Here is a 49,302-nt window from a genome sequence, read left to right on the forward strand (position 1 = left end):
CAGAAGATCATCTCGCACCTTGCTAAACGCGTTGCTCACTAATACGTCGCACGCCCATCCCACGGCAAGCAAAATGCGGCGATATCTCCGTTGGGTCAGAAGCGGCGGTCAGCCCAACGATCCAGTGGCGTCCGGTTTCCTGCAACCAGCCGACATGGCAGCGGCTGTTGCGTTGTTCAGCTCAGGGCCAGAGTCGGAAGCCTCCGACCATGCCACATACTAGTGCGCTATCCCTGAAAGCGGCCTTCACAGCGACTTCGGCCGCGGTCCGCTGGGGCGGCATCTCGACCATGCATTCGCCACGAGATAGAACCCGCCTATCGCGCGCCGCGACCGAGTTGGTCAACGACAGCGAGCCATAGCGCAATAGTCTCTGCCGACGCGTCCGTATCGACTGCTTTTGGACGCACTGCTGTATGTACCATCACCAGCTTGGTCGCCGGATCGACAAAGATCATCTGGCCGCGGATGCCAAGCAAAACGAACTGGCGTTTGGCGCCGGGCAGCAGCCAGACTTGATAGCCATAGCCGTAGTACTTTGTGGCCACACCTGGCGCGAGATAGGTGTCGGACGAACGTACCGTTGTCGCATCAATCAGCCATTGGCGAGGAATGATCTCGCGCCCGTTCCACACACCGTCATGTGCGAGCAGACGGCCAAAACGGGCGTAGTCGCGCAATACGGCATTAAAGCAGCAGAAAGTCACCTCCTGGCCGGTACCGTCGATCGCCCACGTGGCGTCGGCCTCGGTGCCGATCCGCTGCCATATCTTCTCACTGAGGTAATCGGCAACTGGCTTGCCTGTCGCAGCTCGCAGGACGAGCCCAAGGATCTCGGTCTCGGAACTGGCGTAGTGCCATCGCGTATCTGGCGGCGCGACGCGGGTGTCGAACTGCGCGACGCTGACCTCAGGGGCCTTGCCAGGCCGGCCGAACAGGTCGCGCCCGAGGCGCGCGATATCGTCCTGCCCGTCGTAGATCTCCTTGAAGTCGACGCCGGAAGACATGTGCAACAGCGCGCGGATCGGTGTCTTACCGTACTCGGTTCCTGCGAGCGCAGTGACATAGGTCGCGACGTCATCATCGATCGATTTGATACGGCCGTCGGCCGCAGCGATTCCGATCAGCATGGCGGTGATGGTCTTCGCCATCGACTGGGAGAGAAAGCGATCGCCGGCCGATCGCGCGTATTGATAGTGTTCGTATAAAATAGTGTCGTCCCTGGCGACCAGCAGTCCGGTCGTCGGCTGTCGGCTGAGATAATCCGCGATGGTCCGGCGCTCGCCGCGGAAGCTGTAGTAGATCTCGGGTTCGGCGGCACGCTGAAACGACCAGGCTGCGGCTGCGCGTCCAACGATGTGCGCGGGCGTCATTTCGTCAAAATGACTATAGGTGGCAACGAGATGCCGCATCTCCGCTCCGGCCGCCAATGTGCCAAGGGGATATCCCTCATTAGCGCCATAAGCGTTCGCATCGTAACCCGTGTTTGAGAAGACCGGTCCGGCAGCGGAAAGCCTTGCGGCTTCTTGCGCGCTCGTGATGCCAGACGCCGCGAGCATGACCATCGCAACGATCGTAACCCGCACCGCTCCCGTGTTCATCGCAGCCATCCACGGTTGGTTGAACAACCAGAGTGGATTAACGCAGCTGTTTCATCAAGGGGTACGACTGCCGAAATGAGCCATTTGCGGTCTCATGCACCGCAACAACAGAACGCTTATTCGACCGCCTCGTCGACGCGCGGTCCGCCATTCCAATTGGACATCGATCCGGGCGGTGGCAATTGTAGCCAACACCAGGGGCAGAGGTTCAGGGGGCAATGGGCTCCAATCCTCTGCTCCGAATTGCAGCGAAGGCAGTTGGCGAGCGCAGGAATGCGATCAATTGCTCGGCGGCAGCAGGCTCCCTGGCGTTGGCGCTGAGGCCTATGCTGAAGGTGGTGTAGTTCTGTAGCTCCTCGGGAAGCACCCCTGCGAGGACGACGCCCTCGACCCCAATGATGTTCGGCACAGTGATGACGGTCAGCTCCGCCTCGCCGCGTGCGACGGCCTCTACCGGACTTGCCGCGGTGGCATTTGCCGACCGGGATCTTCACGTTGAAGGGCCGAATGCTGAGCCGGGTGGCGCAGGTGTTTGCCGATTGCATTCGCGACGTTGCCAAGCCGCTTGCCCGTAGCGACGGGGCGCCATGACATGCCCCAGCGTACGGCAAGCTCTGTCGGCTAAGCGGGCCGCGGAGGCAGAGAGTTCATCGCTGCCGGTTGCGTCGCCAGCACAGCGAGCAAGCTCTTGTGCAGGCGATCTTCAGGTTCGAAATTTTGCGCGAGCCTTCGGACGGTCTCGACAAATCGAATGCGATATGCCGCTGCTCTGTCGGCGTCTCCGTACTTCGCGAAGATCTCGGCGGCGGTGCGGTACACCCGCCAGGAAGCGATCGGGAAGTCGGCATTGTCCACGATCTCCAGCGCGCGGGATAAGTGCAGCAGCGCCTCCGCTGAATCGCTCAAGCCAAGCGCGACACGCGCGAGCAGCCCGTGGGCCTGGGCCAGGTGATTGAGATCCGGCGCCGATGCCACATAGTCGTGGAGCTGGCGTGCACAGCTCTGAGCCTGCGCAAAGTCACCGATCAGCAAGCAGTATTCGCCGAGACAATGATGCACCTGTGTCGCGGCAGTAAACTCGATGTCGATGCCTTCTTCATCCCTGCGGCGCTCAATATCGTCGAATTGCCGACGGGCTCCCGACGGATCGTTCAGGCCGACATAGGCCTTCGCAAGCACGGCTCGCTTGTGGAAATACGTCGACTGATCGCCGACCAGCAGACTATCGTCGACGCTTTCGCAGAGCTCCCGGGCTCCATCGAAATCCATCGCTTCGACATGCAACCACGCAAGCGTCAGACGGCACAATGCGCTTCCGGGGCCGTTCGCATTCTTGATGGCCAGTTCGAGGCCGGCCGTGATTTCGTGCCGCAATTCGCGCCACTCGCCCAGATGAATGAGCGCGATTGATTCGAGCACGTTGAACAGGACGAAAGTGTAAACATCACCAGCCAAACGCGCCAGCCGCTTTCCTTCCGTGCCGGCGCGGCGGCATTCCTGGTAACGGGACCTCCAGCAATCAACGATACCGGATATACCGTTGCGCCTGATCAGGGTGCCATAGTTGGTGGCGCCGGCGCTCAGCTCGATCGCCTTGTCGCAGAGTGTGGCGTCCTGTTCCCGCCAGCCGTTGAGGAACAGGTTGACGCTCGCGCTGCTGCCCTGGACCAGAGCCTTGAATGTGTCGTCCGCAAGCGCCTGGCTCCGCGACAATACATCTTCGGCTGCCTCGAGGCAGGCGTGACGATCGACGCGCAAACAGAGGCTGCTCACTGCCGTGAGGCCATTGAGTTGCTGCTTGATCTCACCCGCCTGTTCGGCGCAGGTAATCATGTCTCGCAGATCACGGATGGAGCCGACGAGGTCGCCGCACGAGCGAAGAGCCCAGCTTCGCTGCCGCAGAAGAGCGATGCGGGTTGAGAACTTGTCGATAGCATTGAAGCGATTGAGTATGTCGAGCGCGCGGGTGAGATAGCTCGCGGCCTCGGCATGGCCGAGACGTTTCGTCGAGCTCTCAGCCGCTTCCCGGAGGTAGCGCAACGCGCTCGGAAAGTCGCGGCCCTGCTCAAGGTGAAGTGCGAGTGCGGGCGCTATTTCGTGGGTGCGGCCAGCATAGGCCTCCTCCAGTCTCTTGCCCAAGCGCTTGTGCGTTTGTGCGCGAAGTCCGGGCGGCAAACTCTGATAGATGACATTCTGATAGAGAATGTGCCGGAAAGCGTATGAGCCCGAATATGTTCCATCGGGCCACTCGGAAACACCCGAACGAACAAGGATATGATCCTTCCGGGTCGACGCTTCGATGTCTCTTTCAACGTCGATCGCATCATCGGACAGGCCGGCGGCAACGAGGGCCGCAGAAAACTCTTCGCCAGCAACGCTGGCGACATCGAGCAGGCGCCGTTCATTGTCGGTGAGGCGATCGAGCTCATGGCCGATCATGTTCAGGAGGCTGTCCGGAATGCGATCTTGAGTAAATGCCGCCGGTGAAGACAGACGCCATCGGCCGTCCGTTTCGACGATCGACTCCTGGTCGATAAGGTGTTTGAGCAGCGAGGCAACAAACAAAGGATGCCCCAGCGTTCGCTCGAATACGGGCTTTGACAGGCTGGAGGCGAATTCCTCGTCGTCGAAGCGCAATGCCAGGTAACGATCGACCTCCGAACGCGACAATCGATCGAGCCGCAATTCGCTGCAGCATCCATGAATCTCAAGATCCCGGTGCAGGCGACGGATGGGATGCCCGCCGACGGAACTGTCGACCGGACGATAGGAGCAGAGGACCAGCACGCGCGCCTTGCCGTTCCCGCGCGCGAAGCGGGACAGCACGTCGAGTGTCGCGAAGTCGCTCCAATGCAGATCTTCGAGAACGAGGACCCAGGGGCGGCTGGTGCTCAGCGCTTCCAGAAGATCACAAAATTCGCGCAGCATCCGTTCGCGCGTCGCGCCGAACACTTCATCCTGGAAAGCCGCGCGCTCCGATGCGTCGATGGCGCCTGGCAATTGCAGTATCCAGGTGGGTGCGTGCGCGCGAACAGCCGATATCAGTTCCGGACCGTTTGCTCGAAAACGGCTCACCAGTGCATCGATGAGTGGCAGAAAGACTTCGTCCGTTCCGAATCGTTCGGTGCAGCGCCCATAGAGCTGATCGAAGCCCAGTTCCGTCAGCTGCTCTATCGTCTTGGCGATGAAGGCCGTCTTGCCAATCCCGGCCTCTCCCGTGACAAAAGCCATCTGCCGTTTGCCGGACAAGACGTGCCGCGTCATCTGGTCGATCATCTCGAAGGATGCTGTCCGGCCGACCACCTGGGTGGAGATTTCGATCTTGGGAGGCGCGACCGCGCGATCGATCTCCCTGGCCGCTTCATGCACCGAGCCGACAAAGCGGACGCCTTTGCGCGGTAACGTCTTGATCAGCCGTTGCGCCTCGCCGGAATCGCCAATTCCCGTGCGAGCTGCGTTGATGCGGGTGGTGAGCGCCGACTCCGAGACGATGCGTCCGCCCCAGATCGCACTGATCAGATCGTCCTTGGTCACAACCCGGGCGCGGTGGCGGATCAGATATTCGAGGAGATCAAGAACCTGAGGCTGCAACGGAACAGGACGTCCGTCACGGCGCAGCTCCCGCTGGTCGGTATCGAGAACAAAATCCTCAAATAGATACAGCAAAACAATACCTTCGGAGGTGCGGCGCGGCAGATATTCAACCCGCAGGCCGGACCGAAATCAAGCACGCCGTTCAGAATGAAGGAAACGATAAGGGCAAATTAAGCTCGCGTTAAAGCGTGGCGTGGCGTCCCATTCGATACTTCCAGCCGCATTTCAGTCACTCACACAAGGTGTTCGTGTCATGCGCGTGGAAGAAAAGGCACAGCGTCTCGCTCACGTGTTCTATGGGCTGTTGCTCCGCAAGATGTTTCAGTCGATCGCGGCACCCTCCGTACCATTGTTTAACAGCAGAGCTTCATCCAGGAGCGATGCGTCATTTTCAGCGAATTCGTCTATCACCTCCAACACTTCTTCTGGAAGAGAAGGCTGGTTTGGGCGCCTCCTTCAAGCGCTCCACCATTCGCGACGGCTGCAGGCAGAGCGCATCCTTCGACAGAATCGTCACCTGACCGACAATAGCTGGCGCCAGTTTGGCTCTCGGTCAGACATTGGAGGACCTGACAATGTCGCTCAGTGAAAGGTCGTCCGAACGCCAACCCCGGATTTCGTCACCGGGCGAGACCAGGCTGCTGGCAATAATCGCCATCTGCTTTGTCATTTTCCACATCCTTGCAGCCACGATGTTGACTTCCGCCCGCCGGAGCGATGCCGGGGCAGCGCCCGAGCCGCCCTCACTGTCGTCCGGGGACTAGTCGCCAAGTCGCCATTCCAGAAGTCGCTATTCCAGGATTTTACCGACCGAGAGGGTTAGCTCATGGGCGACATTGCGTCGTTTTGCCTGCTCAGTATCGCCGTGTTTTGCGGTGCCTTCGTCTCCGGCCTTGCGGGCTTTGCCTTTTCGGCGGTGGCCGGCGCGATTCTCCTTCACGTTCTCCCGCCGCTCGAGGCGGTCCCACTGATGATGGCCTGCAGCATCACCGTGCAAGCCACGGGTCTTTGGGCGTTGAGAAAGAGCATCCGCTGGAAGCAGAGCTCGGTGCTGGTCGTCGGTGGATTGCTTGGCGTTCCGATCGCCGTGTGGTTGCTGCAAGCTGCAGATGCGCGGATCTTCAGAGAGAGCTTTGGCCTCGCCGTCGCCTGCTATGCGGTCTACACGTTATTCCGGCCGGTGCTTTCTCAGCGCCTGCAGATGAATGCGGGACGTAATGCACTAATCGGCTTCGGCGGGGGTTTTGTCGGCGGGTTGACGGCAATGCCGGGTGCAATACCGACCATATGGTGCGACATCCACGGAGTGCCAAAAACCGAGCAGCGCGGAATAGTTCAACCCTTCATCGCCGCCATGCAGATCTTCGCACTCATTCTTATGCTGATCCGAAGAGATCTGTCGACAAAGGTCCTGGTTGATTTCGCAGCCAGCATCCCGGCACTCTTCGCAGGAACGGCGCTCGGGATTTTTGTTTTTCGGTGCGTCAATGACGCGCTGTTCCGGCGAATTATTCTCGGCATCTTGCTGTTCTCGGGACTGATGCTGCTCTTGTAGTTACGCCAGTCGCGCCTCGAGTTACAATGCCAGCCATTCGAGCACATACGAGCTCGCTTTACGACCGCTTCGGGGTGAGAAGCAGATTCTGCCGCCTCATACGATCAGCTGGTTGCGCCAAGCAGCAACTGCGGAATAGTCCAGGATGCCCGAGGCGACCGGCGGCTGCATTTGGGCCATAGGTATCGGACTTTCTACCGTCCCGCTCAGTCACGACCGAAACGAGCGTCCAAGTGCCTATATGGCATCCTCCGGACAACTCGGCGCAAAACGATTCCATCGAATTGAGCTGTTCGCTCGCACGGCGGGCGCGAGGAAGAGTCTTGTCTCCAAGCTGTAATGTCCGCTTCGGGGGCCAAGCGCTCATCGACCAAAACCGGGCCACAAGTGGACGAAATGGCGCCTCAGTCGACTTTCTTCACCGGCGGCGGCGTCCAAGGCCCATCCACGGCTTCGCGTTTCGGCGAATAGAGGCGCATCGCGAGATTGAACTCGCCGGCCGGTGCCGGAAGCCAGTTGCTCTCCTTGCCCGGGCCGGGTGTCTCGTTCTGAATGTAGATGTCGAGTGATCCGTCGGCGTTGTACTTGAGCTTGTCGCGGTCGCCGAGCGCAAAGCGACTTAGCGCATTGGGTGCCTGAAACCCATCCTTGTCGTAGAGCGTGACCGACCAGAAGGCGTTTGCCGGAGGAAACTTGCCCTTATCGAAGCGCAGTACATAGCGATTGGCACCGCTGTAGGGTTTGCCCTCACCATCTACGAAGGACGCTGGATAGATAGCGTCTTCGGGCAAGTTCACGCCGAGCCCAATCAGGGTCGCCATCCCGCGAAGCTTGTAAGCAGTCCCATAGGTGCCGACCGTACTGGTTTGATAGAACCAGCCGTTGACGTGAAGGCCGATACCCGCACCGCTCTTGCCGGACTTCTCCAAATCAGCGAGCTCCCTGGCAGCAGCGTTGATCGTCTGGATGAGTGCAGGATCAAGCTTCGAGGCCTCGTAGGGCCTACCCGGTTCAAGGCCAATCTGCTCCATGCGAAACAGGATTGGATAGTCGTTTGAGTGCGGCGGATTTTTCGCGGACAACTCAGCGAACCGCCTTAGCAGCGTGACCCCATCCATCTGGTTCACTTGAACAAGCGGAGGTGTCTTATTGTCGATAGCTGGATTAGTTTGAACACTCGTTGGCGGAGCGTAGCTCTTGCCCCATTGACTGAGCGGCGTCAGCTTGTAGCCGTCCTGAACCTTATGAACATTCTCATAGTCGGCGGGCCCATTGGTTTGTGTCCGCCCGAGTATCCAGATCGTCTGCGTGGGAGCCGCGATTTTGATCATCCCGTCGGGCAGTGCCCCGCTCCAGCCCGGCCCCACAAGGACGAAATTTGCCGCCTTCGTCCGGTCGTGCGCGAGCCTACGACACTAAAAACATCAGTCCACATGTCGAGCATGGGGAGCAAGTAGTAGCGTCCCGCTGTGTCGGGAACTGATAAGACTATCGGCTCGGGTCCAAGATCAAGCCAAGCTGGTGAGTAGAGCGTGTCGAAATTGTAACGCACGACATCGCGGTCTTCGGCGCGAGGATAGTTGCGCGCATGAGCGAATTGATTGATGGGCGCGCGTAATGGGGTGGTTTTGGCGTCTGGCACGTTCGTCGACTGATGCATGGATACATCCATGGTGACGATCGGATACGCGTAGACGTATGCGTCGCGAGCGATTTCGTAGGCTTGCTCATTTGACAAGGCCTGCGCCTCCGCCGGAGGGGCGGCCATCACCCCACAGACCAGACAGACGAGAACGGCTCTCTTCATGGTTGTACTCCCGATGCCATGCTCCGACAGGGTAGTCCAGCATGCTGACAGGTCAATGCCCGTCTTGGGGCCACAAGCGGTCATCGACCAAAATCGGTTCAACATCCGGTGCTGGGGCCATGAACTGAACGTGGTAGCTGCATAGGACGGCAAACGGCGATGCGACGGAGCCAACGCCGCACCAATCTGTGCTAGGTTTCTTTCAACGCATGATTGGTTCGGTTTTGCGGAGGCGATTGTGAGGCGACGTGACTTCATCGCGCTCCTCGGCGGCGCAGCAGCAGTCCAACCACTTGCCGCGCATGCGGAGCGCCCGCAAGAGCGCATCCTCTATTTCACGTACTCGGCTGGCTTCCGGCATGATGTCATACCTCTTTCGAAGGCAATCCTGACCGGGCTTGGACGCAATTCGGGTGTTTTTGAAGTCACTGCAACGGAAGACACATCCGAATTTTCCAGCGAGAACCTCGAGCGATACGCCGCGGTGATGTTCTACACGAGCGGCGAACTTCCGATGAGCGACGCGCAAAAGACAGCTCTTCTCGACTTCGTGCGCTCCGGCCGCGGGTTCATGGGCGTTCATTCGGCGGCGGATACGTTCTACACTTGGCCGGATTATCTCGATCTGATCGGCGGCTACTTCGACGGTCATCCCTGGCACCAGGCCGTGACAATCGAGGTGCTTGATCCCAGCAATCCCCTGGTGGCTTTTCTCGGGAATTCCTTGCAAGTCGAGGACGAGATCTACCAAATCAGAGACTTCGACTATCGTGGATCACGCGTGCTGCTGCGCCTCGACCCAAGTTCGGTGGACCTTGGCAAGACCGGCGTGCATCAACGGTTCTATGGCTGGCCTCTCGCATGGACCCGATCTTACGGCAACGGACGAGTATTCTACTCGGCACTGGGCCACGAGCCGGCAGTTTGGCAAGACGCTCGCTACCAGCGAATCCTCACGAACGCTATCCTCTGGTCCATGCGAAGGTCGCCCTAGCAACTTCGCATTTGCCGGCGTTCAGGTGCTTGGCTGCCAATCAGATGCTGGAGAAATAGCGTCCCAGGGACGCAGCGAAGTCGCTGCGTCCCTGGCTGCGAACAACCTGTCGCCGGTCTTCAGCGCGATGCGGTGCTGAGGTTCTCTCCGAAGAACTTCCAGGTCTTGCCGTCGAACTTCGCGAGCTTGAACGTGTCGAACGTCGAATAGTCCGTCGGCGTCACCGACACCGTGATTCCGGGAAGGAACAGCGGCAACGATACCTTGCTCAGGTTCGTGGCCTGCTTCAGCACGTTCTCGCGCGTCAGCACGTCTCCGCAGTTCTTCAGGATGATGGCTGTGAACTGTGCAGAGGTGTAACCGATCTGGTTGCTGCCATCGATCGGATTTCCTTCGGGATACCACTGCTTCATGAACGCCAGATAGTCCTGCACGCCTTGATCGGAATCCCATGCAGGATCGCCGACGACCTTGGTCGCCAGGGCCGTGATGAGGCCGGTGGAGGCTCCCAGTCCGGCAGGCTCGAGCACGCCGCCGATCGAGCTGGAGACGGACACGATGAAATGCGTCGGCTTCCAGCCGAGATCGGTCACCTTGCGGATCGCCTGAGCCCCGAATTTCGGCGTCGTGATCGTCATCAGGACGTCGGCACCCGCTGTCTTCAGATTGACGATCTGGGAATCGATCGTGGGATCGGTCACCTCATAACTGAGCTCCTTCACGATGAGATCGGCCTTTTCGCCGAGCGCCTCCTTGAAGCCCTTCAGATAGTCCTTGCCGAAATCGTCGTTCTGATAGATCACGCCGATCTTCGCGTTGGGGAGCTCCTTGAGGATATACTTGCCGTAGATCTTGGCTTCCTGTGCATAGGGCGGATAGAAAGGCGTCGTCCAGGCGAAATTCTTGGGATCGTTCCACTTCGAGGCGCCGGTGGAGATCAGGATGTGAGGAATTTTCTTGCCGTTCAGATATTTCTGAATGGAAGAGTTCGTCGGCGTGCCCAGCGATCCGATGTTGGCAAGGATCTCGTCCTGCTCCACGAGCTTGCGCGTCTGCTCCACCGTCTTCGGCGGGCTGTAGCCGTCGTCCATGCTCAGGAGCGTAATTTTCCGGCCGTTGATTCCGCCTTGGCTATTGATCATACGCCAATAGGCCGCCTCAGTCCGCCCCTGCGTGCCGTACGCAGACGCAGGGCCGCTATAGGGCATCGTCTGCCCGATCTTGATTTCGGTATCGCTGGCGCCAAGATCGTACTTCTTGTCGGCGGCCAGAGACGCCGAAGCTGACATAATGCCGAGGGCGGCGACGACGGCCACCGCAGTGCAACAACGCATATTAGTTTCTCCCTGTAGCGTCGCTGTTTGCCGCGACGTCTGCCCGGATAATGATCGGGCCTTTTCGAGAAGTCGACCTCTAAGTCGTGACCTTTAGGTCGTGACCTGCCCGGCAGCTTTTCGTCTGGCGGCATTTTGCGCGCGATCACGGATTTCAGTCGCGGCACGGGAAAGTTGTCGGACCAGGCGCGTCTTCATGACATCGCCAAGCCGGCTTCACCCTTTGTCGGATTCCGGTGGCTCCGGATCGAGAGTAGCTTGACAAAGCCTGATCGGATGCGAGGAAGCTCGATGGGATAGCGCTGGAGAGTCGGCTCGGCAATGCCAACCGCGACCAGACGGTCCGGGTCCAGAACCGTCTGCTGGCTGGCCTTGCGCCGGCGTCCTTCGAGCGGCTTCTCCCTTTCCTGCAGCCCGTTGCGCTCAAGCGTCGGGCAATTCTTCAGGACTACCATCACCCCATAGAGCACATCTACTTCATCGAACGCGGTGTCGCATCGCTCCTGATGCGGACGCAGCACGACGGACCGGTTGAGATCGCGATGGTCGGACGGCTCGGGTTCGTTGGTGTGGCAGCGGTGCTCGGCATACAGCGTTCTCCCAATCGATGCCTCATGTTGGTCCCCGGATATGCATTGCGCATCCCGGCGTCCGACCTGCGCCGGGTCGCCCACAGATACCCGGACATCCAGCAGCAGCTGTTCAGCTATATCCACGCGCTGCTGGTCCAGAACGCCCAGACTACGCTTTGCAGCGCCCGCCACAGCCTCGAGGAAAGGCTGAGCCGATGGCTGCTGCTCGCGGCCGACCGACTGGATGATCGGATCATTCCGGTGACCCACGATATGCTCTCGGTTATCCTGGGCGTGCGACGCGCCAGCGTCACGACGGCGCTTGCGGAGCTGGAACGGACCGGCGGGCTCACCAGGCTGCGAGGCAGCATCGATCTGTGCGATCGCGCGGCGCTCGAGCGTCGAACGTGCGAATGCTATCAGATCATAGCGTCGGAGTACGGTTATCTGAACCGTAGCGGCCTGCATGAGCATCGCGTTCCTGCGGCGGCCGAGCTGGCACGCGCCTGCCTTTGCTGCGTCTGACACATCCATTCGGATGGCTGGTCTCTGTTCCGCTCTGCGACGCAGGGCACTGTCGATCTTTGTACGCCAGCGTACCGATTGACCGGCTTTAGTCGAAATGCCGACCCGCACCCCAACGCCACAGCGACGTTAAACCAGCGAGATCCAGGACCGAGCTAGACTGATCCCTCATCTGGATGAGCCTTCTCCGACTGGAGACATCCTTAGGAGGAATCGAAGATGAGCACGGGCAAATTCCCGCGTGTGACGCGACGCCGCTTTCTTGAGCAAACCGGTCTTACCCTCCTCGCCGCCGGCTCTGCGCCGGCTCTTTCCGCTCCGTTCGTCTCCCCCGCGCTCGCAGACACCAAGTCGCTGTCGATCGTGCAGTGGAGCCACTTCGTGCCGGCCTACGACAAATGGTTCGACAAGTTTGCCCTGAACTGGGGCGAGAAAAACAAGATCGCAGTCACGGTGGACCACATCCCGGTCCAGGATATTGCCGCCCGCGCCGCCGCCGAAGCTTCGGCTGGATCGGGCCATGATCTGTTCGGCTGGAACGGCGCGGGAGGTGCGCATCTCTACCGCAAATTCCTTGTCGACGTGACCAGTCTCGTCGAGGACGCCGAGAAGAAGCACGGCAAGGTCACCGTGATCGGAAAACAGATCGCCTACAATCAGGACGACCACAGCTGGTCGGCGTTTCCCGATTTCTACATCAATTTTCCCGTGATGTACCGCAAGAGCCTGTGGGCCAGCATCGGCGTGCAGCCGGACAGCTGGGACAACATCCGGATCGGCGGTGCCAAGCTGAAAGCCAAGGGTAATCCGGTCGGCATATCGCTCGGTCACAGCAACGATCCGAACACGACCTGGCGCGGCCTGCTGTGGAGCTTTGGCGGCGCAGTGCAGGACGAGACCGGCAAGCATGTCGTTCTCAACAGCAAGGAGAGCGTGGAGGCCGTCAAATACGTCGCCGCGCTCTACAAGGAGGCGATGACGCCCGACGTGCTGTCGTGGAATGACGCCTCCAACAATCAGTACATCGTTTCCGGCGTAGCCTCGCTGATCATCAATCCGATCTCGGCTTATCGCACCTGCCAGCAGGCCAACAAGAAAGTGGCGGACGACATCTTCGTGCTGAGGCCGCCGAAAGGCCCGGCGCGTCAATTCATGGGCGGCGCCGCCGAGTTCTACGGCATCTGGAAGTTCGCCAAGAACCAGGACGCGGCGAAGGACTTCCTCAGGTACTACGCCGACAATTGGATCGGGGCCTTCAAGGCGAGCGAAGGCTACAACATGCCAATCTTCTCCAGCATCGTACCCAAGCCGATGCCGCTTCTGTCCGATGACCCGACATCGAACCCGCACGACAAGCTGGCTATTCTGCAGACTTCTGATGAGTGGTCGGCAGTGCCAGGCTATCCGGGGCCGGCCTGGCCCGCCACCGACGAGGTCTACAACAACTTCATCATCTGCGACATGATGGCGAAAGCTGCCACAGGCGCAATGACTCCCGAAGAGTCGGTCAAATGGGCTTCGCAGCAATGCGAAGGCATTTTCGAGAAATGGCTGCACAAGGCGTGACGCGAGCGTGGCGATGCGGGCTGCGGCGCCGCAGCCCGCATCGCCGCTGCGAGTTGCCACTCCGTATGGGCAGGAGATCCAATGGCTGAGGTTCTGGCTAGAGACATCTTCAAGACGTTCGGTGAATTGCCCGCGGTAGACGGCATCACGCTTGCGGTCCCTGACGGCGAGTTCATGGTTCTGCTTGGTCCATCGGGTTGCGGCAAGACCACCTTTCTGCGGATCGTCTGCGGGCTCGAACGGCAAACCGCGGGCGACCTCATCATCGGCGGCAACATCGTCAACGACGTTCCTCCGCGCGCCCGTGGTGTCGCAATGATGTTTCAGAGCTACGGGCTGTGTATCCCCACTACACCGTACGCAATAACATCGCTTTTCCGCTCAGGACCCAGCGCGTCCCCAGTGCCGAGATCGACAAGAAGGTCGCATGGGCCTCGCGGCTTCTTGGTATCGACCATTTGCTCGACAGGCGGCCGCGCCAGCTCTCAGGCGGCGAACGCCAGCGCGTCGCGCTCGCGCGTGCGCTGGTACGGGAGCCAACGGCGTTGCTACTCGATGAGCCACTCTCCAATCTCGACGCCAAGCTTCGCGCTTCCGCGCGCCAGGACATCAAGAAGTTCCAGCAACGTGTCGGCGTCACCACCATCTACGTGACCCACGATCAGGTCGAGGCGATGGGTATGGGCGATCGAATTGCTGTCATCGATCACGGCCGGATCCGGCAGGTCGGCACTCCCGCCGAAATCTACGACGACCCGGCTGACCGGTTCGTCGCGACCTTTGTCGGCACGCCGCCGATGAACCTGCTGGCACGCGGTGATGGCTGTCTCGGCTTCCGCCCTGAGAATTTCTTGCCGAGAGACATGGTCAGCAACGGCAATGGCGGCGTCACCGAATTTTCATTCCGGGTCGACCGCTCGGAATATCTCGGCTCCGAACGGATCGTGTACGGGGTAATCGACGGTTTCGATACGCAGGTGATCACGGCAAAGCTGCCGCCCGCGCATGTTGCGGAAGGAAACATCCGTCCGGGCGAGTGGCATCCCTTCGCCGTGCGCAACAGCGCGCTTCGTCATTTCGGCAACGACGGCAAGCGGACCGGCCACCACTGAGACGGGATGTTTGTCGATGGCCGACCTCGTTGAACCAATCGTATCAAGACAGTCTCCCCGTTTCAGGTTCCTGCTGGAACGGCGCGAGGTGCTGGGCGCGGTGTTCGTCGCGCCCGCGATCCTCTATGTGTTTCTGCTGGTCGGCCTGCCGTTCCTGCTCGCAGTATATTACTCGGTCAGCGCCTACACGATCTACGACCCCTCATGGCGCTTTGTCGGGTTGGCCAATTTCAGGCAGATCGTTCAAAACCCGGTCTTCCTGGAGACGCTCGGAAACACCTTTCTCTTCACATTCGCGTCCCAGCTACTTGGTCTGGTTCTCGGAAAGTTCGGTGCGCTATTGCTGCTGCGGCCGTTCCCCGGCCGCAAGTTCGTGCGCGCGCTCATCATCTTGCCATGGGCAGTGCCGATCGCGCTCGCCAGCATCGCGTGGGAATGGATGTTCGATTCGCTGTACAGCGTCATCAACTGGACCCTGGTTGCGCTCGGCATCATCGATCGAGCGCAGGCGCCGAACTGGCTCGGTAATCCTCATCTCGCCATGCTGTGCGTGATCGTCGTCAATGCGTGGCGCTTCTTTCCGTTCGCCATCGTGATCTTTCTCGCTGGAATCACCGCGGTCCCGCCGGATGTCATCGACGCCGCCACCGTTGACGGCGCGGGCTTCTGGCGCCGCAACTACCAGATCATCATGCCGATGATCCTGCCGATCGTCGCCATCGGACTGATCTTCGGTGTCGTGTTCACCTTCACTGATCTTTCCGTGGTCTACCTTCTGACCAACGGCGGGCCGGTCGGCGCGACATCGGTCCTCGCCTTTCAGGGTTTCCAGGTCGGCATCGTGTCGGGCGACGTCTCGCATGGCGCCGCGATTTCGCTGTTCATGCTGCCGGTGCTGCTTGTCCTGGTGATCGGCGTGCTGCGCTTCATCCGGCGGCGGGAGATCTAGCGATGCGGCGGTTCGTCGGCGGCGTGTTGCGCGAGGTTCCGTTCTACGGAGCGGTCGCCTTTTTCGTGGTTCTGACCGCGTTTCCCTTCTACTGGATGGCCATTACGTCGTTCAAAAGCAACTCCGACCTTTACAATCTCACCAACGTTCCGTTCTGGTTCAACGAGCCGCCAACACTGGAGCACTTCCAGTACCTGTTCGAGCAGACGCTGTTCGCGCGCTGGCTACTGAATTCACTGATCATCGGCACATGCGTGGTCGTGATCACACTGCTGGCGGCTCTGCCGGCCGGCTACAGCCTGGCGCGCCTGACGGGTCGTGGCGGCGAAACGCTGGGGATCGGCATTTTCCTCACCTATCTGGTCCCGCCGACGCTACTGTTCCTGCCGCTGTCGCGGATCGTGGCCAATCTCGGCTTGCAGAATTCGATGTGGTCGCTCGTCCTGGTCTATCCGACCTTCACGATCCCATTCTGTACGTGGTTGTTGATGGGTTTCTTCAAGGCGATGCCGATCGAGATCGAGGAAGCGGCGATCGTCGACGGCTGCAGCCGCTTCGGTGCCTTCATCAAGATGGTCATCCCGCTGTCTTTGCCCGCCATCCTGACCGCCGTGATATTCACCTTTACGCTGACGTTGCAGGAGTTCGTCTATGCGCTGACATTCATATCCTCAGCTGCGCAGAAGCCCGTCACCCTCGGAGTGGCGACGGATTTGATCAGGGGTGATATCTTCTTCTGGGGTGAGATCATGGCAGGCGCATTGATCGCAAGCGTTCCGGTGGCGATTGCCTACAACTCGTTCCTTGATCGCTTCATCGAGGGAATCACCGGCGGTGCGGTCAAATAGATCCTCCGGCGGACGATCTCGCCCGGGCGATGTTGATTTAAATCAATGGTCCGCGGACGGCCCAACCGAAATCTGGCAGACGTGAAGAAGTAGCATCGTCCGCATCAAGGTCTTATGCAAGGAGAAGGCGGCATGGCTGACACCACGAAGCTTTCCGTGGAGAAGGCGCTCAACAAGCTCCGCGATGCGGATGCACCGAAATCAAAGGACGAGCGGCGCGACGCGGAAATGGAGGCGCTCAAGGAGGAGATCGCGCGCTCGAAGGCGCAAAGGCTGCGGTTGGAGCGGCGCCAGCGCAAGACCGACTGAGACGAATGGAAGCATGCAGCGGTGGCGGACCTGGCATTGCGCGGCCGCCACTCGGCAATGGGCGGATATGATATGCCTTAAGGCCGATTGAGGCACGGAGTAATGGCCTGCCGACCGTTCCACAGCCAGTCGGCGATCTCGGTGATCGCAATTCCTTCGGGCACAGGTTGCTAGTGGCCTGCGATGAAGGCAAGCACCTCCTCATCGTAGGCTTGAGGGGCTTCTCCTGGCACGGTGTGAGATGAGCCAGAGATTTCGACCCGAGTTCGCTGAGGCAGGCATCTTACCAATTCGTCTACGATGCGATGGAAGAACTGCGGACTGCGCTCACCATTCGTCACGAGCGTCGGTGCCGGAATGCGCTTTGCCATTTCGCAGGTGAACACCGGGCGCGGACGGGCCGTCATTGCATCCGCAACGGCCGACAACGCGTTATCCGACATCATCTTGCGCTCGCTCTCGGACCGCCGATCGTAGGTGCCGGGTCCGCCAATTGCCTCCGCAAAGAGCCGTAGGCCCTGCATCGATATCGTCCTTTTGAAATGCTTCCCGCGCGGGAGCAAACCTCGCGCCCCATTCCTTCAAGACATCAACCCCGCCGGGTGCTCCGGCGAGCAACGCTGCGGCAGGAGGCTCGTTGATGACGAGCGTTCGTACCATGTCCGGGTGGTTTGCGGCGAAGAACAGCGCGGCATGTGCGCCGGAGGAGTGGGCGACAATGTGCGCGCGCTTTATACCGAGGCCGTCCAGCATGGCAGCCAAGTCCTCGCCATGCGCATCCGCCGCGCCATCAGGCAGACCGTCCTTGCTCGTTGCATTCGGAAAATGGTTCTGCCGGCTATAGGCGATGACCCGGTAGCTCTTGGCGAGCGCCGGAAGATGCGAGTTCCAGAATCGATAATCCTGAAGTCCACCGTGCACCAGAACAACGGGATCACCCTGCCCGGTCTCGACATAGGCGAGTTTCGTTCCGTTGACGCGCACCTGTTTGACGTCGGCTCCGATAGCTGGTGCCAAATGCAACGGACAGAGAATGAGGCCGGCTATCAGGACTTTGATTCCTAAGTGCATGGTGCCCTCCTGGAGAATGGTTCCGCGGGGAAACAACATTGATAGGCGCCCGCACCAGCCTCCTTGTGCGTCAGGCGATTTTGCAAGACGTCTTGCGCTCTGCACTGACCTCGAGCCTCGCTCATACATGCGAGAGCGGACACGTTGCAGAGTACCGCGACAATGATCGCGCGAGCGATGGTCCACCCGTAGAGTCGCATCGGAGCACCTCTCCGATCGGGCCGCATCTCAACTTGATTGCCGGCGATCATCCGTACTTTCTCACGACATGCTGACATGGACGGCTCCTTTCGATGCCGAATGTCTGACAGTCACCGAACTGTGGATCCGACGCCTCGCGGGTCGTAAGAGCGGTTCGAGGCAACGTAGTCGACCTCGCCGCGCGTAATGCCGATGTCCTGGAGCTCCCTGTCATTCAGAGCGCACAAATCCGCGCGCAGCCTCTCGCGTTTACGCCATTCTTGAAACGCGCCACGATATCTTCCGAAGTGGCTGAAGAGATGCCACTTCGTTCTGGTCGTCCGGGAAAAGGCCGTAGTGCTGAAGGTCGTGGTCATTGCAGCGCCTCCTTGACGAAACGTTCGCTTCGCTTTTTCGGAATTGGCACGGCGCGTCCGGGCTTTGCGCGCGGACGATAGACGTTGACGAGACAATACCAGATGTGTAGTGTACTAGTCAATGCATACACTACTAGAATCACTTCGTCTCGAAAATTCGGGCGTTCCCATCTACATCCAGCTTCGGGAGCAGATTCTGCGCAACCTCGGGGCGGGCGTGCTGACGCGCGGCGACCAGATGCCAACAATGCGCGAAATGGCAGTTGCTCTGAAGATCGACCTCAATACGGTCCGGCATGCCTACGACGAGCTCGAACGAATGGGCGCCATCACCCTGGTTCGCGGCCGAGGAAGTTTTGTCGCCCGGCCGCCGCCCGCAATCAGTGTTCGCGAACAAGCGAAGCAGATTGACAGTCTGGCAAAACAGACTCTCGCTACGGCTGTCGCAGCGGGCATCGATCCCGTTGCCCTGGCCGATAGGATAAAGGCTCTCGCAAGACAGGAGGAATAGTCGCCATGTACAACTATTTCAAAGCAAACGGCGGGAGCCGGCTCTCCCTGGTACTTGCCGCGACAGTTCTCGCATTTGCGGCTCTGGTCGCCTGGCTCGCTTACGACGGAAGTTCGCGCGGCGGCTATGCAGTCGCCGGTGGCCTGGCGATCGTCGCATTCCTGATCCCGCAGGCCATCCTGGTTGCGGGGCAGTGGGAGCGTGCGGTCGTCCTTCGCTTGGGCAAGCTGTCCGCAATTCGCGGTCCCGGCTTGTTCGTGATCGTGCCGTTTATCGACGAGGTGGCCTCCTGGCTCGATCAACGCATTCAGACCACGGAAATCAATGCGGAAAAGGCGCTCAGCAAAGATACCGTGCCGGTGAATATCGACGCGATCGTATTTTGGCAGATCCATGATCCCGAGCGCGCCGCCCTCGAGATTTCAAACTACCGTCAGGCTATCACTCAGGTCGCGCAAACCTCACTTCGCGAAATGGTTGGGTCGTCACTGCTGTCGACTTTGTTGTCCGAGCGCAAGCAGGGCGATCAGCTTCTGCGCGATGAAATTGGACGCAAGACCGCAGAGTGGGGCGTGGCCGTGATCTCAGTTGAAATCAAGGACATCGGCGTGCCGCCTGGACTGCAAGACGCGATGAGCCGACAGGCGCAGGCCGAACGCGAGAGACTGGCGCGTGTGCTGCTCGGCCAGGCCGAACAGGAGATCGCACAAAAATTCGTGGAGGCGGCCGACATCTACGCTCGCAGTCCGGCTGCTCTGCAGCTGCGCGCCATGAATATCATCTATGAAACGACCAAGGAGCGTGGTGCCACAATTCTCATTCCGACAACGATGATTGATGCCATGAATCCCGGCGCGGCAATGGGCATTGTTGCCGCCACGCGCCCGTTGCCGGCTTGATCCAACAAGAAGGCAGACATCCCGGATTTATGAGTACACGCCCTACTCCGCGGTTTCCGCCTGCAGCTTGTGCAGCCGGCCGGCCACGGCCCGCACCTTCCCCGGCGCGGCCTGCCAGATCGAGAGCGCTGACAGGCCGCTCATGACGATCGCAATGCCGAAGGCGAGCGTGTAGTCGCCGGCGCGATCGTAGAGGAAGCCGGTCACCCACGGACCGGCCGCCCCGCCGGCCAATGCCGCCAGCATGATCGTGCCGAAGATGCTGCCCTGGTGCCTGCCCTGGAAAATCTCGAACACGACCGCGCCCATGATCGAGGTGAGGCCGTAGCCGAGCGCGCCCTGCGTGAACACCATCACGTAGACCAGCCACAGCGAGGGCTGAAACTTCAGCGCCATCAACGCCGCGAAACAGATCGCAAAGCCTGCGCAACTGATGGCCCAGACCCACTCCCGCCCGATCCGGTCCGAGACATGACCGAGCCATATCTGGCCGGGAATGCCGAGCAGGCTGACGATACCGAGCGCCCACACCGCAACGCTCGGGCTGAAGCCGATATCGAGCAGGAATTTCGTTTGATGCACCTGCACCGCGTACCAGATGTACAGGCCGCAGAAATAGCCGACCGCGATCCACCAGAAGCGCGCGGTCGCAATCGCCCGCCTCAGCGTCCAGTCGGTAGCAACCCAGACGGGATCGACGATGTTGGAGACAGGTTGTGCCGCACCCGCGGCCCGGGCGCCATCGCCATCCGGCTGAAGGCCGATGTCTTCGGGGCGCTTGCGCAGGAACAAGTTGATCGGCGCCAGCACGATCAGGACGAGCAGGCCCATCGCGGTGCAGGCGGTGCGCCAGCTGGTCTGCTCGATCAGGTGTTGCACCCATGGCAGCAGCGTCACCGAGCCGATGCCGACGCCGGCAAAGGCGATGCCGATGGCAAAGCCGCGCTTGCGGATGAACCAGTTCGGCAGGAACAGCGATTGGCCGGAGTAGCCGAGACACACCGAGCCGGCGCCGACCATGACGCCGATGGTCACGTAGAGATGCCAGGGTTGGCTGGTGAGCGGGGCGAGCAGCAGCCCGCCGCCCATCAGCACGACGCCGAGCTCCATCACCGCGCGCGGACCGGCGCGGTCCATCAGGCGGCCGATCAGCGGGCTGGCGAAACCCGACGCCACGAAGCCGAAGGAGAAGGCGCCCGCGGTGACGCCGCGCTCCCAGCCGAATTCGGAGATGATCGGCGGAAAGAACAGCGAGAAGGCGGTGCGCGCGTTGACGCCGATGGCCATGGTGACGAAGGTCACGGCGACCACGACCCAGCCGTAGAAGAACGGAAGCCGCATGTTGTGCTTATTTCATCCCTAGATGGTCCTACCGACCATCCGGGGATGCCCGGGTCAAGCGATTTTCATGAATGCCCGTTGAGCGGGCCCGGGCATGACGATGTGGAAGCTTCAGCGCTCCCAGCGTCAGTGTAACTTGCCATAGACCCGTCGGTTCAGGGCCGTCGTGTCCAGCGCTCGGCATTGACGGCGCCCTGGGGGACCTCGCCTTTGACGATCGCTTCCACCTGCCGCACCGTTTCCAGCGACTGATACTCGATCGCCTGCGGCGTCAGCCCGCCGACATGCGGCGTCGCCACGACGTTGGGAAGCTTCGCCAGCTCCGGCGTCGGCATCTGGTCCGGCGCACGGCCGACGTCCATCGCTGCGCCCGCAATGCGGTTCTCGAGCAGCGCGCGTGCCAACGCGGCCTCGTCGACGAGATTGCCGCGCGAGAGATTGATGAAGACAGCATGCTTCTGCATCCGCGCCAGCGCCGCCTCGCCGACCAGGTTCTCAGTCTGCTCGTTGGCGATGGCGAGGCAGACGACGTAGTCCGACGTGGACAGGAGCTCGTCGAGACTGACCTGCCTGATGCTGGCATCGCCGACGGTCGCGAAGGGATCGGAGACCAGCACCTCCATACGCAGCACCTTGGCGACCTCGGCGAGATAACGCCCGATGCTGCCATAACCGATGATGCCGATCCGGCTGCCGGCGAGCTGGCGGCCCATCCGCGCCTCGGGCTTGCGGCCGGCCTGGTAGTCCGCCGTCGTCCGCGATACGCCGCGGGAGAGATCGACCATGAAGCCGAGCGCGAGTTCGGCCACGGCCTGCACGAAACCGGGACCGGCACGGGTCACGAGCACGCCGGCGCTCGAGGCTGCATCGACATTGACGTTGCGGATGTCGACGGCGCAGCGGACGAAGGCACGCAGGTGCGGCAGTTGCGCAAAGATCTCGCCGCGTCCCTCGGTCATGCGATCGGCGACGATGATGTCCGCATCCTGCGCCGCCTGCACGAGGCTCGCCGCGTCGAGCGGCTGATTGCCCTCGTGCAGGATCACCTCAGCGGCCGCGCGCAAGCCGTTCAGGCTGCGATCGCCGTAGTAATTGCGGCGCATCTCCGGCGTGTGTGCGAGCAGGACTTTCACTCAGAACTCCTTCAATAGCCGAACGCGCGCGGCAGCGCGGTACTGAGCCACGGCACGAAGGCGATGACGAGCAGGCAGAGGAACAAGAGGCCAAGATAGCCCATGATCGGCTTCACCGTCTGCTCGATCGGCACGTTGCCGATCAGGCAGGCGCCGTAGAGTCCGAGCCCGAGCGGCGGCGCGAACAGGCCGATGCCCATCGCGATGACCAGCACCACGCCGAAATGCAGGGGATCGACACCAAGCTGCACCGCCACCGGCAAGAGCAGCGGCCCGAAGATGATCAGCGCGGCCGCGCCCTCGAGCACCGAGCCCATCACGATCAGCACGGCGATCGCGAGCAGGATGAACAGCCAGACGCCGCTGGTCTTGGACAATCCGAGCATGAAGTCGCCGACGGCATGCGGTATCTGCTGCAAGGTCAGCGTGAACGCCAGCGACTGCGCGGCGGCGACGATGAACAGCACGAGCCCCGCGCGCGTAGCCGCCTGGATAAAGCTGTGCGCGGCCGATTTGAAGCTGAGCTCGCGGAACACCACGCTGCCGACCACGAGCGCATAGGCCACGGCGAAGGCCGAGATCTCGGTCGCAGTGGCAAAGCCGCTCTTGAAGCCGAAGAAGATCATGAAGATCAGGCCGAACGAGGCGATCGCCCCGGTCCACAAGCCCGACACCGGCATCTGCGGCTCGACCTCCTCGACATCAGTCGGGCGCTTGCCGAAGATGATGGAGACGGCGATCAGGACCGCCGCCATCAGCGCCGCCGGCAGCAGGCCGGCGACGAACAGGCCGCCGATCGACAGGTTCGCCACGAAACCGAGGATGATCAGGTTGATGCAGGGCGGAATGGTTTCCGCCATCACCGCGGACGCCGCGAGCAGCGCCACCGCGCCGCCCGGATTTTGCTTCGAGCGGCGCGCCGCCGGGATCAGCACGGAGCCAACCGCGGCGACATCGGCCATCTTCGAGCCCGAGATGCCGGAGAACAGCACCATCGAGGCCACCATCACGACGTTCAAGCCGCCACGCATTCGCCCCACGGCGCGCTGCAACAGCTCGATCAGCCGCAACGACATGCCGTTGGCTTCCATGAGGTAGCCGACGAGGATGAAGAAGGGGATCGCGAGCAGCACGAAATTGTCGATGCCGCGTGCCATCTGCTGCGCGAAGATGACGCCGGGCGGCGTGCCCTCGACCCAGATGAAGATCAGCGCGGCCAGCGCCAGCGCGAAGCCGATCGGCAATCCGCCGAACAGCGTTGCGAAGAAGCCGATCAGCATCAGCGTGCCTGCCGACGGCAACGAGGACGGCGACAGATAATCCCAGGCGAGATAGAGGCCGGTGACGATCACGATCGCGACGAGACCCCTGACGATATCAGGAGCCGGCCTTGCGCAGAGATGGTCGATCGCAAACACCGTCATGAACAGCGCGCCGATGCCCATCGGATAGAAGGTCAGCTCCAGCGGCAGGCCTGATCCGGTGGTCTGGCCTGATGTCAGCGAGCCGAGCTTGATGGCGTTGTAGGCGACATAGCCGGAGATCAGCACGATCAGGAGCGCGCTGGCGGCATCGACCAGCGTGCGCACGCGCACCGGCAACAGGTCGCGGAAGAAGGACACGCCGACATTCTCGCCACGCGCGAGCGCGCTCGCCGCGCCGAAGAAGGCCGAGCCGACCATCAGGCCGCGCGCGACGTCGTCCGACCATTCCACCGGAGCGTTGAAGAAGAAACGCAGCAGCACGGAGGCGCACACCACCACGAGATCCGCGGCCAGCAGGATGGCCGCGATCGCGTCGCTGCAGCGAAGCAGTAGCGTAATGCTCCCGTGGCGGCCGCCCGAGAGGGACGCGGCGCCTGTCATCGGTACCTCAGGCTTGAGTCGCGCGGATGATGTCAATGACGGCCTTGGATTCCGGCCGTGCCTTGATGAAGTTCTCGGTCTGCGGCGCGACGCGCTTCTTGAACGCCTCGCGGTCGCATTCGGCCACCGTCACGCCCTTCTCGGTCAAAGTCGCGAGCGCCTCCTTCTCGACCGCAAGCCCGTGGGTCCGCGTGTCGGCCGCGGCCTTCTTCGCGGCATCGAGGAAGCCCTCGCGCAGCTTCGGGTCCATGCGGTTGTAGGTCATGTCGCTGAAGTAGATCGCGAGCGGCGAGAAATTGTGCTGCGTCAGCGCATAGTATTTTGCCGTCTCGAAGAACTTGCTGGCCAGGATCGTCGGTGGATCGTGCTCCAGCCCGTCCAGCACGCCGGCCTGCAACGCTGTGTAGATTTCGCCGAATGCAAGCGGCGTCGCAGCCGCTCCCATCAGCCGCAGGCATTCCGTGATGACGGGATTTGGCAGGGTGCGGATCTTGAGGCCGGCGAGATCCTCCGGCGTCTTCACCGGCTTCTTTGCAAGTACGCTGCGCGAGCCGAAATTATAGGCCCAGGCGATAATGCGGATGTTGCTGCCCTTGAGCAGCGCGTCCTCGATCGGCTTGGCCGCGCCGGCGTCGAACGCCTTGGTCTGCTGCGGGAAACTCGAGAAGAGAAAGCCGAGGTCGTAGGTACCGACCAGCGGCACCAGATTGGCCGAGATCGACGAGCCAGAAACCATGAGATCGATGACGCCGAGCTTGACCGAGTTGATGACGTCGATCTCCTGGCCGAGCTGGTTGTCGGGGAAGAAGGCGACCTCGACCTGCTCGCCGAGCCCGTTCGCCTTCAGGTTCTTGACGAGGTTGTCGTAGTAGACGCGGCCGTTGGCGAATTTGGGATCGTTCGGCAGCGAGGAGGAGCATTTCAGCTTCATCGTCGCCGCTTCAGCACGGCCGATGATCGCGGGAGAGAGCACGAGGCCGGCGGTCACCGCCGTCGACGATTTGATGAACGTGCGACGGTTCACAGGCACGATGGTCATGAATCTCTCCCCAGGCGTTTTTGTTTGTTGTCGCGAACTGTTGCGCGGACTGTATGGCCAAAGCGACGAGGCAGGCAAGAGTTGCGGCCAGCTGTCACGAAGCGGCGCGCGGCGAATGACGATGGCATGGACGCCGTGCAAAGCAGCCATGTTTTACAGGAATTCTCGATGAGGATCGGCTTGCGGCCCGATATGCGAGAGGACGATTCCGCGCACCAGCAAGCATCGATCCAATTGGCGCATGGATCAATGCGCAATTCACATGGATGGCGGCAGAACGATGCGCCGCCGGCTCCGGCAGACACCCTGCCCCATTTTGCCGCAGCTCGTAGCGTGATCCAGTGCACAGACAGATGCGTGGCGGCGGCCTAGAAAAGCTGACATCATCGCAAATATTGCCGATGGAGGTGACACCATGCGCCGTCCAGTCTTTTGCAATTTGCTTTTTGCATCCGGCCTTCTTGCTCTCACACAACTGATGACGCCGACGGACGCGGCTGCCGAAGCCCGGCTCGCGCTCGTGATCGGCCAATCCGCCTATCGCACCGTGCCGGAGCTGCCCAACGCCGCCAACGACGCCAGGGGCATGACCGAGCTGCTCGGCAATGCCGGCTTCAGCGTCACCACGGCGGACAATCTCGCGCAGAACGACATGCGCCAGGCGATCTCGGATTTCGCCGGCAAGGTCAGCGCCAGCGGCGCCGACACCGTCGCGCTGGTGTTCTATGCCGGCCACGGCCTGCAGATCGACGGCGAGAATTATCTGGTGCCGGTCGATCTCGATCCCAAGCGCGAGGCCGACATTCCGCTCCAGGGCGTGCGGCTGAACGACCTGCTCAACACGCTCGGCGCGCTGCCGACGCGCGCGCGCATCTTCATGCTCGACGCCTGCCGCAACAATCCGTTCCCGGCGCTCAGCGGCGCCGGCCATGGGCTCGCGATCGTCGACACCAAGGCCGGCGCGCCCGGCTCGTTCATCTCCTATTCGACCTCGCCCGGCGCGGAGGCCGAGGACGGCAACGGCGCCGACAGCCCCTACACGACGGCAGCACTCACGGTCGCCAAGGAGCCGAATCTGCCGATCGAGGAAGTGTTCAAGCGCATCCGCATTGCGGTGGCGCAGTCGACCGACGGACGGCAGATCCCCTGGGAAAGCTCGTCGCTGACGACCGACTTCAGGTTCTTCGGCGACGGCAGCCAGCCGTCCTCCATTCCGGGCGCATCCTCCATGGCACTCGCCAGCGGCACGCTCAGCGTCGAGGATTGGCGGAGGGATTTGCAAGGCAAGGATCCGAAGGCAGCCTATGAGCTCGTGATCGCCGACGACACCGTGCCGGCGTACCAGGCTTACGTCGAGCTGTTCACGCAGGCCTCCTTCACGCCGCGCCTGCGCACGATCCTGGAGCGCCGGCGCCAGATGCTGGCCTGGGAGCGTGCGGTCTCGATCAACACCCGCGCTTCGTTCGAGGCGTATCTCGCCAACTGGGACAACAGCGATCTCGCCGCGACCGCGCGCAGGCTGCTGCTCCGCGTGCAGAACCGCAATTTTGGCCTGCCGGTTGCGGCCGCGGCGGCCCCTGCTCCGGTCGCCGTCGCGATGGCGCCGACCTGTCCGTGCTCCACGCCGGCAACGCCGGTGAACCCGGCAGTGGCGCCTGTCATCAAGAAGCGTGTCGACGACACGCCGCCGCGGAAGCGCAAGGTCGTCGAGACGCCGACGAAGCCGCGCCGGGCACCGCCCGACGAAGTGGTCGTCGAGCGCGCCCCGCCCCCCGGCCCGCCGCCCGCCGCCATCATGCAAGGCATCGGTCTAGGGATCGGTCTTGGCCTGGGTATGGGCGGAGGCCGTGGCGGAGACATGGGGCACGGCGGCGACGGCTATCGCAGCAGATACTGAGACCCGGACTTGCGAAAAACGTCCGCAAGCGCCGGCCTGCGGACGTTTCTGTTGATATGGTGAGCGATCAACCGCTCTCGTGCCCCGGACGCAGCGCAGCGCTCTTCGGCGGTGCGCTGCAGAGCCGGGGCCCACGCGGCAGCGACCTGTGCGGCGTGATGGGTCCCGGCTCTGCGCACCAACGCTGCCGCGTTGCAGCGCGTCCGGGACACGAGAGTCGCGCATATTCGCCATCCGTCACTTTCCGGAAATGCTGTAGTCTGATTGGCCGACACAGGCTTTCCGGGGACCTCGATGCCGCACAACGCTCACACCAAGGAATCATCGAACACCTCATGGCCGCTGTTCCGGTCGCTCGCATCCTATTCCCTGCCCGGCGACCTCATCGCGGGGCTGACGCTGGCGGCGATCGCGATCCCCGAGCAGATGGCAACGGCCCGGCTCGGCGGCTTCGCACCGCAGATCGGCTTCTTCGCCTTCATGGCGGGCTCGCTCGGCTTTGCCCTACTCGGCGGCAATCGCTTCCTGTCCTGCGGCGCCGACTCCACGATCACGCCGATCTTCGCCGGAGGGCTTGCTGCGCTCGCGACGGCCGGCTCGCCCGAATACCAGGGCCTCTCAATCGCGCTGGCGCTGATGGTCGGCGCGATGATGCTGGCCGGCGGCGCCTTCCGGCTCGGCGGCATCGCAAACCTTTTGTCGGTGCCGGTCATGGTCGGCTTCCTCGCCGGCATCTCCGTCCACATCATCGTGTCGCAATTGCCGGGCGTGCTCGGGCTGGAATCGCCGAGCGGGCCGACGCTCGATCGCATCGGCGTGCTTGCAACCGAACTCGGCCGCACCAATCCCTTCACGCTATGCATCGGCCTCGGCGTGCTGGCCGTGGTCTTCATCTCGGAGATGGTCAGCGCAAAAATCCCCGGCGCGCTGATCGGGCTCGTCGCCGCGACACTGGCCACAATCGCGCTCGGCCTCGAGAGCAAGGGCATCAATGTCGTCGGCGCCGTTCCGGGCACACTGCCGCGGCTGACCCTGCCCGAGCTTGCGCCGGAGTCTTGGGTACGCCTCGTGCCGCTCGCCTTCGTGATCACGGTCGTGGTGATGGTGCAGACCGCCGCGACGACGCGGTCGTTCCCCTCCGATCCCGACAAGCCCGCCGATGTCGACCGCGACTTCCTCGGTGCGGGCGCCGGCAGCGTGCTGGCCGGCCTGTTCGGTGCGTTTCCGGTCAATGCCAGCCCGCCGCGGACCGGGATCGTCGCGGAGACCGGCGGACAATCGCAGCTCACGGGCCTTGCGGCTGCGGCAATCGTGCTGGCGCTGCTCGCATTCGGAACGGGATTGTTGCGGCACGTGCCGGACGCCGCGCTCGCCGGCATACTGCTGTTCGTGGCGCTGCGCATCATCCGCGTGGCACAGATCATCACGATCTACCGTCAGTCCTTCAGCGAGTTCCTGCTCATCGTCGCCACCGCCGCGCTGATCATCGTGCTGCCGATCCAGCAGGGCGCGTTCCTCGGCATCGTGCTGTCGCTGCTGCACGGCATCTGGAGCACGACGCGCGCTCGGCTCATCGAGTTCGAGCGCGTTCCGGGCACCACGATCTGGTGGCCGGCGCATCCGCATATCACCGGCGAGCGCATCGCCGGCGTTGCCGTGGTCGGGCTGCAGGCCCCGCTCTCGTTCCTCAACGCGCCGGGCTTCCGCAGCGACGTGGACAAGGTGCTCTGCACGGCGCCCCCGCAACTCCTGGTGCTGGAGGCGAGCGGCATGGTCGAGATCGACTTCACCGCCGCGCAGATCCTGCTCGACATATTCAAGACGTGCAACGAACAGGGCGTCACGGTGGCGCTGGCACGACTAGAATCGGTGCGCGCCCAGGACGCGTTCGAGCGTTTCAGGTTGTTCGACGCCCTGCCCCGCGAGCACGTCTTCCACAGCGTCGACGAGGCCGTGCGCAAGCTGGCGAAATAACCACGCTCACTGCGCCAGTGTCGGGTGATCCCGCTGCACCCTCTCGCGGATCCAGCTTGCATGGATCGCGCGAAACAGGATCTGCGCGGTCTTGAGGTCGTCCGCCTTCATGCAGAGATCGACGATGCGATGGACCGCATCGTCGCGCATCAATCCATCCGAGATCTTCATCGCGATTTCCATCGCGACCTTCGCCGCGCGCTCGTAGCGCTCGCTTTCGCGCTTGTCGTTTCGCGCCGAACCCGCTGCGCTTGCGGCGGCAGCCTCACAGATCGCGTGGATGCGCGCGGAGGCCTCGATGTCGCCGAGCGGCCCCTCGATCGCCTCGTCCCAGATGTCCTGTCGCGTCTTGCGCGCGAACCACCTCATCACCCCACCACCCGTGGTCTTCCGGCCACTACATTGTCGTGCTCCAGCTCCACCCAGCATAGAGAACCGCAGTGAGATCGGCGAGGCGGTTTTTTCCGCCACATCTGTGCCGCGCTCAGGACGTCCGACGTGGCCCGATCGCCTCGAACTGCGCCTTCTGCTCGTCATTCAACGTGCCATAGAAATCCTCAAGCGCAGCGCGCACTGATTTGACGCCATCCAGCATCACATCGAGCCGCTTGTGGACCGCAGCCATCCGCGCCGGCGGCGTCATCACGTCGTTGGGCTGGCACACAGCCTTGAGCGCATCATTGACCCTGGCGCTGGTATCCTGAAGCACTTGCAGAGCCGCACGTTGGGTCTCGCTGGGGTGGAGCCTGGCTTCGATCTCGGCGCCGGGCCAATCGAGCGCGACCGGCGCACCGCAAGTCTGCGCCAGCGATGCATTGGCGTTGCTCGCTGTTGTGCGGCGCTGGTCCTCTGCCAACGCGTTGAATCGTGCCTTCTGTTCGTCGGTGAGCGACCCATAGAATTTGTCGAGCGCCGGTTGCACCAGCTCGACGGCCTTCACCATCGTGTCGATACGCTGCTGCATCGCCGCCAACCGACCGGGCGCCGTGGCCGCGACCTGCGTTGGGCATGACGCACGGATGATCGCGGCCGCCTGGATCGAGGCGTTGCCGAGCTCGTCGAGATTCGCGCCCTGTGTCTCCGTCGGCTGCACCGCGGCTGCGATCTGATCGACCGGCAGGCCGGCGATCTCGCGACGGTCACTGCCGCAGAGCTGATCAAGCGGAATGCTCCTGGCGTGGCGTCGTCCCGCGGGACGTTGTGGCAGGTAGGTCGCGAGGCCATCATAGCCATAGGGGCCGAAGATGCCGGCATAGATGTCCGGATAGCCGTAGCCCCAGAAGCCCAGACCGTCGCCCCAGACCGTGTAGTCGTAGAGATCGTTGTAGGCGAACGGCCAGAACAGAGGTCCGACCCAGCCATAGAAGCCGCCGGGGTGCTGCCACCATCCGTTGCCCGCACCGTGCCAGCCGACTATCGCGGCTGCGGCCGCAATCTGGGCCCGCGCCGCGGGATTGCCGATCAGGCGGCCATTCCGAAATGCACCGGCGTGCAGGTTCAGCGCATTGCGGAGATTGGTGGGATGCACGGCCGCATTGCGGATATGACCGAAGTTCGGACCGCCATGCCGCCCGGCGGCTCCAAACCCTCTCCAACCATGATGCCCGCCGCCGAAATGCGCGTGACCAAAACCATGATGGCCGAAATGGCCGCCGCCGAAATGACCGCCACCGTGATGCCCGCCACCGTGACCACCCCCGTGGCCACCGCCGTGACCGCCGCCATGACCACCGCCGTGGCCACCGCCGCCCTTCGCCAGAGCCCCGCCTGCCAGCATGCAAGCCAAGGCCACCGCGACAATTCCAAGGACTGGTCGCAACATCTTACGCTCCCGTAGATCCACACCAGTGAGGCATCGGAACGTGTCGGGATTTGGAACCGGTGCGCGGGCCAAAAGTTCCCGCGCCGGCCGCGTCACGCGGCCGGTCGCACCGCGACAGGCTGACGCTACGCCTCCGGCACGATCTTGCCGGGATTGAAGATATTGAGCGGATCGAGGGCCTTCTTCAGCGCCCGCATCGCATCGAGCGCTTCAGGCCCGAGCTCCGCCTTGAGATATTTCTGCTTGCCCTGGCCGATGCCGTGCTCGCCGGTGCAGGTGCCGTCCATCGCCTGCGCCCGCTCGACGAGGCGATGCATGAATTCCTCGCCGCGCGCCATCTCGTCGGCGTCATTGACGTCGCAAACCAGCGAACAATGGAAATTGCCGTCGCCGACATGGCCGACGATCGGCGACAACAGGTTGAGCCGCTTGAGATCGTCCTCGGTCTCGCTGACGCAATCGGCAAGGCGTGAGATCGGCACGCAGACGTCGGTTGCGACCACGCCCACGCTGTTGCCGGGCCGCAGCGCCTTCACCGACCAATAGGCATCGTGCCGCGCCTGCCACAGTTTCGTGCGATCCTCCGGCTTGGTGGTCCAGGAGAAATCGCCGCCGCCGCACTCCTTCGCGATCTCGCCGAATGCCTTGGACTGCTCGGCGACCTCGATCTCGCTGCCATGGAATTCCATCAGCAGCAGCGGCGTCTCCGGCAGCGTCAGCTTCGAATAGGCGTTGCAGGCCTTCACCTGCGCGGCATTGAGCAGCTCGATGCGTGCAACGGGAATACCGGTCTGGATCGCCAGGATGACGGCCTGACACGCCCCGTGCACGGTCTCGAACGACACGGCGCCAGCCGCGATCGTATCGGGAATTCCGCGCAGGCGGATGGTCAATTCCGAGATGATGCCGAGCGTGCCTTCGGCGCCGACGAAGAGATGCGTCAGGTCGTAGCCTGCCGACGACTTCTTCGCACGCGTGCCGGTGGTGATGATCTCGCCGTCGCCGCGCACGACCTTCAATGCCAGCACGCTTTCGCGCATGGTGCCGTAGCGCACCGCATTGGTGCCGGAGGCGCGCGTCGAGGCCATGCCGCCGAGCGAAGCATCCGCGCCGGGATCGATCGGAAAGAACAGGCCCTGGTCGCGTAGATGCTCGTTCAGCGCCTTGCGGGTCACGCCGGGCTGGATCACGCAGTCGAGGTCCTCGGCATGCACCGCGAGCACCTTGTTCATGTCGCGCAGGTCGATCGAGATGCCGCCGGCGGGCGCATTGACCTGACCCTCGAGCGAGGTGCCGGTGCCGAAGGGGATGACGGGGACGCGATTCCTGGCGCAGATCCGCACCACGTCCTGGATGTCGGCGGTCTCCTGCGCCATCACCACGCCGTCCGGCGGCTGATTGACGATCCACGTCGTGGTGTGGCCGTGCTGCTCACGGACGGCCTGCGAGGTGACGAGGCGGTTGCCGAAGCGTGCGGCAAGCTGCTCCAGTGCGCTCGCGAGGGCTTTCGGCTCCGGCCGCGGCGGATTATTGGTGATGGTCGTACCCACGGAAATTCCTCCCGACAGAAGACCGTGGCAAAGGACATATGACCGGTCAAGTCAAGGGACCGGACGCGTGTCAGGAAGAAATTGGTGAGGGAAGGAAATATACCTGAGATGACCGCTGATGCACTTAAGGCGGAGCCGTTCCGGGCTTCGGTCATGCAGATCGAGCCGCAATGGATCGACTACAACGGCCACCTCAACATGGCCTATTACAACGTGATGTTCGACCGGGCGATCGACCAGATGTGGCTGCAGCTCGGGATCGGGCCGGGCTACATGAAGGAGCGCAACGGCTCGACCTTCACCGCCGAATGCCATGTGCGGTACTTGCGCGAAATCCACCTCGGCGATCCCGTGCAGGTGTCGGTCTGGTTGCTGGAAGCTGACGACAAGCGGCTGCACACGTTCGAGGAGTTGCGGCACGCAACCGAAGGCTGGCTGTCGGCTACTTCCGAAAACATGTCGCTCCACATCGACATGAGCTCGCGAAAGGTGGCGCCTTTTCCGCCCGATATAGCCGAGCGCATTCGAACCGTCGTCGGGGCCCACAGCGCCATACCGCGCCCCGAGGGCATTGGCCGGAACGTGGCGATGCCCTCGAAGCGGAGCTAACGAGCCTCCTGTAACCCCTCATCCTGAGGAGCCCGCAAAGCGGGCGACTCGAAGGATGCAGGCCACAGTCGGGCCTCATGGTTCTCTAGGCGATGCGAAGCATCGTCCGGGAGACGCGCTTCGCGCTCCTCACCATGAGGGACTTACACCGCTAGATCCTGCGGCCGCGGGCCAGGCCGACCACGGCCGAAACCAGGAACAGAACGACCGCGATGAAGAAGATGATCTTGGCGATTTCGATCGAAGCCCCGGCGATGCCGCCAAAGCCCAGGATACCCGCGATCAGCGCGATAATCAGAAACGTTACAACCCAGCCAAGCATGGTCAAAACCTCTGTCTTGATGTCTGTCTGCAATCGGCGCGGCTGACGCGCCTCACTTGCCCTGACAATCTCGACGTGGGAACGAAGGTTCCTGCGTACGCCAGGTGGAAATTAGCTCGGCCTCGAGGAACAAATCGGCCAGGCGCGTACGTGGAAAACCCCGCCTGGCCGCCCCATATAGGCACCAATCCCTGTTAAGAAGGCTCCCTCCCACGACCCCGCGGTGCCATCGTGGGGCTAATGATTCGCATGACCGAGCCGAGCAAGACTACGTCCCAAAGCGTCCCCGACCACCAGCCCGCAGCCGGCGGCATCGCCGCGCGTGCGCGCGCCTCGGTGGGCCCGAAATATCTGTCCGGGCTCAATCCCGAGCAACGCGAGGCGGTGGAGACCCTGGACGGCCCGGTCCTCGTGCTGGCCGGTGCCGGCACCGGCAAGACGCGCGTGCTGACCACGCGCATCGCTCACATCCTGAGCCAGGGCCGCGCCCGCCCAGGTGAGATCCTGTCGGTGACCTTCACCAACAAGGCGGCGCGCGAGATGAAGCACCGGCTCGGCCAGATGCTCGGCCACGCCGTCGAAGGCATGCCGTGGCTCGGCACCTTCCACTCCATCGGCGGCCGCATCCTGCGCACCCATGCCGAGCTGGCGCAGCTCAAATCGAATTTCACTGTGCTCGATGTCGACGACCAGGTGCGGCTGCTCAAGCAGCTGCTCCAGGCCGAAAACATCGACGACAAGCGCTGGCCCGCGCGCATGCTGGCCGGCCTGATCGACGGCTGGAAGAACCGCGGCCTGATGCCGTCTCAGGTGCCGTCAGGCGAAGCCGCGATGTTCGCCAACGGCAAGGGCGGCAAGCTCTATACGAGCTACCAGGAACGGCTGAAGATCCTGAACGCGGCCGATTTCGGCGACCTGCTGCTCGAGAACATCCGCATCTTCCGCGAGCACCCGGACATCCTGCGGCAGTACCAGCAGCGCTTCAAATTCATCCTGGTCGACGAGTACCAGGACACTAACGTCGCGCAGTATCTGTGGCTGCGGCTGCTGTCGCAGGCGCCGGCGTCCACCTCCTTCGCCTCTCCCCGCTTGCGGGGAGAGGCCGACGCGCTCGGCAGCGCAAATGCGCGCCAGAGCGCGGCGGGTGAGGGGGACTCTCCCAGCACCGCGCTCGTGGAGACTCCCCCTCACCCCGACCCTCTCCCCGCAAGCGGGGCGAGGGAGCAGAAGGGCCCCACCAAGAACATCTGCTGCGTCGGCGACGACGACCAGTCGATCTATGGCTGGCGCGGCGCCGAGGTCGACAACATCCTGCGCTTCGACCACGATTTTCCAGGCGCCAAGGTCATCCGGCTCGAACGCAACTACCGCTCGACCGGTCATATCCTCGCCGCCGCCTCGCATCTGATCGCGCACAATGAAGGCCGGCTCGGCAAGACGCTGCGCACCGAGGACGTGGAGGGCGAGAAGGTCACGGTCACCGGCGCCTGGGATTCCGAAGAAGAAGCCCGCGGCATCGGTGAGGAGATCGAGCAGCTGCAGCGCCAGGGCGAGAAGCTCAACGAGATCGCGATCCTGGTGCGCGCCTCCTACCAGATGCGCGAGTTCGAAGACCGCTTCGTCACGCTCGGCCTGCCCTATCGCGTGATCGGCGGTCCGCGCTTCTACGAGCGCGCTGAAATCCGCGATGCGCTGGCCTATCTGCGCGTCATCAATTCGCCCGCCGATGATCTCGCCTTCGAGCGCATCGTCAACACGCCAAAGCGCGGGCTCGGCGATGCCACCGTGCAGATGCTGCACGACCACGCCCGCAAGCGCCGCATTCCGCTGTTCGAGGCGGCGCGCGCGGTGGTCGAGACCGACGAGCTCAAACCGAAGGCACGCGGGTCCTTGCGCGATCTCGTCGCCCAGTTCGACCGCTGGCGCGCCCAGCGCGAAGTCACCGCGCACACCGATCTCGCCCAGATCGTGCTCGACGAGAGCGGTTACACCGAGATGTGGCAGAAGGACCGCTCGGCGGACGCCGCGGGCCGGCTCGAGAACCTGAAAGAGCTGGTGCGCTCGATGGAGGAGTTCGAGAACCTGCAGGGGTTCCTCGAGCACATCTCGCTGGTGATGGACCGCGAGGGCGGTGCCGAGGAAGACGCGGTGTCGCTGATGACGCTGCATTCGGCCAAGGGGCTCGAATTCGACAACGTGTTCCTGCCGGGCTGGGAGGAAGGCCTGTTCCCGAGCCAGCGCACACTGGACGAACAGGGCCGCGCGGGCCTCGAGGAAGAGCGCCGGCTCGGCCATGTCGGCCTGACCCGCGCCCGCCGCCGCGCAAAACTCTATTTCGCGACCAACCGGCGCATTCATGGCACCTGGTCGACCACGATTCCGTCGCGCTTCCTCGACGAATTGCCGGCGGCCAATGTCGAGATCACGGAATCCAGGGGCGGCTCGGGCTGGGGCGGCTCCGGCGGCTATGGCGCCTCCCGCTTCGACGACATGGAGGCGTTCGGCTCCAGCTATTCGACGCCGGGCTGGCAGCGCGCCCAGGCCAACCGCAACCGCGGTGGCGGCCGCAGCGGCGGTGGCTCCGAGGAAGAGGCTTCGTCGTTTTCGTCCTCGTCATCCTCGCCCGATTTCGGCAGCTTCTCCTCGCGCCGCCGCGGGCCGATGACCATCGAGGGTGAGCTGGTGGCCAAATCCACCGGCACGACCTCGGAATTTTCGCTCTCCGACCGCGTCTTCCACCAGAAATTCGGCTACGGCCGCGTCACCAAGATCGACGGCAACAAGCTCACCATCGCCTTCGACAAGGCCGGCGAGAAGAAGGTCGTGGACAGCTTCGTGCAGCGGGCATGAGAGCCCGTACTGTTGCGGCGGCGTAACGCCGCCGCGTTTCTTCCCTGCACGCCCCTTGACCATGGCGAACTTCCCCGTATCAGATGCATCCATGGTCCGGGGCTCCGTCACACTGATCGTACTTGCATTGGGGATGCCGTCGTTTGCGACGGCGGAGACCATGAGCTTTGGCGATTCGATCGGGCTGCTGGCCAAGAGCTGCGGTGCGGAAATCGTCGCCAATTGCCGCGGCGTCAATCCGGACTCGACCCGGCTGAAGGAGTGCCTGTCGCGCAACCGCGACGTACTGTCCCAGCAATGCCAGAGCGACTATCTCGGCGCCTTCGACGCCATCCAGAAGCGCATTGCCGCGCGCGTCACGGTGGCGAACGCCTGCCAGCGCGAGATCGTCAAGGTCTGCGGCGGCTCGACCAAGGAGACCAGCAAGTCGATCCCCTGCCTGGTGTCGACGCCCAAGGGCATCAGCAATAACTGCCTGAAGGCCATCGACGACGCGGGGTATCGCTGATGCGCGCGAACAGGCTCTCCACCGCCGGAATCTGCATCGCGCTCGGCCTCACCCTGCTTTCAGGCGCGACAGGCGCGCAGACGGCGCCGACCCGTGACGACATCATCGGCCAGCTGAACCATTTCGAAGAAGCCGCCGAGGTCGACCTTCCCGCGCTGAAGCAGCAGGTGATGGAGCGCGCCAGGGCCAGGATCAAGAACGATCCCGGTCCGGTGAACCGGCCGCTGATCGCGCCCGATCTCGCCAAGCTGCCCGCCTTCAACGCGCAGATCCAGTTCGACGCCGACACGCCGATCATCCAGCCGGCCTCCTACCAGACCGTCGGCCGTATCGCGGACGCGCTGGTTCATTCCTCGCTGCTGCCCTACACGTTCCTGATCGTCGGCCATGTCGAATCCAATTCGAAGACGCGCGAGGCCAATGCCATCCTGAGCCAGCGCCGCGCCGACGCGATTCGTGACGTCCTGGTGAACACGTTCAAGATCTCGACCAAGCGGCTGCACCCGATCGGCCTCGGTGAAGAGCAGTTTCTCGACCGCGCCAAGCCGACCTCCGCCGTCAACGGCCAGCTGCAAATCCTGACCTTTGCCAAGCTGCCGGAGGAAGCGCCCGCGCGTCCGGCAGCGGCGCCTGCGCCTGCGGCGAAAAAGCCCGCCAGGAAGCATTGAGCGAGGGCGTATCAGCGCCTGACGGAACCCCTTGAAGTCGTGACCGTTTTGCGTCCTGTCTTGGACGCGGCAGCCATGCCCTGCGCGACACGCGCGCCGGTTTGTGCACTGCCCAATCCGGTGCTATAGCCTGATCTCGTCCTTTCCCCGACCCCATGCTGCATGAGACTGAGATGGCTGGTTATTTTCAACGCCAACTGGCCGACTACGTCGAGTATCATCGCGATCCCTGGAATTGCGCGATGCACGTCGTCGGCATCCTCCTGCTCTTCACCGGCGCCGTGCTGCCGCTGACACTCGTGCATTTTCCTGTATTCGGGATCGAGGTGAGCCTGGCGGTGATTCTGGCCCTGCCGGTGCTGGTCTACTGGCTGATGCTGGACGCCGGGATCGGGCTCGGCATCCTCGCCGCGATGATCGTGCTGCTTTGGGTCGCAACCGCAATCGGCAATCAGGTCTCGATCGCCATGATGTGGACGATTTTTGCCCTGCTGATCGGGTTTGGCGTCACGGCACAGGTCGTCGGCCACAAGGTTTTTGAGGAACGGCAGCCGTCGATGGTCGACCACCCCACCCATTTTCTGCTTGGTCCTATGTTTGTCATGGCAAAATTGTTCATCGCATTGGGCTTCCGTCGCGACCTTGCCGCGATTCTGTCGCCTCTTCCGACCAATTCCCTTTCAACCCGATAACTTCCAGACGCGGAACAGCAAACTTTCTTCATGGCTCTCGTACTGGTTACCGGTGGCAGTGGTTTCATCGGACATCACCTCGTAGAAGCGCTCCGCGCCCGCGGGCAGCGGGTACGCGTTCTGGATGTCCGTGCGCCGGCCGCGGCGAACGCGGACATTGAACATGTCCACGGCTCGGTGCTGGACGGCGCTGCGGTCGATGCGGCGATCGCGGGTGTCGATCAGGTCTATCACCTCGCCGGACTGCCCGGCATGTGGGTTGCCAACAAGCAGGACTTCCATGATGTCAACTGCCGCGGCACCGAGATCGTGCTCTCGGCGGCGATGAAGCGCGGCGTGTCGCGCTTTCTGCACTGCTCGACGGAATCGATCCTGTTCCCCTATTCCGACCTGGCCGGCGTTGCCGCCGAAGAGGCGCTGCAGCCGGCCGACGCGATGCCCGGCGCCTATACGCGGTCGAAGTCGCTCGCCGAGCATCACGCGGCGAAGGCCGCGGCCAGTGGCTTTCCGCTCGTGATCGGCACGCCGACCATGCCGATCGGTGCCGCCGACCACAATCTGACGCCACCGACCGCGATGCTCTGGTACTTCCTGCAGAAGAAGGTGCAGCCGCATCTCAACTTCCTGGTCAATCTCGTCGATGTTCGCGACGTCGCCATGGGCCTCGTGCTGACCATGGAGCGCGGTCGCATCGGCCAGCGCTACATCCTCGGCGGCGACTGTGTCCCGCTCGGCCACATCCTGCGGATGATGTCGGCGATGAGCGGCCGCCGGCAGTTTCCGGTCGTTGTGCCCGGCAAGATCGCCGAGCTCTCCGCGATCATGCTCGAACATATCTCCGATCGCATCACGCGCCGCCCGCCCAACGGCACCGCCGAGGGCGTACGCATTGCGCTGGCCGCAAGCGACCTCTCGATCGGTAAGGCACGCACCGAGCTCGGCTATTCGCCGCGCCCGATCGAGCCGGTCTTGCGCGAAACCATTACCCATCTTCTCACCCGCGGAGGCCAGCAGGCCTCCGGCGCCCTCGAACATCACGCGCTCTCCTCGCGCGCGAGCTGAGTTCTCCGCCCAACGCAAAGAACCTTTCCGCATGTCCTTCGATTTCAGCAAGCTTCTCTCTGTCGCCTGGGGTGGCTGGACCACGACCTGGCCGACGCAACTGCTCGCCCTGATCTGGCTCGCCTGGCTTGCAAGCTGGGTCGGCGCCTCGTTCTGGCAGGGCCGCACCCAGAAGCAGGTGTTGACGCTGGAGTCCGGCCGCTATCGCATCCCGATCCTCGTCGGCGGCATCCTGTTCACGCCCTGGACCGCGGAAGTGCTCGGCGAGAAGCCGCTTTGGGTGTTCAGCAATGCCGGCGTCTACATCGTGGCGCTGATCGTGCTCGCCGGCATCTCGTTCACCTGGTGGGGACGGCTGCATCTCGGAAAATTCTGGTCGAACACCATCACCCACAAAGAAGACCACCGCGTCATCGACACCGGCCCGTATGGCATCGTGCGTCATCCGATCTACACCGGCCTGATCGCCGGCATGCTGGCGACCGGCATTGCGGTCGGCACGGTGACCGCGATCCTCGGCGCGATCCTGATCTCGCTCGGCATGTGGCAGAAGGGCCGGATGGAAGAGGTGTTCCTCTCCAAGGAGCTCGGCGAAGACGCTTACGGTGCCTATTGCCGCCGTGTGCCGATGATCATCCCGTTCCTGTCGCCACGCTGAAGCGTCCCGAAGGCGCGGTCGCTGCCTTCCGCTTTCTCTGCACAACCTTACTGCTAGTCCCGTCATCCCCGCGCAGCCATTGTCGCTGGAGGTGCGAGGCCGGCGATGCGAATGCATCGTCGGTCGAGCCTCGAAGGATGCAAGCTGGGGCTTATAGGAGGCGGGGCGCACTTGGTGGTACCGATCCTGGGAGGGAAAATTCTTCCGAAAAGCGTCCTTTGCATCGATAAAGGCACACTATTTTTTTTGACCCCTTGCCTACCTGTCGGCATGATAGCCGTGCATTTGGCACGTCTCTGATCCGCCATGTGGGTTGGAATTTATGCCATGGAGCAGGATCGGCCCGTTCGGCTTGAGCGTAGGTTAGCGGCGATCATGGCCGCTGACGTTGCGGGCTATTCGCGGCTAATGCACCATGATGAAGAGGCCACGCACGCCAAGCTGATAACGCTGCTTGCGGACGCCGTCACGCCTGCGATCTCCGAACACGGCGGCCGTATCGTCAAGAATACCGGCGACGGGTTCATGGCAGAGTTTCCAAGTGCAGTTGAGGCGGTTCGGGCCGCGGCACAATTTCAGAATCGCATCAAAGAACTTACAGCCGCCGATGAGGAAGTCAGACGGATCGCTTTTCGTGTCGGCATCAATGTCGGCGACGTGATTGTCGAGCCGCATGACATCTTTGGCGACGGCGTAAACATTGCGGCACGGCTTGAGAGCATCGCAGAGCCCGGCGGCATCTGCATCTCGTCTTCCGCCTACGATCATGTCCGGGGGAAGGTCGGGGTTGAATTCGCCGATCTGGGCGTCCAAGACCTCAAAAACATCGCGCTTCCGGTCCGGGCCTATGCGGTGGTCCGGGATGGGCCTAGCTCGGCGACAGGGGCGCAGCGCGCGAAGCTCGACCATCCGTCTCCCCCTCGTCTTTCTATCGTCGTGCTGCCATTCGCCAATCTCAGCGGTGATCCCGAGCAAGACTATTTCGTCGATGGCGTGACCGACAGTTTGACCACTGACTTGTCGCGGATCAGCAGTTCGTTCGTGATCGGCCGCCATACGGCATTCACCTACAAGGGTAAAGCGGTTGACCTCAAGAAGGTCGGGCGAGAGTTGAACGTCCGCTACGTGCTCGAAGGCTCTGTGCAGCGGAGCGGCAAGCGGCTCCGGGTCAACGTACAGCTGATCGATGCCGAAACCGACAATCACCTTTGGGCCGAGCGGTTCGACAAGCCGGTCGCTGATCTCTTTGACGTGCAGGACGAAATCGTGGCGCGACTGGCGAACGCGCTGAATGCCGAAATGATTGCAGCTGAGGCGCGGCGAGCAGAACGCTCTGCAAATCCGGACGCGATGGACTTGAACTTTCAAGGTTATGCCTGGTCATACAGGGGCGTGGAGCACATGAGCGAGGCGCGTAGCTTTTTCGAACGCGCCTTGGCAATCGATCACGGAAGCGTCGGAGCATTGGTCGGCTTGGCAATCGTCGATCTAACAATCGGAGCTTCCCTGCTGGCTGATAACCGAGCCGCGTACCTTTCGGCAGCCGAAGCAAATGCGATCAAAGCCCTGTCATTGGCCCCGGACCACCCATCGGCCCACAGGATCTTGGGAGGGGTTTACATTTTTACGAACCGCGCCGCCCAAGGGATCGCCGAATGTGAGCGGGCATTAGAGCTTGATCGCAATTTGGTCGGTGCTCATAGCGCCATCGGTATCGCAAAGTTTTTCATGGGGCGCGCTGCTGAGACAGAAGGCCATATAGTCGAGGCTCTCCGTCTCTCCCCTCGCGATATCTTTGCCCACCGCTGGATGCATATTGCAGGCATGGCCAAGATACAGATCGGCGCAGATAAGGAAGCCGTCGCTTGGCTACGACGAAGCATTGAGGCCAATCGCAACTTTCCTGCCGCCCATTTTTGGCTCGCCGCAGCCTTGGGCTTGCTTGGCACATTTGATGAAGCGCGAAGCGCCGCAAAGGTGGGACTTGCGCTCGAACCAAGCTTTACCATCAGCCGCTTGCTTGTGAGCCAAGCGAGCGACAATACGAAATATCTCGCCGGACGAGAGCGGGTCTGTGAGGGCATGCGCCTAGCCGGGGTGCCAGAGGAGTGATGTCCGTAAACTGACGCTGCGGAGAAGCCTATTATGCAGGTGTCAAAGGTCGCCGCGTTGGCGCTGATTGCTAGCAGTCCGAGCCTACTGTCTGTATCTCGGGCGGGGGGCCGTCTCTGAATGCTCAATCTCAGGGACACTAGCGGATCGGGGCGAGAACTCGACGGCCGGCATTGACCTCACGTCCGGAGGAAGTTGCCAATTTCCAATCAAGATGCGCGGCACGGTGAGTGGCTCGGACATCTCTCAAAAGCCGTCACACGGCAAGCAGCGATTGCATCGATTGCATGGTGAACGCGTAAGCGCAGCCGCCCGATGTCTCGCGCCAATGGCAACACAATGAGAGGGACCATCGGAGCGACCGACGGTCCCAAAGCCTCAAAGGTTCTTCGTTGGCAAAGGCCTTGCCGTGTCTTGCCAAGTTTGGCTGCGAGCAGACTTGGCGGGCTGCTTGCAGGGTTGATGCTCGCTTTACGCTGGCCTTCTGGACCCTGGCCTCTTTGACGCTGGCCTTACGGACACTGGTCCCGTCGGACACTGGTTGCCATCGGCTCTGGTCACGTCGGCGCTCGTCGCTCTCGGCTCTGGATGGTGCGAGAAACCGGCTCGATCAACCAACGCCAATTGAACTGCCGACGCAACGAATAGTCTAGGTGTTGTTGTCTGTTCCTCTCGAAGAAATTTGGGTTAGCGAGGCTGCCAATTCCCGCATCGTTGGATGTATTTTCTAATGACAACCGGCATCCCGCCGACCAAATCGCGAACGGCGCACCTCCTCGCGCTGGAGTAGTCAACGCGAGTTCTACTTTTTCCGGGACCGCGCCCTTCTGGCGGGTTTTGTCACTGCAATGTCAGCCACGGCAGGGCTTGCGACTGACGCCGCGAGAATTTCGCATTGAGCATGCATCCAATGGACTTCCGCCTTTCCGTCGGGTTGACCATCGGCAACCCAGAGGTGGTAGGCGCGCTCACGAATTGCCTCTTCCAGATTTGGCATGGGATTTTCCTTGCGAATGATCCGTCCGGCCCCGGCCAAAAGACTTGCTCTCGTAGGGTTAATGAAATCTTAACGGGGCAGCGGAAGCCAAGCGTCGCGCGGGTGCGGCCCAAGACCGGCATCAAGCTCATGCTTACAGAGAGACGACCGGGCCGTGCACGGGCCGCCTCTTCGGGGAGCGCGGGGCCCGATTGACACCAGCACAGCGAAACTAGTCAGTCGATTGGCGCGAGCCCTTCGTTCCACCGCGCCGCAAGGTTCTTGATCTGCTCGAAATGCAGGATCGCCGGTTCACCCTCGCGGACGATTGTCGTCCGCTTGCGTTCCTTGGGTAGCAACGTCATCGCTCGCGATACTGCCGCGCGCAGTTTCATCGAGCCGTGATCTGTCAGGGTGACGAGTTCTTCCGGGTCAAAGGCCATGGGTCCACGCCTACGCTACCGGCTGGCCCGCAAGCCAGCACAAGCGCCCCGAATGCCCAATTCTCCAGATAGCCCAACATGGTTAATAGTTCGTTATCGTTTGGCTCTGTCATTTTGAGTTGGCGCGCCCGGGCAACCAAGGCGTGCTGTCCCGTAAGTAAAAAGAGCCTTTCGGGCTGCACCGGCCCTATTTGGGTCGAACCCCACCCCGCCCGATTCAAATGCTGAAAGAGGTGGCTACCGCCGGGCTCACAGCAGGGTGAGTTGCCCGCTCCGCGCGCCTGCCTGCGCGGTAGTATCCAGTGAGCCATTGCAGTCGCAATCGATCAGGCTACCGTTGCCAACCTGCCGTCGGCACGCGGGTTTGCGCAAAGCAGACGCTTGCGAATGGCCTCCTCAACGAGCGCGAGCGCTTCCTTGGCTTGTCGCGCCTCGGTTTCTGCAACTTCGGCGCGAAGCTCTACGGCCGTCAACTTATCTTTCTGAGCTTCAATGCAGCACTGGGCTTGCTCCAGCGCTCGGCAGGCATCTTGCAGCTTACGTTCGGTGGTGACGGTGAATTCATGCTGTGCCCGCTCGGCGGCCTCCGCTCGCGCTTCGGCCAGCCGCAATCTTTCCAACGCGCTCGTGCAAAGCGAATGGGCGCGGGCTTCGGTCTCGCGGGCGCGCTTCTCCATATCGCGGAAGACATCGGCCGCTTGATGTACCAGATCGAGGGCCGTTGCCCCCTTGTCCGGTGCCGGTGAGGGAAAGCTCAGGACGCCCTCATCCCCTCCAACTGTCGCTCTGGAACCACGCTGCGCCATCCAGATCAAGCTCATCGCGAACACACCTACACGAGCAGTATCATGAATAGCTACGGTTAACGGATGGTTAAACCGCTGCATGCCTGGAGATGTCGCGACGGCGCGCGCTGGGCATTGGCACGCAAAATCAGTCAGCAATGTCCTTTGGGCACGCCTAGCGTAGGAGCAGAGGCTCGCGCCGGCGGCTGGACCGACACATCGACCGCTAATCTTCCTCTCCATGCAAATTTGGTCGGCTGCCATTCCACGGGAATAGGCGTCGGTCGAGTTCCGCAACGGTTGACCTTTTTACCGCTACCCAGTTGGATGCGCGCGCAACGAGGGGCTTCTCATGAGTTTTTCCAGCATCTTTGCACAATTCGTCGCATTCGTCGGCGGCATCGCGCTGCAATGGCGAAAGCTGTCGGGCACCGAGCCCGCGGCGGCCTGGGGCCAGACGCCCGCCATTCCCGAAGCCAAGCCGCAAGGCGCAATCCCGACCTTGAAGATGCCGACGGCACGCGGCTGGAGCGAGGGCCAGAAGCCGACCGTCGCGCCCGGCCTCGAGGTCAACGCGTTCGCGACCGGCCTCGACCATCCGCGCTGGATCGAGGTGCTGCCCAACGGCGACGTGCTGATCGCGGAAGCGACGCAGATCGCAGGTCCCCCGCGCACCGTGTTTCACTATGCAATGCAGGCAACGATGCGGCGCGCCGCGGCGCTCGGCGTCAGTGCCAACCGCATCACGCTGCTCCGCGACAAGGACGGTGACGGCGTCGCCGAGTATCGCGGCGCCTTCATGGAAAACCTCAGCCAGCCGTTCGGCATGGCACTGGTCGGCGACACCTTCTATGTCGGCAACACCGACGGCGTGATGGCCTTTCCCTATGTCGCGAATGCCGACCGCATCGCCGCGCCGGGCAAGCGACTCACCACATTCAAGCCGAGCGGCCACTGGACACGCAGTCTGCTCGCAAGCCCCGACGGCAAGAAGCTCTATGCCGGCGTCGGCTCGCTGAGCAACATCGCCGAAATGGGCATGGAGGTCGAGGAAGGCCGCGCCGCGGTCTACGAGCTCGACCTCGTCGCCGGCACGCACCGCATCTTCGGGGCGGGCCTGCGCAATCCCGTCGGCCTCGCCTGGGAGCCAACTACGTCCGTGCTCTGGACCGTCGTCAACGAGCGCGACGGACTCGGCGACGAGACGCCACCGGACTATCTCACCTCGGTGCGCGACGGCGGCTTCTATGGCTGGCCCTATTGCTACTGGGGCAAGACGGTGGACGACCGCGTGCCGCAGGATCCGGCGATGGTCGCCAAGGCGCTCACGCCGGACTATGCGCTCGGCGGCCATACCGCTTCGCTCGGCCTGTGCTGGATGCCGGCGGGCACGCTGCCCGGCTTCCCCGACGGCATGGTGATCGGCCAGCACGGCTCGTGGAATCGCAGCAAGCTGTCCGGCTACAAACTGGTGTTCATCCCGTTCGAGAACGGCAAGCCCTCCGGCCCGGCGCGCGACATCCTCTCGGGCTTCCTGTCCCCGGACGAGAAGGAGTCCTACGGCCGCCCGGTTGGCGTCGTGATCGGCCCCGACAGGAAGTCGCTGCTGATGGCCGATGACGTCGGCAACGTGATCTGGCGCGTCACCGACGCCTAAGGCTTTAATTGACTTCGGTCGTGGAAGCAGACGTCGCCGGCTTGTAGCTGAGCCGGTGCCGGCTTTCAGGCTACGAGGGAGCCTACGGGCGACAACACCGTTCCGTCGACCGTTATGCGGCTGCAGGCCTTGCCGTGGCCAAGCGCATATTTGACGGTGGGATATATCCGCCCGGCCGCAACCGCGAAGGCAAGCGCAACCACCGCCCGCTTTCCCCACCTGGACTCAACCATCGCGCGGAAATCGTCCGCGACAGCGTCGTGCGCAAGTGTCGCCTTGGCAAAGCGATAGGCGAGCCGCGCGTCATCCGACATGGCCTTCTCGTCCCCGCTCACGATGGCACGCAGCACCGTAGGGTCAACCCCGCGCTCTTTTGCCAAGGTAACGCCGAGTTGGGTACAAGGCCCGCAATCCTCATGCATCGTCGCCGTGATGCCTGCTGCGGCCCAAGCAACGACCGGTATGTCGCGCTGATACTGTGCAATCGCCGCAGTTTTGTTGATAGCTCGCAAGGCGCCCAGATCCGCGTCGAGAATGTCGCGGAGATAGTCCGCATTGAAATCGAATTTTCGCTCAAAGGCGGCCAATTGCCGCCGGATCAGCCATTTCAGCATGAGAGTGTTCTCCATTGTTACACCAATCAAGACGAGGCAGATCCGGCAGATGTGACACGACGTCGAAAGAGTGCTCGCGGTCTCATCATGATATTCGACGCGCTTGAGGCTTCGCTGCCAGGCTCACTGAGCCCGGAACCTGGTGCGGTAATGAGCCAAAGCTCGCCCAAGCGGTCTCGACAACAGCGCCTCCAATGAAGGCCCCATGTCTGGACTTGATCGGAGAGGTTACGCAGCGGAACGTCTCGTCAGTTGCACAAGGTATGTCGACGCGACATCACAGGGGCGAACGCGGTTTGCTAGCGCCGTATCGGGAAGGTGGAGTTCTTCATGGTTCGATATCGCCCAAGGCTGGGCGGGAACCTAATGCAGATGCTTCAACTTGTCTGGGTTTCGTACCACATAGATTGCTGCGACCTTGCCATCCTCGATATCGAGTGCGGTCGTCTGAAGTTCGCCGTCGGCTTCCAGCGTAATGAATCCGGGCAATCCGTTGACAAATACGATACGAATTAGTTGCGAACCATTTACGCGGAACCAAGCCGCCACGCGTTCGTGAGCCTCCATGACAGCGTCGAAGCCGAACATCGGCGCCAAGGCTGCGGGACGCTTGCCGCCACCGTCGGCATGAAGACTGACATCGGCCGCTAGCATCGCACCGAGTGCCTTCATATCGCCGCTGCGCGAAGCGACGAAGAAAGCTTCGGCAATATCGAGGCCACGCTTTCTTTCCATATGGAAGCGAGGTCTCGCCTCACGGATGTGTTTGCGTGCGCGGGCAGCGAGTTGGCGGCACGCCGCCGGATCGCGCTCGATGGTCGCTGCGACCTCCTCGAATGCCAGCCCGAACACATCATGCAGCAGAAAGGCTGCCCGCTCGAGCGGAGAAAGACGTTCCAGCGCAAGCATCAACGGCAGGGTGACGTCTTCCTCTTTGTCCTCTTCCACAACGGGATCGGGAAGCCACGGGCCCACATAGGTCTCGCGCTGGCGCCGTGCCGATTTCAGCTGATCGAGACAGAGGCGCGTGACCGTGCGGCGCAGGAACGCCTCGGGCTCGCGCACTTCGTTGCGGTCGGCCCTCATCCAGCGGATGAAGGCCTCCTGCACCATATCCTCGGCGTCGGCTACGGAGCCTAGCATTCGATACGCAATCCGCATAAGCTTAGGGCGCAGCGGGTTGAAACCCGCCGCTGTATCCTCTGACTGCTCGTTCGGCATCAAGCAGCCGCCGCCTTGGCGTTGGCTCTTGCGACCGCTGGATCAACCCACAGTCCGAAACCAACCGCGAGGCGGTTCCATCCATTGACGACGTTGATCCTCAATGTGAGCATGACCTGCTCCTCCTCGGTGAAGTGAGCCTTGAGGGCTTCATAGGCACCCGCGTGCGAATGTCCTTCGGAGAGTCTCGTTAGGGCTTCGGTCCAGCCGAGCGCAGCGCGTTCACGGTCGGTATAACAAGGAGCCTCCTGCCATGCCGGCAACAGGTAAATGCGCTGTTCGGTTTCTCCGTTCGCATGTGCTCCCTCTGCATGCAGATTGATGCTGTTGGCGCAGCCGTTGATCTGGGAGGCGCGAAGCGTCACAAGTTGGGTGAGGCTCGCCTCGAGGCCGGTGGCAACGGCGACCGACATGGCGCTCCAACTCTTCATCAGCGCAGGGGCGGCGGCGAAGGGATCAATTTTGGTAGTCATGATCGGCTTCCTTCTGTTGGTTCCGATGTCATGACGAGGCAGGCGCTCCCAGTGTGACAAAGCCTCAAATTTTTCCGATGCTGGTTGCCCCCGAGGCAATGCTGACACGGTAGAATTCTGGTTCAGCGAGCGGCGCAATCTGGTTGCGGCCATCGGTTTTTACGCAATGCGCTCGAGCGCCATGGCCGGCCTGAGCGGATAGTGTTCGGTGGAAGTCAGACTAACCGTGAACCGATCCTATCGTGCGACATGCCCGGCCGGCTCGAACGACAGATCGAGGGGCTGTCTAAAGCGCATTCGCATCCGCCAAAGCGCCTATCTCAATGATTGGATTGAACAGGATCATCGGGCTATCAAGCGGCGGATCCAGCCCATGCTCGGGTTCAAGTGCTCGAGTGATTCCTTGCGGCATTGAGATGGACCACATGCATCTGGGCTTTCAGATGCTTGGTGTCTAACGCGGCTGCGCAGATTCATCGGATTTCCAGATGCCGAGCGCCTTCTCGGAAAAGTCCTGCCACGCCTTGAGGAATTTCTCGTCAGCCACATCGATTGCTTTTTCTCCCCAAAGGGACTCGAAGGCGCGGAACATGGCAAGGCTGCCGACAAGCACGGCAGCGACGGCGGAGGAATCGTCCACTTCTAGCTTCCCTTGTTCTCTCTGGCGCTCGAGCCACATCACCATACCTCGATAAGTGGCTTGCATGACGTTCTCGCGGACCCGCTGGTGCAGCTCAGGGAATTGCTCCAAGTCGCGCCAGAAGATCCGAAGCTCGGCGCGTCGTTCTGCCATCATTTCGAGCATCTTGCGGCCGATCCACGCTAGAGCTTCGCGCGGGGGCAGATCGAGTTCGGCCAATGTCGACTGGGCAAATTTGGCGGCCTCGACATAGTGATCGACGATGGCCTCCAGCAACGCCCTTTTTGACGGGAAATGCTTGTAGAGAGCGCCCGAATTGGGTGAGAGCCCGGCGGCCGCCTGGATGTCGGGAACAGATGTGCGCTCGTACCCCTTCTCCGCGAAGAGGCGCAGAGCTGCGCTGAATACTCTTTCGGCTGCTTTTGTTCGGGGCCCGTCGTTCATGTCCTTCTCCCGCTTAGCTGCAGCTTTTGCACGCGCAGCGTCCTCTTGAGTTTCTTCATACCCTAACCTATAGGAAAGTGAATACTCTCTCACCTCAGGCTTAATCATGCGCATCTTTCTCGCTGGAGCAACTGGAGCGATCG

At 62.2% G+C, this 49,302-nt stretch carries 45 protein-coding genes and 4 pseudogenes; 24 read left to right on the forward strand and 25 right to left on the reverse strand.

Annotated features, from left to right (window positions below; all coding sequences use genetic code 11):
- Nucleotides 1–317: 317 nt before the first annotated feature.
- The 3 genes and pseudogenes from AC629_RS12970 to AC629_RS12980 all read right to left on the reverse strand — a co-directional run bounded on the left by AC629_RS12970 (nt 318) and on the right by AC629_RS12980 (nt 5,267).
- Nucleotides 318–1,601, reverse strand: a complete 1,284-nt coding sequence (locus AC629_RS12970; RefSeq protein WP_084805183.1) for a serine hydrolase domain-containing protein — start codon at nt 1,599–1,601, stop codon at nt 318–320.
- A 208-nt stretch (nt 1,602–1,809) separates the two neighbouring features.
- Nucleotides 1,810–2,046 (reverse strand): annotated as a pseudogene (locus tag AC629_RS50520) (molybdate ABC transporter substrate-binding protein); the annotation flags it as partial.
- Nucleotides 2,047–2,222: 176 nt separating this feature from the next.
- Nucleotides 2,223–5,267 carry an ATP-binding protein gene (locus AC629_RS12980; protein WP_084805149.1) on the reverse strand — a complete coding sequence of 1,015 codons (3,045 nt, stop codon included), beginning with the start codon at nt 5,265–5,267 and terminating at the stop codon, nt 2,223–2,225.
- Nucleotides 5,268–6,021: 754 nt separating this feature from the next.
- Between AC629_RS12980 and AC629_RS12985 the strand changes: the two genes are divergently transcribed.
- Complete coding sequence (locus AC629_RS12985) at nt 6,022–6,750, forward strand: sulfite exporter TauE/SafE family protein (RefSeq protein WP_084805150.1); 729 nt, start codon at nt 6,022–6,024, stop codon at nt 6,748–6,750.
- A 404-nt stretch (nt 6,751–7,154) separates the two neighbouring features.
- Here the strand turns inward: AC629_RS12985 and AC629_RS12990 are convergent, their stop codons facing one another.
- Complete coding sequence (locus AC629_RS12990) at nt 7,155–7,868, reverse strand: DUF1214 domain-containing protein (RefSeq protein ID WP_502693009.1); 714 nt, start codon at nt 7,866–7,868, stop codon at nt 7,155–7,157.
- Nucleotides 7,869–8,024: 156 nt separating this feature from the next.
- A pseudogene (locus AC629_RS50525) lies at nt 8,025–8,884 on the reverse strand (DUF1254 domain-containing protein); the annotation flags it as partial.
- Between AC629_RS50525 and AC629_RS12995 the strand changes: the two are divergent.
- Nucleotides 8,796–9,551 (forward strand): ThuA domain-containing protein, encoded by a 756-nt coding sequence (locus AC629_RS12995; RefSeq protein WP_084805151.1) that lies wholly within the window; start codon nt 8,796–8,798, stop codon nt 9,549–9,551. The pseudogene AC629_RS50525 and the gene AC629_RS12995 sit on opposite strands and share 89 nt — an antisense overlap.
- Before the next feature lie 119 nt (nt 9,552–9,670).
- On the opposite strand, the gene AC629_RS13000 is transcribed toward AC629_RS12995, so the two are convergent.
- Together AC629_RS13000 and AC629_RS50530 are read right to left on the reverse strand one after the other, a co-directional pair.
- Nucleotides 9,671–10,885 carry an ABC transporter substrate-binding protein gene (locus AC629_RS13000; protein WP_084805152.1) on the reverse strand — a complete coding sequence of 405 codons (1,215 nt, stop codon included), beginning with the start codon at nt 10,883–10,885 and terminating at the stop codon, nt 9,671–9,673.
- Nucleotides 10,886–11,079: 194 nt separating this feature from the next.
- Entirely contained in the window at nt 11,080–11,406 is a 327-nt protein-coding gene (locus AC629_RS50530; protein WP_084805153.1) for a hypothetical protein, read from the reverse strand.
- A gap of 93 nt (nt 11,407–11,499) precedes the next feature.
- On the opposite strand from AC629_RS50530, the gene AC629_RS50535 reads away from it, so the two are divergent.
- The 7 genes and pseudogenes from AC629_RS50535 to AC629_RS46735 all read left to right on the forward strand — a co-directional run bounded on the left by AC629_RS50535 (nt 11,500) and on the right by AC629_RS46735 (nt 16,766).
- Nucleotides 11,500–11,982 (forward strand): Crp/Fnr family transcriptional regulator, encoded by a 483-nt coding sequence (locus tag AC629_RS50535; protein ID WP_502693010.1) that lies wholly within the window; start codon nt 11,500–11,502, stop codon nt 11,980–11,982.
- 219 nt (nt 11,983–12,201) lie between these two features.
- Nucleotides 12,202–13,548: an ABC transporter substrate-binding protein gene (locus AC629_RS13015; RefSeq protein WP_084805155.1), complete on the forward strand. Its 1,347-nt coding sequence runs from the start codon at nt 12,202–12,204 to the stop codon at nt 13,546–13,548.
- Nucleotides 13,549–13,722: 174 nt separating this feature from the next.
- Nucleotides 13,723–13,809: pseudogene (locus AC629_RS50540) on the forward strand (ATP-binding cassette domain-containing protein); the annotation flags it as partial.
- A 77-nt stretch (nt 13,810–13,886) separates the two neighbouring features.
- Nucleotides 13,887–14,660 carry an ABC transporter ATP-binding protein gene (locus AC629_RS13020; RefSeq protein ID WP_283846436.1) on the forward strand — a complete coding sequence of 258 codons (774 nt, stop codon included), beginning with the start codon at nt 13,887–13,889 and terminating at the stop codon, nt 14,658–14,660.
- Between the two features lie 16 nt (nt 14,661–14,676).
- Nucleotides 14,677–15,609, forward strand: a complete 933-nt coding sequence (locus tag AC629_RS13025) for a carbohydrate ABC transporter permease (protein WP_084805156.1) — start codon at nt 14,677–14,679, stop codon at nt 15,607–15,609.
- 2 nt (nt 15,610–15,611) lie between these two features.
- Nucleotides 15,612–16,457 (forward strand): carbohydrate ABC transporter permease, encoded by an 846-nt coding sequence (locus AC629_RS13030; RefSeq protein ID WP_084805157.1) that lies wholly within the window; start codon nt 15,612–15,614, stop codon nt 16,455–16,457.
- Nucleotides 16,458–16,589: 132 nt separating this feature from the next.
- On the forward strand, nt 16,590–16,766 hold the full coding sequence (locus AC629_RS46735) for a hypothetical protein (RefSeq protein WP_168195462.1): 177 nt from the start codon (nt 16,590–16,592) through the stop codon (nt 16,764–16,766).
- A gap of 170 nt (nt 16,767–16,936) precedes the next feature.
- On the opposite strand, the gene AC629_RS45235 is transcribed toward AC629_RS46735, so the two are convergent.
- From AC629_RS45235 to AC629_RS49825, 3 genes are all read right to left on the reverse strand, one after another.
- A complete protein-coding gene (locus tag AC629_RS45235; RefSeq protein ID WP_143199099.1) occupies nt 16,937–17,212 on the reverse strand; it encodes an alpha/beta fold hydrolase in 276 nt (91 codons plus the stop codon).
- On the reverse strand, nt 17,199–17,837 hold the full coding sequence (locus AC629_RS13040; protein ID WP_168195463.1) for an alpha/beta fold hydrolase: 639 nt from the start codon (nt 17,835–17,837) through the stop codon (nt 17,199–17,201). Before AC629_RS13040 ends, AC629_RS45235 begins: the two co-directional genes overlap by 14 nt.
- A gap of 311 nt (nt 17,838–18,148) precedes the next feature.
- Nucleotides 18,149–18,394 carry a DUF1127 domain-containing protein gene (locus AC629_RS49825; protein WP_084805160.1) on the reverse strand — a complete coding sequence of 82 codons (246 nt, stop codon included), beginning with the start codon at nt 18,392–18,394 and terminating at the stop codon, nt 18,149–18,151.
- A gap of 121 nt (nt 18,395–18,515) precedes the next feature.
- On the opposite strand from AC629_RS49825, the gene AC629_RS13050 reads away from it, so the two are divergent.
- Nucleotides 18,516–18,905, forward strand: a complete 390-nt coding sequence (locus tag AC629_RS13050; protein WP_084805161.1) for a GntR family transcriptional regulator — start codon at nt 18,516–18,518, stop codon at nt 18,903–18,905.
- A 5-nt stretch (nt 18,906–18,910) separates the two neighbouring features.
- Complete coding sequence (locus tag AC629_RS13055) at nt 18,911–19,804, forward strand: slipin family protein (protein WP_084805162.1); 894 nt, start codon at nt 18,911–18,913, stop codon at nt 19,802–19,804.
- 42 nt (nt 19,805–19,846) lie between these two features.
- On the opposite strand, the gene AC629_RS13060 is transcribed toward AC629_RS13055, so the two are convergent.
- From AC629_RS13060 to AC629_RS13075, 4 genes are all read right to left on the reverse strand, one after another.
- Nucleotides 19,847–21,145: an MFS transporter gene (locus tag AC629_RS13060; RefSeq protein ID WP_084805163.1), complete on the reverse strand. Its 1,299-nt coding sequence runs from the start codon at nt 21,143–21,145 to the stop codon at nt 19,847–19,849.
- A 155-nt stretch (nt 21,146–21,300) separates the two neighbouring features.
- Complete coding sequence (locus tag AC629_RS13065) at nt 21,301–22,278, reverse strand: hydroxyacid dehydrogenase (protein WP_084805164.1); 978 nt, start codon at nt 22,276–22,278, stop codon at nt 21,301–21,303.
- Between the two features lie 11 nt (nt 22,279–22,289).
- Nucleotides 22,290–24,143, reverse strand: a complete 1,854-nt coding sequence (locus tag AC629_RS13070) for a TRAP transporter large permease (protein ID WP_084805165.1) — start codon at nt 24,141–24,143, stop codon at nt 22,290–22,292.
- 7 nt (nt 24,144–24,150) lie between these two features.
- A complete protein-coding gene (locus AC629_RS13075; RefSeq protein ID WP_084805166.1) occupies nt 24,151–25,182 on the reverse strand; it encodes a TRAP transporter substrate-binding protein in 1,032 nt (343 codons plus the stop codon).
- Nucleotides 25,183–25,597: 415 nt separating this feature from the next.
- On the opposite strand from AC629_RS13075, the gene AC629_RS13080 reads away from it, so the two are divergent.
- Both AC629_RS13080 and AC629_RS13085 read left to right on the forward strand, forming a co-directional pair.
- Nucleotides 25,598–27,079: a caspase family protein gene (locus tag AC629_RS13080; RefSeq protein WP_084805167.1), complete on the forward strand. Its 1,482-nt coding sequence runs from the start codon at nt 25,598–25,600 to the stop codon at nt 27,077–27,079.
- A gap of 294 nt (nt 27,080–27,373) precedes the next feature.
- Complete coding sequence (locus AC629_RS13085; protein ID WP_084805184.1) at nt 27,374–29,053, forward strand: SulP family inorganic anion transporter; 1,680 nt, start codon at nt 27,374–27,376, stop codon at nt 29,051–29,053.
- Between the two features lie 6 nt (nt 29,054–29,059).
- On the opposite strand, the gene AC629_RS13090 is transcribed toward AC629_RS13085, so the two are convergent.
- Both AC629_RS13090 and AC629_RS13095 read right to left on the reverse strand, forming a co-directional pair.
- Nucleotides 29,060–29,422 carry a hypothetical protein gene (locus tag AC629_RS13090; protein WP_084805168.1) on the reverse strand — a complete coding sequence of 121 codons (363 nt, stop codon included), beginning with the start codon at nt 29,420–29,422 and terminating at the stop codon, nt 29,060–29,062.
- 115 nt (nt 29,423–29,537) lie between these two features.
- Nucleotides 29,538–30,581, reverse strand: coding sequence for a Spy/CpxP family protein refolding chaperone (locus tag AC629_RS13095; RefSeq protein ID WP_245331837.1), 1,044 nt, complete (start codon nt 30,579–30,581; stop codon nt 29,538–29,540).
- On the opposite strand from AC629_RS13095, the gene AC629_RS48595 reads away from it, so the two are divergent.
- Nucleotides 30,576–30,890, forward strand: coding sequence for a hypothetical protein (locus AC629_RS48595; RefSeq protein WP_245331838.1), 315 nt, complete (start codon nt 30,576–30,578; stop codon nt 30,888–30,890). The two genes, AC629_RS13095 and AC629_RS48595, sit on opposite strands and share 6 nt — an antisense overlap.
- A 110-nt stretch (nt 30,891–31,000) precedes the next feature.
- On the opposite strand, the gene AC629_RS13100 is transcribed toward AC629_RS48595, so the two are convergent.
- Entirely contained in the window at nt 31,001–32,425 is a 1,425-nt protein-coding gene (locus AC629_RS13100) for an FAD-binding oxidoreductase (RefSeq protein ID WP_084805170.1), read from the reverse strand.
- A gap of 108 nt (nt 32,426–32,533) precedes the next feature.
- Here AC629_RS13100 and AC629_RS13105 point away from each other — a divergent pair, with 108 nt between their 5' ends.
- Complete coding sequence (locus AC629_RS13105; RefSeq protein ID WP_245331839.1) at nt 32,534–33,034, forward strand: thioesterase family protein; 501 nt, start codon at nt 32,534–32,536, stop codon at nt 33,032–33,034.
- A gap of 151 nt (nt 33,035–33,185) precedes the next feature.
- Here the strand turns inward: AC629_RS13105 and AC629_RS13110 are convergent, their stop codons facing one another.
- Complete coding sequence (locus AC629_RS13110) at nt 33,186–33,356, reverse strand: DUF1328 domain-containing protein (RefSeq protein ID WP_074116717.1); 171 nt, start codon at nt 33,354–33,356, stop codon at nt 33,186–33,188.
- A 240-nt stretch (nt 33,357–33,596) separates the two neighbouring features.
- Here AC629_RS13110 and AC629_RS13115 point away from each other — a divergent pair, with 240 nt between their 5' ends.
- From AC629_RS13115 to AC629_RS13145, 7 genes are all read left to right on the forward strand, one after another.
- Entirely contained in the window at nt 33,597–36,206 is a 2,610-nt protein-coding gene (locus AC629_RS13115; RefSeq protein WP_084805171.1) for an ATP-dependent helicase, read from the forward strand.
- A gap of 91 nt (nt 36,207–36,297) precedes the next feature.
- Complete coding sequence (locus tag AC629_RS13120) at nt 36,298–36,714, forward strand: hypothetical protein (RefSeq protein ID WP_084805172.1); 417 nt, start codon at nt 36,298–36,300, stop codon at nt 36,712–36,714.
- Nucleotides 36,714–37,382, forward strand: a complete 669-nt coding sequence (locus AC629_RS13125; RefSeq protein WP_084805173.1) for an OmpA family protein — start codon at nt 36,714–36,716, stop codon at nt 37,380–37,382. Before AC629_RS13120 ends, AC629_RS13125 begins: the two co-directional genes overlap by 1 nt.
- A 155-nt stretch (nt 37,383–37,537) precedes the next feature.
- The gene (locus AC629_RS13130; protein WP_084805174.1) at nt 37,538–38,074 is read left to right on the forward strand and encodes an Mpo1 family 2-hydroxy fatty acid dioxygenase; all 537 of its coding nucleotides are present in this window, start codon (nt 37,538–37,540) and stop codon (nt 38,072–38,074) included.
- Nucleotides 38,075–38,104: 30 nt separating this feature from the next.
- The gene (locus tag AC629_RS13135; protein ID WP_084805175.1) at nt 38,105–39,136 is read left to right on the forward strand and encodes an NAD-dependent epimerase/dehydratase family protein; all 1,032 of its coding nucleotides are present in this window, start codon (nt 38,105–38,107) and stop codon (nt 39,134–39,136) included.
- A 31-nt stretch (nt 39,137–39,167) separates the two neighbouring features.
- The gene (locus AC629_RS13140) at nt 39,168–39,794 is read left to right on the forward strand and encodes a methyltransferase family protein (protein ID WP_084805176.1); all 627 of its coding nucleotides are present in this window, start codon (nt 39,168–39,170) and stop codon (nt 39,792–39,794) included.
- A 327-nt stretch (nt 39,795–40,121) separates the two neighbouring features.
- A complete protein-coding gene (locus AC629_RS13145; RefSeq protein WP_084805186.1) occupies nt 40,122–41,906 on the forward strand; it encodes an adenylate/guanylate cyclase domain-containing protein in 1,785 nt (594 codons plus the stop codon).
- Nucleotides 41,907–42,708: 802 nt separating this feature from the next.
- On the opposite strand, the gene AC629_RS50545 is transcribed toward AC629_RS13145, so the two are convergent.
- The 3 genes from AC629_RS50545 to AC629_RS13160 all read right to left on the reverse strand — a co-directional run bounded on the left by AC629_RS50545 (nt 42,709) and on the right by AC629_RS13160 (nt 44,212).
- Nucleotides 42,709–42,903, reverse strand: coding sequence for a DUF2934 domain-containing protein (locus AC629_RS50545; RefSeq protein ID WP_143199101.1), 195 nt, complete (start codon nt 42,901–42,903; stop codon nt 42,709–42,711).
- A 215-nt stretch (nt 42,904–43,118) separates the two neighbouring features.
- A complete protein-coding gene (locus tag AC629_RS13155; RefSeq protein ID WP_084805178.1) occupies nt 43,119–43,325 on the reverse strand; it encodes a hypothetical protein in 207 nt (68 codons plus the stop codon).
- Between the two features lie 326 nt (nt 43,326–43,651).
- Complete coding sequence (locus AC629_RS13160) at nt 43,652–44,212, reverse strand: hypothetical protein (protein ID WP_245331841.1); 561 nt, start codon at nt 44,210–44,212, stop codon at nt 43,652–43,654.
- 250 nt (nt 44,213–44,462) lie between these two features.
- Between AC629_RS13160 and AC629_RS13165 the strand changes: the two genes are divergently transcribed.
- On the forward strand, nt 44,463–45,767 hold the full coding sequence (locus tag AC629_RS13165) for a PQQ-dependent sugar dehydrogenase (protein ID WP_084805179.1): 1,305 nt from the start codon (nt 44,463–44,465) through the stop codon (nt 45,765–45,767).
- Between the two features lie 65 nt (nt 45,768–45,832).
- On the opposite strand, the gene AC629_RS13170 is transcribed toward AC629_RS13165, so the two are convergent.
- The 3 genes from AC629_RS13170 to AC629_RS13180 form a co-directional block, all read right to left on the reverse strand.
- The gene (locus tag AC629_RS13170) at nt 45,833–46,381 is read right to left on the reverse strand and encodes a hypothetical protein (protein WP_084805188.1); all 549 of its coding nucleotides are present in this window, start codon (nt 46,379–46,381) and stop codon (nt 45,833–45,835) included.
- A 363-nt stretch (nt 46,382–46,744) separates the two neighbouring features.
- Nucleotides 46,745–47,602: a sigma-70 family RNA polymerase sigma factor gene (locus AC629_RS13175; RefSeq protein WP_084805180.1), complete on the reverse strand. Its 858-nt coding sequence runs from the start codon at nt 47,600–47,602 to the stop codon at nt 46,745–46,747.
- The gene (locus AC629_RS13180) at nt 47,602–48,075 is read right to left on the reverse strand and encodes a carboxymuconolactone decarboxylase family protein (RefSeq protein ID WP_084805181.1); all 474 of its coding nucleotides are present in this window, start codon (nt 48,073–48,075) and stop codon (nt 47,602–47,604) included. The genes AC629_RS13175 and AC629_RS13180 overlap by 1 nt, the downstream gene beginning before the upstream one ends.
- 295 nt (nt 48,076–48,370) lie before the next feature.
- On the opposite strand from AC629_RS13180, the pseudogene AC629_RS48600 reads away from it, so the two are divergent.
- Nucleotides 48,371–48,463, forward strand: a pseudogene (locus tag AC629_RS48600) (IS6 family transposase); the annotation flags it as partial.
- 66 nt (nt 48,464–48,529) lie between these two features.
- On the opposite strand, the gene AC629_RS13190 reads toward AC629_RS48600, so the two are convergent.
- On the reverse strand, nt 48,530–49,302 hold a 773-nt coding region (locus tag AC629_RS13190; RefSeq protein ID WP_210419031.1), incomplete at its 5' end, for a TetR/AcrR family transcriptional regulator.

Origin of the sequence: Bradyrhizobium sp. NAS80.1 (assembly GCF_001908205.1) — a bacterium.
Classification (GTDB): domain Bacteria; phylum Pseudomonadota; class Alphaproteobacteria; order Rhizobiales; family Xanthobacteraceae; genus Bradyrhizobium.

Coding starts and splice junctions, on each gene's coding strand:
- AC629_RS12970 (WP_084805183.1), bottom strand. CDS start 1,601: ATGAACACGGGAGCGGTGCGGGTTACGATCGTTGCGATGGTCATGCTC.
- AC629_RS12985 (WP_084805150.1), top strand. CDS start 6,022: ATGGGCGACATTGCGTCGTTTTGCCTGCTCAGTATCGCCGTGTTTTGC.
- AC629_RS12990 (WP_502693009.1), bottom strand. CDS start 7,868: ATGGATGGGGTCACGCTGCTAAGGCGGTTCGCTGAGTTGTCCGCGAAA.
- AC629_RS13000 (WP_084805152.1), bottom strand. CDS start 10,885: ATGCGTTGTTGCACTGCGGTGGCCGTCGTCGCCGCCCTCGGCATTATG.
- AC629_RS50535 (WP_502693010.1), top strand. CDS start 11,500: ATGTTGGTCCCCGGATATGCATTGCGCATCCCGGCGTCCGACCTGCGC.
- AC629_RS13015 (WP_084805155.1), top strand. CDS start 12,202: ATGAGCACGGGCAAATTCCCGCGTGTGACGCGACGCCGCTTTCTTGAG.
- AC629_RS13025 (WP_084805156.1), top strand. CDS start 14,677: ATGGCCGACCTCGTTGAACCAATCGTATCAAGACAGTCTCCCCGTTTC.
- AC629_RS13030 (WP_084805157.1), top strand. CDS start 15,612: ATGCGGCGGTTCGTCGGCGGCGTGTTGCGCGAGGTTCCGTTCTACGGA.
- AC629_RS46735 (WP_168195462.1), top strand. CDS start 16,590: ATGGCTGACACCACGAAGCTTTCCGTGGAGAAGGCGCTCAACAAGCTC.
- AC629_RS45235 (WP_143199099.1), bottom strand. CDS start 17,212: ATGATGTCGGATAACGCGTTGTCGGCCGTTGCGGATGCAATGACGGCC.
- AC629_RS13040 (WP_168195463.1), bottom strand. CDS start 17,837: ATGCACTTAGGAATCAAAGTCCTGATAGCCGGCCTCATTCTCTGTCCG.
- AC629_RS49825 (WP_084805160.1), bottom strand. CDS start 18,394: ATGACCACGACCTTCAGCACTACGGCCTTTTCCCGGACGACCAGAACG.
- AC629_RS13050 (WP_084805161.1), top strand. CDS start 18,516: ATGCATACACTACTAGAATCACTTCGTCTCGAAAATTCGGGCGTTCCC.
- AC629_RS13055 (WP_084805162.1), top strand. CDS start 18,911: ATGTACAACTATTTCAAAGCAAACGGCGGGAGCCGGCTCTCCCTGGTA.
- AC629_RS13060 (WP_084805163.1), bottom strand. CDS start 21,145: ATGCGGCTTCCGTTCTTCTACGGCTGGGTCGTGGTCGCCGTGACCTTC.
- AC629_RS13070 (WP_084805165.1), bottom strand. CDS start 24,143: ATGACAGGCGCCGCGTCCCTCTCGGGCGGCCGCCACGGGAGCATTACG.
- AC629_RS13075 (WP_084805166.1), bottom strand. CDS start 25,182: ATGACCATCGTGCCTGTGAACCGTCGCACGTTCATCAAATCGTCGACG.
- AC629_RS13080 (WP_084805167.1), top strand. CDS start 25,598: ATGCGCCGTCCAGTCTTTTGCAATTTGCTTTTTGCATCCGGCCTTCTT.
- AC629_RS13085 (WP_084805184.1), top strand. CDS start 27,374: ATGCCGCACAACGCTCACACCAAGGAATCATCGAACACCTCATGGCCG.
- AC629_RS13090 (WP_084805168.1), bottom strand. CDS start 29,422: ATGAGGTGGTTCGCGCGCAAGACGCGACAGGACATCTGGGACGAGGCG.
- AC629_RS48595 (WP_245331838.1), top strand. CDS start 30,576: ATGCACGGCCGCATTGCGGATATGACCGAAGTTCGGACCGCCATGCCG.
- AC629_RS13105 (WP_245331839.1), top strand. CDS start 32,534: ATGACCGCTGATGCACTTAAGGCGGAGCCGTTCCGGGCTTCGGTCATG.
- AC629_RS13110 (WP_074116717.1), bottom strand. CDS start 33,356: ATGCTTGGCTGGGTTGTAACGTTTCTGATTATCGCGCTGATCGCGGGT.
- AC629_RS13115 (WP_084805171.1), top strand. CDS start 33,597: ATGATTCGCATGACCGAGCCGAGCAAGACTACGTCCCAAAGCGTCCCC.
- AC629_RS13120 (WP_084805172.1), top strand. CDS start 36,298: ATGGTCCGGGGCTCCGTCACACTGATCGTACTTGCATTGGGGATGCCG.
- AC629_RS13125 (WP_084805173.1), top strand. CDS start 36,714: ATGCGCGCGAACAGGCTCTCCACCGCCGGAATCTGCATCGCGCTCGGC.
- AC629_RS13130 (WP_084805174.1), top strand. CDS start 37,538: ATGCTGCATGAGACTGAGATGGCTGGTTATTTTCAACGCCAACTGGCC.
- AC629_RS13135 (WP_084805175.1), top strand. CDS start 38,105: ATGGCTCTCGTACTGGTTACCGGTGGCAGTGGTTTCATCGGACATCAC.
- AC629_RS13140 (WP_084805176.1), top strand. CDS start 39,168: ATGTCCTTCGATTTCAGCAAGCTTCTCTCTGTCGCCTGGGGTGGCTGG.
- AC629_RS13145 (WP_084805186.1), top strand. CDS start 40,122: ATGGAGCAGGATCGGCCCGTTCGGCTTGAGCGTAGGTTAGCGGCGATC.
- AC629_RS50545 (WP_143199101.1), bottom strand. CDS start 42,903: ATGCCAAATCTGGAAGAGGCAATTCGTGAGCGCGCCTACCACCTCTGG.
- AC629_RS13155 (WP_084805178.1), bottom strand. CDS start 43,325: ATGGCCTTTGACCCGGAAGAACTCGTCACCCTGACAGATCACGGCTCG.
- AC629_RS13160 (WP_245331841.1), bottom strand. CDS start 44,212: ATGCAGCGGTTTAACCATCCGTTAACCGTAGCTATTCATGATACTGCT.
- AC629_RS13165 (WP_084805179.1), top strand. CDS start 44,463: ATGAGTTTTTCCAGCATCTTTGCACAATTCGTCGCATTCGTCGGCGGC.
- AC629_RS13170 (WP_084805188.1), bottom strand. CDS start 46,381: ATGCTGAAATGGCTGATCCGGCGGCAATTGGCCGCCTTTGAGCGAAAA.
- AC629_RS13175 (WP_084805180.1), bottom strand. CDS start 47,602: ATGCCGAACGAGCAGTCAGAGGATACAGCGGCGGGTTTCAACCCGCTG.
- AC629_RS13180 (WP_084805181.1), bottom strand. CDS start 48,075: ATGACTACCAAAATTGATCCCTTCGCCGCCGCCCCTGCGCTGATGAAG.